This window comes from Pseudomonas huaxiensis (assembly GCF_003231275.1).
GTDB lineage: Bacteria > Pseudomonadota > Gammaproteobacteria > Pseudomonadales > Pseudomonadaceae > Aquipseudomonas > Aquipseudomonas huaxiensis.
The window spans coordinates 57,672-107,896 of the sequence record NZ_QKVL01000020.1; the positions used below are offsets into that span (position 1 = coordinate 57,672).

A 50,225-nucleotide genomic window follows, 5' to 3' on the forward strand; every position below is an offset into this window, starting at 1 on the left:
CGGCTGGCTGATCAGCAGCAAACTCGATCAGGACGCCGAGTTCGTGAAGACCTGGCCGTTCCGCCAGACGCCGCACATCGCCCTCACTTACGGTGCCGTGGTGCTCAAGTACGACGTGTACGCCATCGCCCCTTACGTGATGGGCCACGTCGAACTGAAGATCCCCTACCCGCGCCTGAACGGGGTGATCAAGCCAGAGCTGTTTCCCGGCCGCGGTTGAAGCCCAGCACGCCGTAAAGCAGCCCTGCCAGCAGTAGCGCCGGCAGGGTTGCACCGACGTCCGGTGCGTAGTTGGCCAGCGCATGGTAGGTCACAACCCCGCCAGCCCACGCCACCAGTGCGCCGCCGTGCAGCGACTTGACGTGCATCGGCAGGCGCCGGCGACGCAGGACGAAGTGGTCCATCAGCACCACACCGAACAGCGGTGCGAACACCGAGCCAATCAACAGCAGGAAGTTCTGGTATTGCGCCAACGGCGCGAAGCAGGCGATCAAGGTGCACAACACGCCGATGGCCAGGGCCAGGTGCTCCACTTTCAAACGCAACAGCAGGCCGCTGGATACCGCCGCCGAGTGAATGTCGGCGAAGGCATTTTCCGATTCATCCAACAGAATCAGCAGCAGCGGAATACCCAGCCCGGCCCCCGCGAGGGCCAGCAGCAGGGCATTGACCTCGCCGCTCGGGGCGAAGGCCAGGGTGTAGGCAACGCCCAGGCTCATCAGCCAGAAGTTGCCGATGAAAAAGCCCAGCGCGGTGCCACCAAAGACCCGGGTGGCACGCATGCCGAAGCGCGAATAGTCGGCAATCAGCGGGAGCCACGACAGCGGCATGGCAATGGCGATATCAAAGCCCACCGCCAGCGACATCGAACCGTCACCGGCACGCGCCCAGAGGTCCGCCAGATCGGCCTTGGCAAACAGGTTCCAGGTCAGCCAGATGCAGGCCCCCAGCAGCAGCCAGATGCCCCACTTGCGCAGCACCCGGCGCACGAAGGTCAGCGGACCGCTCACCGCCAGCAAAGTGGCCAGGCCGCCGAAGAACAAGGTCCAGAGCAACGGACTGTTCCACAGGCTGCTCTCGCCGAACGACTGAGCGCCGAGCAGGCTGGCGGCGTCGCGCATGACGATGATTTCGAACGAGCCCCAGCCGATCAGTTGCAGCAGGTTCAGCACCGCTGGCAGTGCCGCGCCATGCCGGCCCAGGCTCAGGCGCAGGGCCGCCATGGCCGACAGGCCGGTGTCGCTGCCGATCACCCCGACGGCGGCCAGCAGCAACACCCCGACCAGCGTTCCCAGACCGATTGCCAGGATCGACCCGGCCAGCCCCAGGCCCGGCGCCAGCAAGGCACCGGTCTGCAGCACCATCAGGCCGATGCCGAGGGAGAACCACAGGGAGAACAGGTCTCGAGCGCCGAACGTGCGCTGGTGGGTGGGGACGGGGGAGTCGGGGGAATAGTGGCTGGGTGTGGGCACGACAGTGGTCTCGGCAGGATTTTTGTTGAGTTCGGAAACCTGGGGCCGCTTAGCGGCCCTTCGCGAGCAAGCTCGCTCCCACAGGGGCTCCGCAGTGATCCTTCCTTGTGGGAGCGAGCTTGCTCGCGAAGGACCGCAAAGCGGTCCCAAAACAACCGACGCGATGCACCAGAAGCACACCGCGCCGGATACCTCAGACTTTCTTGTACAACTGACTGCCTTCCTGGCGGAACCGCTCGGCCTGCTCGCGCATGCCGTCCTCGACCGCCACATCCACCGCTTCGATGCGCTGGTTGGCGGCGTATTCACGCACTTCCTGGGTGATCTTCATCGAGCAGAACTTCGGCCCGCACATGGAGCAGAAATGCGCCACCTTGGCCGAGTCCTTCGGCAGGGTTTCGTCGTGGAACGAACGCGCAGTGTCCGGGTCCAGGCCGAGGTTGAACTGGTCTTCCCAGCGGAACTCGAAGCGCGCCTTGCTCAGGGCGTTGTCGCGGATCTGCGCGCCCGGATGACCTTTCGCAAGATCCGCGGCGTGGGCGGCGATCTTGTAGGTGATGATCCCGGTCTTCACGTCATCCTTGTTCGGCAGGCCCAGGTGTTCCTTGGGCGTGACGTAGCAAAGCATGGCGCAACCGAACCAGCCGATCATCGCGGCACCGATGCCGGAGGTAATGTGGTCGTAGCCCGGCGCGATGTCGGTGGTCAGCGGGCCGAGGGTGTAGAACGGCGCCTCGTCGCAGCATTCGAGCTGCTTGTCCATGTTCTCTTTGATCAACTGCATCGGCACGTGGCCAGGGCCTTCGATCATGCACTGGACGTCGTGTTTCCAGGCGATCTTGGTCAGTTCGCCGAGGGTTTCCAGCTCGCCGAACTGCGCTTCGTCGTTGGCGTCGGCAATGGAGCCCGGACGCAGGCCGTCGCCCAGCGAGAAGCTGACGTCGTAGGCCTTCATGATTTCGCAGATTTCGTCGAAGTGGGTGTAGAGGAAGTTCTCTTTGTGGTGCGCCAGGCACCACTTGGCCATGATCGAGCCGCCCCGGCTGACGATCCCGGTAACCCGCTTGGCGGTCAGCGGCACATAGCGCAGCAGCACGCCGGCATGGATAGTGAAATAGTCGACGCCCTGCTCGGCCTGTTCGATCAGGGTGTCGCGGAACAGCTCCCAGGTCAGGTCTTCGGCCACGCCGTTGACCTTTTCCAGTGCCTGGTAGATCGGCACGGTACCGATCGGCACCGGCGAGTTGCGGATGATCCACTCGCGGGTTTCGTGGATGTGCTTGCCGGTGGACAGGTCCATCACGGTGTCCGAACCCCAGCGGATGCCCCAGGTCAGCTTGGCCACTTCTTCTTCAATGGACGAACCGAGGGCGCTGTTGCCGATGTTGCCGTTGATCTTCACCAGGAAGTTGCGGCCGATGATCATCGGCTCCAGCTCCACGTGGTTGATGTTGGCCGGGATGATCGCGCGACCACGGGCGATTTCTTCGCGGACGAACTCGGCGGTGATTTCTTTCGGAATGCTGGCGCCGAAGCTGTGACCGGCGTGCTGCTGCTTGAGCAGACCGGCGGCGCGGGCTTCCTGGAGCTTCATGTTTTCGCGCAGGGCGACGTATTCCATCTCTGCGGTGATGATGCCTTTGCGCGCGTAGTGCATCTGGCTGACGTTGGCCCCGGCCTTGGCACGGCGCGGGTTGCGTACGTGGGCGAAGCGCAGCTTGGTCAGCTCGACGTCATTCAGGCGCTGCTGGCCGAAGTTGGAAGACAGGCCGTCAAGGCGCTCGGTGTCGGCGCGGTCGTCGATCCAGGCCGAGCGCACGTCGCCCAGGCCTTTACGCACATCGATGATCACGCTCGGGTCGGTGTACGGGCCGGAGGTGTCATAAACCAGCACCGGGGCGTTGGCTTCGCCGCCGAAATCGGTGGGGGTGTCGTCCAGGCTGATTTCGCGCATCGGCACGCGGATGTCCGGGCGCGAGCCCTCGACATAGATTTTGCGCGAGCGGGTAAAAGGTTGTACGGACTGCTGATCGACCTGCGCGGACTCGCTCAGGTTGGCGGGATATTTTTCTTGTTTGGTCATCACAGGCTCTCCAGACGGGTTGGATGTCGGAGTGAACCTGATGAAGGCACGGACGCACCGGAGGCGGTGCTGTGCTGAATACGGGGGTGTCTGTTGCCACGGAGGCTGACTCGACATTTCCCGGACCCGGCACAAGAGGGCTCGCGGGAAAGCGAGCAATCTTGTTCCCTACGCAGGCGCTAACCTGATCAGGTTCAACGGGATCCGGAATTATCCGATCTCAGCCTCAACGCAAGGCACCCCGACAAGAACCCGGCCAGTCTAGACTGGAGTCGCGGCAAACGCCAACCCTCCAAGCACAGGCACGATAAATGGCGCAAATGTCAGATTGTTGCAAAGTGTCCACGGAACTACACTCGCTGGTCTGAATTACCCTCTTCGTTCAAGGACCGCCCTATGCTGCGCAAACTTTCACTGGCGCTCGCCGTGTCTTTTGCTTCCAACGGAATGGCCTGGGCAGCAGACGCACCCCTTTCGGCCAGGACAGACCTGGTCAGTGTCTACCAGGAAGCCGTGAACAATAACGCTGACCTCGCCGCCGCCCGCGCCGACTACGGCGCCCGCCGTGAAGTCGTGCCCCAGGCCCGCGCCGGCCTGCTGCCGAACCTGTCCGCCGGCGCCGAGATGATGAATAGCCGTACGCACATCGACCAGCCATCGGTGACCGCCAACCGCAGCGGCAACTCCTGGCAGGCGACCCTCTCGCAGCCGATCTTCCGCGCCGATCGCTGGTTCCAGTTGCAAGCCGCCGAAGCCGTGAACGAGCAGGCCGCGCTGGAACTGTCCGCCACCGAGCAGAACCTGATTCTGCAAAGCGCCGAGAACTACTTCGCGGTGCTGCGCGCCCAAGACAACCTGGCTTCGACCAAGGCCGAAGAAGCAGCGTTCAAGCGCCAGCTCGACCAGTCGAACGAGCGCTTCGACGTCGGCCTTTCGGACAAGACCGATGTGCTGCAATCCCAGGCCAGCTACGACACCGCCCGGGCCAACCGGCTGATCGCCGAGCGCCGCGTGCAGGACGCCTTCGAGGCCTTGGTGACCCTGACCAACCGTGAGTACAACGCGCTGCAGGGCGTCGTTCACACCCTGCCGGTGCAAGTGCCAGTGCCTAACGACGCCAAGGCCTGGGTCGATACTGCCACCCAGCAGAACCTCAATCTGCAAGCCACCAACCACGCCGTCAGCGCCGCCGAAGAAACCCTGCGCCAGCGCAAGGCCGGCCATGCACCGACCGTCGACGCCGTGGCCCGTTACCAGAAAGGTGACAACGACAGCCTCGGCTTCACCAACCCGAACGCGAGCCTGGGCGGCCAGTCGTACCGTGGTGATGTCGAACAGACCAGCATCGGCCTGCAACTGAACATCCCGTTGTACAGCGGCGGCCTGACCAGCTCGCAAGTGCGCGAGGCGTACCAGCGCCTGAGCCAGACCGAGCAGCAGCGCGAAAGCCTGCGTCGCCAGGTGGTGGAAAACACCCGCAACCTGCACCGTGCGGTCAACACCGACGTGGAGCAGGTGCAGGCGCGCAAACAGTCGATCATCTCCAACCAGAGCGCGCTGGAAGCCACGGAAATCGGTTATCAGGTCGGTACGCGCAATATCGTCGACGTGCTCGACGCGCAGCGCCAGCTCTACACCTCGGTGCGCGACTACAACAACACTCGCTACGACTACATCCTCGACAACCTGCGGCTCCGGCAGGCAGCGGGCACGCTGAGCCCGCAGGATCTGCAGGACCTGGGACGCTGGTTGAAGCCGGACTACAACCCGGACAAGGACTTCCTGCCACCGGATCTGGCGGCAGCAGCCAAGGCCAATTTCGAGGCCCGGCCGTAAGACCGGTTCCCACGGGGATCGGGTCCGGCACGGATCTTTTGCCGGACAAAAGACCCTGTGGGAGCCGGCTTGCCGGCGACTGCGATCGTCCAGGCAAAAAACAAGAACGCCCGCTTGGGTCAATCCAGGCGGGCGTTCTTGTTTGTCAGAAACCGCGACGCAAGCGGGCCTTCAGATCGGTGTGGAAGAACTCGGCGTTGTTGCGGTTGGCCTGCGCGGCATCCTTGCTGATCGCGCGGCGAAAGGTCTGCTCGTCATGGTAGGCGCTGACGAACAGATCGATATGTTCGCGCCGGCTCAGGGTTGGCCAGCGCTCAAGATACGAGGGCAGGGTGCCTTCGCACTGATAGAAGGCCAGCCTTCGGTTCAACTGGGTAGCGCTGCCGAGGCCGAACGGTACCCACCAATCTTCGACGCCGCTCTGGCCGAGTACGGTGATCATGTGGGTGCAGGCGTTGATGTTGTTGTTGAGCAGGCTGCAGATATCGTCGGTGGTCTGCCGGGCCTCCGGGTCGAGCAGCTCAAGGCAGGTGTTGATGCCTTCGAGCTTGAGTCGTTCGTTGATCACGAACGCATCGAGGCGATCAGGGTGGCGGTAACTGATGAAAACGGGCATCACTGGCGTCCTTTCAGGTGAAAGCGCGACGATCAGTGAATTCCTTAAGCCCGGCAATAGACGGCCAGAAACAAAGAAGCATCCTACATCCGTGTATGAACATGCCTACGGATGCAGACTACATTGGGTGTTCCCGTTCCCGGCAACGCCCAAAGGGTCAGTAGGTGTCTTGCGGCAAGCTGGCGATGATGGAGCGGTAGCTGTTCATCCGTTGTTGCTGGACGCTTCCGTCCTCCAGGGCCTTGAGCAGTGCACAGCCAGGCTCGCGATCATGCTTGCAGTCGCGGAAACGGCAATTGCCGAGCAGCGTGCTGAACTCGATGAAACCGGCTTCGACATCCGCGCGACTGACGTGGACCAGGCCGAACTCGCGAATACCCGGGGAGTCGATCAGCTCGCCGCCACCAGGGAAGTGATACAGGCGGGCGGTGGTGGTGGTGTGCTGGCCCTGGCCGGACCATTCCGAAAGCTCGCCAACGCGGGACTGCACGTTCGGCAGCAGGCTGTTGACCAGCGAAGACTTGCCGACCCCGGACTGGCCGACGAACACGCTGATATGACCGTCGAGTATGGTCTGCAACTGTTCCATGCCATTGCCGTGGTGCGCGGACACTTCCAGCAGCGGGTAGCCGAGTTGCCGGTACACCGCCAGCAGGGCGTTGAGTGCCGGGGCGTTCTGCTCGTCGATCAGGTCGGCCTTGTTCAGCAGCAGCAGCGGCCGGATACCGGCATGCTCGGCGGCCACGAGGTAGCGGTCGATGAGGTTGGCGTGAGGCTCGGGGGCTGGGGCGAAGACGATGACGATCAGGTCGACGTTGGCTGCCACTGGCTTGAGCTGTCCGCGGCTGTCGGGGCGGCACAGTTCGGTGCTGCGTGGCAGTTGCGCGACGATCACACCGATACCCTGGTTGCCGGCGCGCCACACCACGCGATCGCCGGTCACCAGCGCGGGCAGGTTGGCTCGCAGGTGGCAACGGAATACCTGGCCGGCTTCGTCGCCTTGCTCGGCTTCGACCTCCACTTGCACACCGAAATGCGCGATCACCAGGCCGGTCTGTTCAGGGCCAAGGTCGCCGCCTTCGAGCACCTCCAGGGCGCGCCCCTCACGTTTGGCGGCGCGGGCGGCACGCTCTTCCTGGATCTTTTCGATGCGCCAGTTTTGGCGGCGGTTGAGCTGGCGTTTGGCCATGGAGGTCTCGTCGTTTAAAGCGGGGATGTTGAAACGGCGTCGAGTTTAGCACGCTCCACTAGGCTAAACTGCGCACCTACCGAGGAGCAGAGCTATGCAGAACCCACAGAATCTGATCTGGATCGATCTGGAAATGACCGGTCTGGACCCCGACAGCGACGTCATCATCGAGATGGCGACCATTGTCACCGACAGCGATCTCAATACCCTGGCCGAAGGTCCGGTGATCGCTATCCACCACAGCGACGAAGTCCTGGCGCGTATGGACGAGTGGAACACCCGCACTCACGGCAACTCCGGCCTGACCCAGCGCGTGCGTGAAAGCCGCATCGACATGGCCGAGGCCGAGGCGCAGACCATCGCCTTCCTGGAACAGTGGGTGCCCAAGGGCAAGTCGCCGATCTGTGGCAACAGCATCTGCCAGGATCGTCGCTTCCTCTACCGCCACATGCGCGGGCTGGAAAACTACTTCCACTACCGCAATCTCGACGTTTCGACCCTCAAGGAACTGGCCGGTCGCTGGGCGCCGGACGTTCGCGACGGTTTCAAGAAGGGCAGCACCCACCTTGCGCTGGACGACATCCGCGAGTCGATCGCCGAGCTGCGCCACTACCGCGAGCACTTCATCAAGTTCTAAGCCCCACGGGGGTGCCACGAATCGCTCTGGCGCCCCCTTTTGGTGCTTGAGGCAACTGGTTAGACTGCGCGTCCCTCTGCCTGGACCTGCACCATGTTGTTGATGCTCTATCTGATTGCGATCACCGCTGAAGCCATGACCGGTGCCCTGTCTGCCGGTCGTCGCGGCATGGACTGGTTCGGTGTGGTGCTGATCGCCTGTGTGACCGCGCTGGGCGGCGGTTCAGTGCGTGATGTGTTGCTGGGCCATTACCCGCTGACTTGGGTCAAACACCCTGAATACCTGGTGCTGACCAGTGCGGCGGCGTTGATCACCATCTTCATTGCCCCGTTGATGCGGCATTTGCGCTCGCTGTTCCTGGTGCTCGATGCCATCGGTCTGGTGGCGTTCACCCTGATCGGCTGCATGACCGCGCTGGAGCTGGGCCACAGCATGCTGGTCGCCTCCATCAGCGGGATGATCACCGGCGTGTTCGGCGGCATCTTGCGGGACATTCTCTGCAACGACATTCCACTGATCTTCCGCCGCGAACTGTATGCCAGCGTGTCCTTCGCCGCGGCCTGGTGCTACCTGGGTTGCGTGCACCTGCAACTGCCGGCAGAGCAGTCGATCCTGATCACCCTGTTCGGCGGCTTCCTGCTCCGTTTGCTGGCGATTCGTTTCCACTGGGAAATGCCCAAGTTTCACTACAACGACGACCATTGATTGGCCGACGCGGCGTCAGGCGGGACACGCCTGGCGTTCGGCGTGCTGCTTCAGTGCCCACTCGACGTGCTCGCGGACCAGCTCGGACGGGTAGTCGCGGCGGGCATTGAGGGCTTCCAGTACGGGGATGGTCGACGGTGCATTGCCCAGCCCCACTGCCAGGTTGCGCAGCCAGCGCTCGTAGCCGGCGCGGCGTAGCGGCGATCCCTCGGTGCTGGCGAGAAAGCGCTCTTCATCCCAGAGAAACAATTCGGCCAACTCGGCGTTGTCCAGGCCATGACGCGGCTGGAAATCACTTTCCGCCGTCGGGCGGGCAAAACGGTTCCAGGGGCAGACGATCTGGCAATCGTCGCAGCCGAACACCCGATTGCCGATCATCGAGCGCAGTTCTTCGGGAATCGCGTTCTTCAGTTCGATGGTCAGGTACGAAATGCAGCGACGCGCATCCAGCACGTATGGGCCGACGAAGGCCTTGGTCGGGCAGATATCCAGGCAGGCGCTGCAGCGGCCGCAGTGTTCGGTGGCCTGGGCCTCGTCCACCGGGAGCGCGAGGTCGACGAACAGTTCGCTGAGGAAGAAATAGCTGCCGGCCTTGCGGTTGAGCAGCAGGGTGTTCTTGCCGATCCAGCCCAGGCCGGCTTGCTGGGCGATGGCTTTTTCCAGCACGGGGGCGCTGTCGACAAAGGCGCGGAAGCCGAACGGGCCGATTTCCTTCTGGATGCGCTCGGCCAGGTGCTGGACGCGCTTGCGCACCAGCTTGTGATAGTCGCGGCCAAGGGCGTAGCGCGAGATATAGGCTTTTTCCGGCTGGGCCAGGCGCTGCGCCATCTGCGTATCGCCGGGCAGGTAGTCCATGCGCAGCGAAACGACCCGAAGGGTGCCCGGCACCAGCTCGTCCGGGTGCGAGCGCTTGCTGCCGTGGGCGCCCATGTACTCCATCTCGCCGTGATAGCCGGCGGCCAGCCAGCGCTCCAGATGCTGTTCGTGCTCGGCCAGATCCACACCGGCGATGCCGACGTGGGCAAAGCCGAGTTCACGGCCCCAGTCCTTGATGGACTGGGTGAGGGCGGGGAGATCTATGGCGGAGGCAGACATGCGAAATAGGGCAACGAGGACACAGGTGCGTATAATTCTGCCAGACATCGGAGCCGAACGACGCATGCCTCAGACCAAACACCCTGCAAACGAGCCAGTTGTGCTCTCCCGCGACACCGTGGCGGGCCTGCCCGCGCGCGCTGCGACCGCCCATAAAGGACAGTTCGGCCATGTACTGGTGATCGGCGGTGATCGCGGCACTGGTGGCGCGGTGTTGCTCAGCGCCGAGGCGGCATTGCGCTGCGGCGCCGGGCTGGTGTCGCTGGCCAGCCGCGCCGAGCACCTGCCGGCGGCTCTGGCACGGTTGCCTGAGGTCATGAGCATGGGTGTGAGTTCGGCCAATCAGTTGATGGCGCCGATCGAACGGGCGTCGGTTCTGGTGGTCGGACCTGGGCTGGGGCAAGCGGCGTGGGGCCGCAGCCTGTTGTCGGCGGTGGCCAGTTCGGGTCTGCGGCAAGTCTGGGATGCCGATGCATTGAACCTGCTGGCCGTGGCGCCGATGGCGTTGCCGGCGGGCAGCATCATTACGCCGCACCCTGGCGAGGCTGCGCGGCTGTTGGGGATTTCCACCGAGGCGGTGCAGGCCGACCGCCCGGGGGCGGCGCGCAAGCTGGCGCGAAAATACGCCGCCGTTTGCGTGCTCAAGGGCTCTGGCAGTCTGGTCGCGGACCCGCACGGGCGGCTTGCCCTGTGCAAGCGCGGCCATCCGGCCATGGCTGGCGCAGGTCTGGGGGATGTACTCAGCGGTGTGCTGGGCGCGTTGCTCGCCCAGGACATGCCGGCCTGGGACGCGGCCTGTCTCGCGGTCTGGCTGCATGCCTGCGCCGGAGAACGTTTGGGTAGCCATGGGCGGGGGCTGGCGGCACATGATCTGGTGCCGTCTATTCGAGAGTTGTTGGAGGAGCATTCAGCGTGTCAGGCGTAACCCTGTTTTTGGCCGACGAGCAGGCCATGGTCGATTTCGGCGCTCGTATCGCCCAAGTGACCCACGGCAACGGCGTGATTTTTCTCGAAGGTGACCTCGGCGCGGGCAAGACGACCCTGTCGCGGGGCATCATTCGCGGGCTCGGGCACACCGGAGCTGTGAAAAGTCCTACATTTACGGTGGTAGAACCGTACGAGATTGGTGAGATCCGCGCCTTCCACTTCGACCTCTATCGTCTGGTCGACCCGGAGGAGCTGGAATTCATGGGGATCCGCGACTATTTCGAAGGCGATGCGCTGTGCCTGTTCGAGTGGCCGGACAAGGGTGCGGGCATTTTGCCAAAGCCGGACCTGACCATTACCATAAGCCCCCAGGCGGGCGGTCGTTCGTTGAACCTGGCGCCGCAAGGTGCTCGCGGTGAAGCCTGGTGTGCCGCTTTGGCCTTGGAATTCAAATAGAAATGGGGAAAGGTATGCGCTTTCGCGCACTGGTTGCCGTCGTAGGACTGCTGCTTACGGCAGTGACCGTTGACGCTTTCGCGGTCACACAGGTCAAGAGCGTGCGCCTGTGGCGCGCGCCGGACAACACGCGGCTGGTCTTCGATCTGTCTGGCCCGGTGCAGCACAGTGTCTTCACCCTGACTGCGCCTGATCGGCTGGTCATCGATATCAACGGCGCCACCCTGGCCGCGCCGCTCTCGGTTTCCACTTCCAACACACCAATCACCGCCGTACGTTCGGCACAGCGCACGCCTACCGACCTGCGCGTAGTGATTGACCTGAGCAAGACCGTCACCCCGAAAAGCTTCACCCTGGCGCCCAACGCCCAGTACGGCAATCGCCTGGTGGTGGATCTGTACGACCAAGAAGCCGACGCTGCGGCCCAGCCGCCGACACCGGCCGCCACGACTGCGACCACTCCTGTGGTGCCCGTGACGCCTACGCAACCAGCGATCACGCTGCCGCCGGTGCCTAATGGCAAGCGCGATATCGTCATTGCCATCGACGCCGGTCACGGCGGTGAAGACCCGGGTGCCTCGGGCTCCCGCGGCCAGCACGAGAAAGACATCGTGCTGCAGATCGCCAAGGAACTGCAGCGCCAGATCAATACCGAGAAGGGCTTCCGCGCCGAGCTGACCCGTACTGGCGATTACTTCATCCCGCTGCGCAAGCGCACCGAGATCGCCCGCAAGAAAGGCGCCGACCTGTTCATCTCCATCCATGCCGACGCCGCGCCGTCCACGGCGGCCTTCGGTGCTTCGGTGTTCGCCCTGTCTGATCGCGGCGCCACCTCCGAGACGGCGCGCTGGCTGGCGGACAGTGAAAACCGTTCCGACCTGATCGGTGGTGCCGGCAACGTCAGCCTCGACGACAAGGACCGCATGCTCGCGGGCGTGCTGCTGGACCTGTCGATGACCGCGTCGCTCAGCTCCAGTCTGAACGTCGGGCAGAAGGTCCTGGGCAACATCGGTCGGGTGACCTCGCTGCACAAACGCCGGGTCGAGCAGGCGGGTTTCATGGTGCTTAAATCGCCGGATATCCCGTCGATTCTCGTGGAAACCGGGTTCATCTCCAACGCCAACGAAGCCGCCAAGCTGGCGACGCCGAGCCACCAGCAGTCGCTGGCGCGTTCGATCCACGGCGGCGTGAAGCAGTTCTTCCAGCAGAACCCTCCACCGGGTACCTACATCGCCTGGCTGCGGGACAGCGGCAAGATCGCCCAAGGCCCGCGTGAGCATGTGGTACGCCCAGGCGAGACCTTGGCCATGATTGCTGTGCGCTATCAGGTCAGCGTGGCCGGCCTGCGTAGCACCAACAACCTCAAGAGCGATGAGCTGAAAGTCGGCCAGAATCTGGATATTCCAGCGACCACCCTGGCAGCCCAGCCATGACCAGCAGTGCCCGTATCGAACTGCTCAGCCCTCGTCTTGCCAACCAGATCGCCGCTGGCGAGGTTGTCGAGCGTCCGGCCTCGGTCATCAAGGAGTTGCTGGAAAACAGCCTGGATTCCGGCGCGCGCCGCATCGACGTTGAGGTCGAGCAAGGCGGGGTGAAATTGCTGCGGGTCCGCGACGATGGCAGCGGTATCGCCTCCGATGACCTGCCGCTGGCCCTGGCTCGCCACGCCACCAGCAAGATTCGCGACCTCGAAGACCTTGAACGGGTAATGAGTCTGGGCTTTCGTGGTGAGGCCTTGGCGTCGATCAGCTCGGTGGCCCGCCTCACCCTGACCTCGCGCACCCGTGACGCCGAGCAGGCCTGGCAGGTGGAAACCGAAGGCCGTGACATGGCGCCGCGAGTGCAGCCCGCAGCGCACCCGGTGGGTACTTCGGTCGAAGTGCGTGACCTGTTCTTCAATACCCCGGCGCGGCGCAAGTTTCTCAAGACCGAAAAGACCGAATTCGACCACCTGCAGGAGGTGATCCGGCGCCTGGCGCTGGCGCGTTTCGATGTCGGTTTCCACTTGCGGCACAACGGCAAAAGCATTCTCAGTCTGCACGAAGCCCCGGACGATATCGCCAAGGCGCGGCGGGTCGGAGCGATCTGCGGGCCAGGTTTCCTTGAGCAGGCGCTGCCGATCGAGATCGATCGCAACGGGCTGCGGCTTTGGGGTTGGGTTGGTTTGCCGACCTTCTCCCGCAGCCAGGCGGACCTGCAGTACTTCTTTGTCAATGGCCGGGCGGTGCGCGACAAGCTGGTCGCCCACGCTGTGCGCCAGGCTTACCGCGACGTGCTGTTCAACGGCCGCCACCCGACGTTCGTGCTGTTTCTGGAACTCGACCCGACCGGGGTCGACGTCAATGTCCACCCGACCAAGCACGAAGTGCGCTTCCGTGATGGACGCATGGTCCACGATTTCCTGTACGGAACCCTGCACCGGGCGCTGGCCGATGTGCGTCCGGACGACCAGGTAGCGGCACCCGCGGCGACAACGGAAATCATCCGCCCGTCCGGGCAGCAGGCGGGAGAGTTCGGGCCTCAGGGTGAGATGCGTCTGTCGGCCAGCGTGCTTGAACCGTCGGTTGCCTCACCTTCGGCGAGCCCGGCGGGCTCGGGTGCGGGTGCGGGCTACCAGTACAACTACACGCCGCGCCCAAGCGCCGCGCTGCCGGTTGGCGAGACGCGTGAGGTCTATCGCGAGTTTTTCTCGCCACTGCCGAATGCCGAGCCCGCGCCGCTGCCGGAAGGCGAGCGTGACATTCCGCCGCTGGGCTATGCGCTGGCGCAGTTGAAGGGCATCTATATCCTCGCGGAAAACGCCCACGGCCTGGTGCTGGTGGACATGCACGCCGCCCACGAGCGGATCATGTACGAGCGGCTGAAAGTGGCCATGGCCAGCGAAGGCCTCAGCGGCCAACCGCTGCTGGTTCCGGAATCCCTGGCCATGAGTCAGCGTGAGGCCGACTGCGCGGAAGAACATGCGCAGTGGTTCCAGCGCCTGGGCTTCGAATTGCAGCGTCTGGGCCCGGAGAGCGTCGCGATCCGGCAGATTCCGGCGCTGCTCAAACAGGCCGAGGCCAATCGGCTGGTTCAGGATGTGCTCGCCGACCTGATGGAATACGGCACCAGCGACCGGATCCAGGCGCACCTCAACGAACTGCTCGGCACCATGGCTTGCCACGGCGCGGTGCGCGCCAACCGGCGCCTGGCCTTGCCAGAAATGAACGGCCTGCTGCGCGACATGGAAAACACCGAGCGCAGCGGTCAATGCAACCATGGCCGACCGACCTGGACCCAAATGGGCCTGGACGATCTGGACAAACTGTTCTTGCGCGGTCGTTGATATGGCGGGTTCTCTCCCTCCGGCGATTTTTCTGATGGGCCCGACCGCTGCGGGCAAGACCGACCTGGCCATCGAACTCACCAAAGTACTGCCGTGCGAGTTGATCAGTGTCGATTCGGCGCTGATCTATCGCGGTATGGATATCGGCACGGCCAAGCCGTCGAAGGACGTGCTGGCGGCCCATCCGCACCGCCTGATCGACATCCTCGACCCCGCCGAAAGCTATTCCGCCGCTGATTTTCGCCGCGATGCCCTGCAAGCCATGGCTGAAATCACCGCCCGCGGCAACATTCCGTTGCTGGTTGGCGGCACCATGCTCTATTACAAGGCATTGCTCGAAGGCTTGGCCGATATGCCGCCTGCCGATCCTCAGGTTCGCGCCGAACTGGAGGCGCAGGCCGGGCAGCACGGCTGGCAGGCGTTGCACGATGAACTGGCGGCGGTCGATCCGGTGTCGGCGGCACGCATTCACCCGAACGATCCGCAGCGTCTGATCCGGGCGTTGGAGGTCTATCGGGTCAGTGGTTTCACGATGACTTCACATCGTTTGCGTCAAGCTGAGCAAAGTAATGGCCCAGGCGCTTCTGGGCAGGGGCAATTGCCCTATACTGTCGCCAGCTTGGCTATCGCCCCGCAGAATCGACAGGTTCTGCATGAGCGAATTGCGCTACGATTCACGCAAATGCTGGAACAGGGCTTCATTGACGAGGTCCGATTGCTGCGCGCTAGAAGTGACTTGCACGCGGGACTGCCGTCTATACGGGCAGTTGGGTATCGTCAGGTCTGGGATCATCTTGATGGCAAGCTGACTTCAGTTGAAATGCAGGAGCGCGGCATCATTGCCACCCGCCAATTGGCGAAGCGGCAGTTTACCTGGTTGCGCAGTTGGGCTGATCTTCACTGGCTGGATAGTCTGGCCTGCGACAATCTGTCTCGCACCTTGAAATACCTCGGGTCGGTCTCCATATTGGGCTGAATCCCAGCGATTGCCGTCTATCCTTGGGGGTGGGGCGGCTTTAGCCATCAGTTTTCTTGTTTTTTTACTATTGATCCTTACAGGAGTGCGGCATATGTCAAAAGGGCATTCGCTACAAGACCCTTACTTGAATACTTTGAGAAAAGAAAAAGTTGGGGTTTCGATCTATCTGGTCAACGGCATCAAGCTGCAAGGGACGATCGAGTCCTTTGACCAGTTCGTGATCCTGCTGAAAAACACCGTAAGCCAGATGGTTTACAAGCACGCGATCTCGACCGTTGTTCCGGTTCGTCCGATTCGCCTGCCTAGCGCAGCTGATGCCGAACATGGCGATGCTGAGCCAGGTAACGCCTGATAGGAGTTCGCTTTGTTCTTTGAGCGCCACGGTGGTGGTGAACGAGCCGTTCTCGTTCATCTGGAAGGTCAGAGCCCTGAGGCGCGCGAAGACCCGCAGGAGTTCCAGGAGTTGGCCTTGTCGGCCGGCGCCGATATTGTTGCGCTCGCCAATGTGGGGCGGCACCAGCCTACGGCCAAGTTTCTGATTGGCAGCGGCAAGGTCGAAGAGTTGCGCGACCTGGTCAAGGCTGAAGAGGCCGACCTGGTGATCTTCAATCACACCCTCACCCCAAGTCAGGAACGCAACCTCGAACGCGTTTTCGAGTGTCGCGTGCTTGATCGCACCGGTCTGATCCTCGACATCTTCGCCCAGCGCGCCCGTACTCACGAGGGCAAGCTGCAGGTGGAGCTGGCGCAGCTTGAACACATGAGCACGCGACTGGTTCGCGGCTGGACTCACCTTGAACGGCAGAAAGGCGGTATTGGTCTGCGCGGCCCAGGTGAAACCCAGCTGGAAACCGACCGCCGCTTGCTGCGTGTGCGTCTGCGGCAGATCAAGGCCCGTCTGGAAAAGGTACGCAGTCAGCGAGAGCAGGCGCGCCGCGGTCGCAAACGCGCCGAGGTGCCTTCGGTTTCACTGGTGGGTTATACCAACGCCGGCAAATCGACCCTGTTCAACGCCCTGACCGAGTCCGAGGTCTACGCGGCCGACCAGCTCTTCGCCACACTCGACCCGACCCTGCGCCGACTGGAGCTGGGGGATATCGGGCCGATCGTGCTGGCGGACACCGTGGGCTTCATTCGTCACCTGCCGCACAAGCTGGTCGAGGCTTTTCGAGCTACGCTCGAAGAGTCGAGCAACTCCGACCTGTTGCTGCATGTGATCGATGCCCATGAGCCTGAGCGCATGGCCCAGATCGAACAGGTCATGGCGGTGCTTGGCGAGATCGGTGCTGAAGGCTTGCCGATACTCGAGGTGTATAACAAACTCGATCTGCTCGAAGGCGTTGAGCCGAACATTCAACGCAATGCTGATGGCAAGCCCGAGCGGGTCTGGGTCTCGGCCCGAGAAGGCCGTGGTCTTGAGCTGGTGGGGCAGGCGATTGCCGAGTTGCTGGGGGATGACCTGTTTGTGGGCACCTTGCGTCTTGAACAGCGTTTCGCGCGTTTGCGTGCGCAGTTCTTCGCGGCGGGTGCGGTGCAGAACGAAGAACACGACGATGAAGGCAGCAGCCTTCTGGCAGTGCGCTTGCCACGGGCCGACCTCAATCGTCTGGTGTCACGCGCAGGGCTGGAGCCCGTCGACTTCATCGAACAACACACTTTGCAATAAAAGCCTGACGACGCTGTCAGGCAGCCGTGACAGGCATTCTGTAGCATTGGACGGCGCGCCGTTGGCGCGTCTTTGCTTTATCAGATGGAGAGCGCTATGGCTTGGAATGAGCCGGGTGGCAACTCGAACAATCAAGATCCTTGGGGTGGACGCCGCGGCGGTGGTGGCGGCGACAAGAAAGGGCCACCGGATCTCGACGAGGCCTTCCGCAAGCTGCAGGATAGCCTGAACGGCATGTTCGGCAGTGGCAAGAAACGTGGTGGTGGCGACGGCCTTCCCAAAGGCGGCGGCTTTGGTCTGCTTGGTGTCGGACTCGCTGTGCTGGCCGCTATCTGGCTGTACAGTGCCGTCTATGTAGTCGACGAGCAGGAGCAGGCAGTCGTTCTGCGTTTCGGCAAGTACTACGAGACCGTAGGTCCGGGCCTGAACATCTATTTCCCGCCAATCGATCGCAAGTACATGGAAAACGTCACGCGCGAGCGTGCCTATACCAAGCAGGGCCAGATGCTGACCGAAGACGAAAACATCGTCGAAGTGCCGCTGACCGTGCAGTACAAGATCAGCAACCTGCAGGACTTCGTCCTGAACGTCGATCAGCCTGAAGTCAGCCTGCAACACGCGACCGACAGTGCCCTGCGTCACGTGGTCGGCTCCACGGCCATGGACAAGGTGCTGACCGAAGGTCGCGAGCAGATGGCCGTCGAGATCAAGGAGCGTCTGCAACGTTTCCTCGACACCTACCGTACCGGTATCACCGTTACCCAGGTCAACGTACAGAGCGCGGCAGCCCCGCGTGAAGTGCAGGAAGCCTTCGATGACGTGATCCGTGCCCGTGAAGACGAGCAACGTGCCCGCAACCAGGCCGAGTCCTACGCCAATGGCGTGGTGCCGGAAGCCCGTGGTCAGGCGCAGCGCATCATCGAAGACGCCAATGGTTACCGCGACGAAGTCGTCTCGCGCGCCAAGGGTGAGGCCGATCGCTTCACCAAGCTGGTGACCGAGTACCGCAAGGCGCCGGAAGTCACTCGTCAGCGTCTGTACCTCGATACGATGCAAGAGGTCTACAGCAACACCAGCAAAGTGCTGGTTTCGGGCAAGGACGGGCAGAGCAACCTGCTTTACCTGCCGCTGGACAAGATGGTCGAAGGCAGCCGCAATGCCGCACCGGCCAGCAGCGTACCGACCTCGTCGGCCAACGATGCAGCCAGCCGTGCCGCTTCCGACCTGCAACAGCAACAGCAGCAACTGCGTTCTAGGGAGAGCCGCTGATGAGCAATAAATCGCTGATCGCCCTGATCGTTGGCGTCGTGCTGGCCATCGTGGCCTGGAACAGCTTCTACATCGTGTCCCAGACCGAACGCGCGGTGCTGCTGCAATTCGGTCGTGTGGTTCAGGCCGATGTCCAGCCTGGTCTGCATGTGAAAGTCCCTTACGTCAACCAGGTGCGCAAGTTCGACGCCCGCCTGATGACCCTTGACGCTCCGACCCAGCGGTTCCTGACCCTGGAGAAGAAGGCGGTCATGGTCGATGCTTACGCCAAGTGGCGGGTGAAGGACGCAGAGCGTTTCTACACCGCGACCTCCGGCATGAAGCAGATTGCTGACGAGCGTTTGTCCCGTCGTCTGGAAAGCGGTTTGCGCGACCAGTTCGGCAAGCGCACCCTGCACGAAGTGGTGTCGGGTGAGCGTGACGCGCTGATGGCGGATATCACTGGCTCGCTGAACCGCATGGCGGAAAAGGAGCTGGGCATCGAAGTGGTCGACGTTCGCGTCAAGGCCATCGACCTGCCGAAGGAAGTGAACCGCAGCGTGTTCGAGCGTATGAGCACCGAGCGTGAGCGTGAGGCTCGTGAGCACCGCGCCAAAGGTAACGAGCTGGCTGAAGGCATTCGTGCTGACGCCGATCGTCAGCGTCGGGTACTGCTGGCTGAAGCATATCGCGAGTCGGAAGAGACCCGCGGTGATGGTGATGCCCAGGCGGCGGCGATCTACTCCAAGGCCTATGGCCAGGATCAGGACTTCTACGCGTTCTACCGTAGCCTGAAAGCCTACCGCGAGAGCTTCGCCAACAAGAGCGACGTTCTGGTTCTCGACCCGAGCAGCGAGTTCTTCCGCTTCATGGGCAAGGCCAAACCTTGAAACAGATCACCCCGTCGGGCGGCTAATACGTCTGGCGGGGTGATACTGCAAGAAAACGGGTGTATGATGCGGCAGCCGGGAAATTCCCGGCTTTTTTGCGTCTGCAAGATCGAATGACCGCCTGGCGGTCTGGATTCGCGGCGCAGCCCAGGATTTACGAGGGTATCGGCACTGCGGTAACGCTGGAATCAGCGCTGCCCGACATTATTTGCCGGCACCTGCTTCACTCAAGGCTCGCCCGCAGGCAGGCCGCCCGGACCACAGGGGAAATGGCGTAATGGCAACGGTAGACCGCTGGCTGCTGCCAGATGGCATCGAAGAAGTACTGCCACCTGAAGCGACGCGCATCGAAATCGCGCGTCGCCAGGTGTTGGATCTGTTCCAGAGCTGGGGTTACGAGTTTGTCGTGACTCCGCATATCGAGTACCTGGAATCGCTGCTCACCGGTGCCGGTCAGGACCTGGACCTGCGTACCTTCAAGGTTATCGACCCGCAGTCGGGCCGGCAGATGGGCTTCCGGGCCGACATCACGCCGCAGGTGGCGCGCATCGATGCGCACACCTTGCGCCGCGAAGGCCCGAGCCGCCTGTGCTACGCCGGCAGCGTGCTGCACGCCAAGCCCCGTGCACTGTCGTCCTCGCGCAGCCCGATCCAGTTGGGTGCCGAACTGTACGGCGATGCTAGCCCGGTCAGTGACGTCGAAGTCATCAGCCTGATGCTGGCCATGCTGCAACTGGCCGACGTACCGGATGTCCATATGGACCTGGGCCACGTTGGTATCTACCGCAGCCTGGCCCGTGCGGCCGGCCTGTCGGGTGATGTCGAGCAGCAGTTGTTCGATGCCCTGCAACGCAAGGCAGTCGATGAAGTGATCACGCTGACCGCCAACCTGCCGGCGGATCTGGCCGGCATGCTGCGTTCGCTGACCGAGCTGTGCGGCGGTCGTGAAGTGCTGGAAGCGGCCCGCGTTCGTCTCGGGCGTGCACCGGCTGCGGTGCTGGCTGCACTGGATGACCTGCTGGCGATCGCCGACCGTCTGACGGCGCGGTACCCGGATCTGCCACTGTATTTCGACCTGGGCGAGTTGCGCGGCTACCACTACCACACCGGTGTGGTGTTCGCGGCGTTCGTGCCGGGTGTCGGTCAGTCGATCGCCCAGGGTGGTCGCTACGACGATATCGGAGCTGACTTTGGCCGGGCACGTCCGGCCACCGGTTTCTCCACGGATTTGAAGACCCTGGTCACACTGGGGCGGGCAGAGGTCGTGTTGCCCACTGGCGGGATCTGGATGCCCGACAGCAGCGACGCGGCTCTGTGGCAGTTGGTCTGCCAGTTGCGCAGTGACGGTCAGCGGGTTGTGCAGGCTCTGCCTGGCCAGCCCCTGGCTGCCGCCATCGAGGCGGACTGCGATCGGCAATTGATTCTGCAAAACGGGGCCTGGCAAGTACTGCCACTGGCCATCTGAGATTAGCCGCCGGCCCCGTGGTCGGCGCCAAGTTTGCGCGAATGAGGACAAGTGTTATGGGTAAGAATGTCGTAGTCCTGGGCACCCAATGGGGTGATGAGGGCAAAGGCAAGATCGTTGATCTGCTGACCGAACATGCCGCCGCCGTAGTGCGTTACCAAGGTGGCCACAACGCCGGTCACACGCTGGTGATCGACGGTGAGAAAACCGTGTTGCACCTGATCCCCTCGGGCGTCCTGCGCGAAGGCGTGCAGTGCCTGATCGGCAACGGCGTGGTGGTTGCTCCTGACGCACTGATGCGGGAAATCACCAAACTGGAAGAGAAAGGCGTCCCGGTACGTGACCGCCTGCGCATCAGCCCGGCTTGCCCGCTGATCCTCTCCTACCACGTTGCCCTGGACCAGGCGCGCGAGAAAGCCCGTGGCGAAGCCAAGATCGGCACCACCGGTCGCGGCATTGGCCCGGCCTACGAAGACAAGGTCGCTCGCCGCGGCCTGCGCGTCGGTGACCTGTTCCACCGCGAGCGTTTCGCCGCCAAGCTCGGTGAGCTGCTGGACTACCACAACTTCCAGCTGGTCAATTACTACAAAGAGCCGGCCATCGACTTCCAGCAGACTCTGGACGAGTGCATGGCCTACGCCGAGCAACTGAAGCCGATGATGCTCGACGTCACCGCCGAGCTGCACGCTCTGCGCCGTGCCGGCAAGGACATCATGTTCGAAGGCGCCCAGGGTTCGTTGCTGGACATCGACCACGGTACCTACCCGTACGTCACCAGCTCCAACACCACTGCCGGCGGCATCGCCACTGGTTCCGGTGTTGGCCCGATGTACCTGGACTACATCCTCGGTATCACCAAGGCCTACACCACTCGCGTCGGTTCGGGCCCGTTCCCGACTGAGCTGTTCGACGACGTCGGTGCTTTCCTGGCCAAGCGTGGCCATGAGTTTGGTGCCACTACCGGTCGTGCTCGTCGTTGCGGCTGGTTCGACGCCGTCATCCTGCGTCGCGCCATCGACGTCAACAGCATCTCGGGCCTGTGCCTGACCAAGCTGGACGTGCTCGACGGCCTTGAAACCATCCGCATTTGCGTGGGTTACAAGAACGAAAACGGCGCGGTCCTCGACGCACCGACCGACGCCGACAGCTACATCGGCCTGGAGCCGGTGTACGAAGAAATGCCGGGCTGGAGCGAGTCGACCCTGGGTGCCAAGACCCTGGAAGAACTGCCGGCCAACGCCCGTGCCTACATCAAGCGTGTGGAAGAGCTGGTCGGCGCGCCGATCGACATCATCTCCACCGGCCCTGACCGCAACGAAACCATCGTTCTGCGTCACCCGTTCGCCTGATTCGATAAGCGGTAACCACCAAAGGCCCCTCTAGAGGGGCCTTTGGCGTTTTTGCCTTCTGCTGCGGCACAACCTTTGCTGTGAAATTGCCTTCAGGGATGCCATCACTGTAATGGCACCGAAAAGCAGAGGGATTTACTGTGTCTGCCGTCATCTCATTGTTACGAAGCCGCCTTTTGCGGCCTGTCTTTGTTGCGCTTGGTATCGCTCTTTTGGTGCAAGTGGTGGTCGCTGTGGTGTTGACCCGCAGTACCGTCACCGCGTTGGAAGCCGATCTGGGCAATCGTTTGGGCACCGATAGCCAGAAGCTCACCACCGAGCTGGATCAAGCGGCGAAGGAGGTCAGTTCCGGGCTGAGCAATCTGTCCGAAAGTACCCGTCAGCGCCTGACCGCCGGTTTATCGTCGCGTCTGGAAGAAGAACAGGCGCAATTGCGCGCCACGCTGGAGAAGAACCTCAAGGACTCGGCCAATGACATGGCCGAATTGCTCGCCTCGGTGGCGCCCCGCGCGGTGTGGGACGCCGATGTACCGACCCTGTCGGAGTTTGCCCGTCGCGCCCAGCGCAACCCCAACGTGCTGTTCGTGGTGTACAACGATGCCCAGGGAGAACATCTCACCCGCTACCTGAACCGTCAGAATCCCATCAACCAGGCCCTGCTCGACAAGGGCAAGGGCGAGCGCGCCCTGGACAAGGTGCTGGAAGCCGCACGCAACGACCCGTCGGTGTACTTCGTCGAAGCCTCGATCAGCCCCAACGGCGTCGAGATCGGCAAGGTCCTGATGGGCGTGTCGACCGCGTCGGTGGATGCCGAGCTGCAAGCCCTCGACAAACGTTTCTCCGCGCTGATCGCCAGCGGTGACCAATTGGTGGGCGACAGCCTGACCAGCGCCGCCGCCGACAGCACCAAAGCGCTGCGCAGCCGTTTGGAGACGGCGCAGGGCAGCGCCGCGCAGATGGCCGCCAACACCTCGCAAAGCGTGCAAGGCGCCGCGCAAACGCTGCGCTGGCGCATCGGCCTGGGCCTGGCCCTGGTCGGATGCGGCGTGTTGCTGGTGGTGGCGGTCGTGTTGGGCCGTCGGGTGGTGAACAAGCTGCGCCTGCTGATTGCCGCGCTGGACGACCTGGCCGCCGGTGAAGGCGACCTGACCAAGCGCGTAGCCATCGACAGCCGCGATGAGATCGGCGACATGGCGGCGGCGGTGAACCGCTTCGTCGACAAGTTGCAGCCCATCGTCCGCGAGGCCGGTGAAGTGGCCCAGCGCACCGGGGTCGAGATCGGCGCCATGGCCCAGCAGAATGCCGGTGCCGACTCAGCAGCGGCGGCGCAGCGTGATGAAGTGGCCGAAAGCCTGCGCGCACTGTCGAGCATGGCCGATGAAGCCCAGGCCGAGAGCAAGGCCATGCAGGCCGCGTTGCAGCAGGTCGTGGATATTCGCCAGGCCACCGACGAGAACAGCCGCACCTCGGCGCAGGTCGCCAAGCTGATCGAGGCGCTGGCCGGGCAGGTGGACACCGGTTCCAAGGTGATCGTGCGTCTGGCCGAGCAGAGTGAGCAGATCGAAGTGGTGCTGACGGTGATCCACGGTATCGCCGAACAGACCAACCTGCTGGCGCTCAATGCTGCGATCGAGGCGGCACGGGCGGGCGAGACCGGTCGTGGCTTTGCCGTGGTGGCGGACGAGGTGCGGGCGCTGGCGAGCAAGACCCAGAGTTCCACCGGCGACATTCAGGCCCATATCGGTGCGCTGCAACAGGGTGCGAAGGAAGCGGTGGCGGCGATCAGTCAGGCGGGGCGTCAGGCCAGCGAAGGCTTGTTGGTCTTGCGTGACAACGCTCGTTTGCAGCAGTCGGTGCAGGCGTCGGTGGAGCAGGTGCACGCGGCCATCGGCCTCGCGACCCGCGCGGCCGAGCAGCAAGCCCAGGGTGCGCAGGCGGTTCGCGGGCGGGTGGAAAACATCCATGCGCAGGCCGAACGGGCAGCTCAGGTGGTCATGCAGACCACCGCCAGCAGCAAGGTGCTCGACGACCTGGCGGCCCAGCTCAAGGCCAGCCTGGGCCAGTTCCGCGCCTGATCAGGCGCGGTTCAGGTACATCCGGGTGGTCAGCAGGTACACCGGCAACCCGGACACCAGAATCAGCAGCGCCGCATACGGCGCTGCTGCGGCGAACTCGACGTTGGCGGTGTGCGCCCAGACCTCGGTGGCGAGGGTGGTCATGCCGGTCGGGCTGAGCAGCAAGGTAGCGGTCAGCTCCTTCATGGCGTCGAGGAACACCAGGGCGAAGGCTGCGGCCAGTGCCGGGAAGATGATCGGCAAGGTCACCCGGCAGAACGCGGTGAATGGCGTCGCCCCCAGCGTCCGTGCCGCTTCTTCCAGTTGCGGCGCGGCCTTGGTCAGTGCAGTGCGCACCGGCGCTTGCGCCAGTGGCAGGAACAGCAGCGCGTAGGCCAGCAGCAACAACCCGGTGGTCTGGTACATCGCCGGCACATAGTGCAAGGCGAAGTACACCAGCGTCAGCGCAATCACCAATCCCGGCAGGGCATGCAGCAGGTACGGCAGGCGCTCGGCCCAGATCGCCAGGCGACCCTTGTAGCGCACCACCAGGAAACTCACCGGCAACGCCAGCAGCAGGCTCACGCCCGCGCCGCCCAGCGACAGCGACAGCGACGACAGCAGCGCCCGGCTGATGTCGGCGACCGGGAAGGCCGCCGACGAACCGACGCTCAGCCAGTACGCCAGCATCCCCAGCGGAATGCCGCTGCCGAGAATCGCCAGACCGAGGCAATACACCTGGCCCAGCGGCATCCAGCCACGCAGACGAACCGGCGCGCCGCGCCGTGCAACGCCCTGGCCGATGCGCACATGGCGAGCCTTGCCGCGCACCCGCAGTTCCAGCCAAAGCATCAGCAGGCACATGAACAGCAGCACCGCCGAAAGCATCGCTGCGTTGGCGTTGCTGAATTCCAGTTCGAACTGCTGGTAGATCGCCGTGGTGAAGGTCTGCAGGCCGAGAATCGACAGCGCGCCGAACTCCACCAGCATGTGCAGGGCGATCAGCAGGCTGCCGCCGAGGATCGACGGCCACAGCAGCGGCAGGGTGACGCGCCAGAACACCGCCCAGCGGTTGCAGCCCATGGTCCGCGCCGACTCTTCCAGCGAGGTGTCGAGGTTGCGCAGGGTCGCGGCCACCGGCAGGAAGATCAGCGGGTACTTGGACAGGCTCATCACCAGGATGGCCCCGCCCAGCCCTTCATAGATCGGGCTCAACGACACCCAGGTGAAGCCGCTGACAAACGACGGCACGGCGAACGGCAGGCACAGGATCACGCCCCACAGGCGCCGGCCCGGCAAATCGCTGTGCTCCAGCAACCAGGCCAGGGACAGGCCGACCACCGCGCAGGTGACCGTGACCCCGACCATCAACAGCAGGGTGTTGCGCATCAGGCCCCAGACGAAGGGCCGCCAGATCAGGCGCAGCGCTTCGTGCCAGCCGGCCTGCCAGGTTTTCAGGGCGACGTAGAGCAGTGGCAGCAGGCTCAGCCCCACCAGCAGCAGGACCGGCAGCACCACCCAGATCGATGGCCGCTTGCGGCGGGGGACGAAACCGGTGCCGAGCTGAACGGGAAGGGCAGCGCTCATCAGAGCAGGCCGACTTCGCGTTCGAGTTCCAGCGCTTCCTCGGCGTTACCCAGGTCAGCCGGGGTGATCTTCGGCGGACGCAAGTCTTCGAATGGCTTCAGGCCCTGGTCGGAGACCATGCCCTTGTGCAGCGGGTACTCGGCGGTGGTCTGGGTAATGACGCGCTGGCCTTCTTCGCTGGCCATCCAGGCGAGCAGGGCCTGGGCTTCTTTCGGATGCTTGCTGGCCTTCACCGCGGCGGCGCCGGAGATGGTCATCAGGCCGCCGACGTCGCCGTCCGCCAGGTAGTAGAGCTTGGAGTCGAGCTGGCCGCGTTCTTTCTTCAGCGCGTACCAGTAGTAGTTGTTCACCAGCACGGCGGCGACTTCACCGTTTTCCACGGCTTTGAGCGCGACCATGTTGTTGGTGTAGGTCTTGCCGAAGGCTTTCAGGCCGGTCAGCCATTCTTCAGCGGCTTCGCGGCCATGGATTTTCAGGATGGCCACGGCCTGTTCCTGGAACGCGCCGCTGGTGGGCACGAAGCCGATCTTGCCGTCCCACTCGGGGTCGGCGAAGTCCATTACCGATTGCGGCAGGTCTTTCTCATCGATCTTCTTCGGGTTGAACGCGACTACGCGGGTGCGCGCGGTGACGCCCATCCAGCTGCCGTTGCTGGCGACGAAGTCCTTGGGCAGCATCTCCAGGGTCGAGTCATCAATCTTGGCCAGCAGGCCCAGCTCGCCGAGGTTGTTCAGCGGCGGCGACTCTTCGGTGTAGATCACGTCGGCCGGCGAGCGGTCGCCTTCCTCGATGACCTGGCTGGCCAACTGGTTGCTGCTGCCTTTGCGAATCTTGATGTGAATGCCGGTCTTGGCCTCGTAGGCCTTGGCGATGGCGTCACCGATTTCCTTGTGCTGGCCGTTGTACAGCGTCAGGGTCACAGGATCGGCGGCCATGGCGGCCGGCGCTGCGAGCACCAGACCGAGAAGGGAAACGGCCAGGCCGCGCAGCATCGGGTTACGGCGAATCGTCATGCGGGTGGTTCCTCGCTTACGGCTACATATTTGGAAACAATGGTAAACGAAATTGTTTCTCAAGTGGCCGGATGACGGGAAATTCATAAGCTGACTATCGGATGGCTTGACGCCGGCTGCGGCCAGTCGGGTACGGGACCGGCTACCAGCCGGCGATCCCGCCCTGAACAGCCAGGACCTGATCCTGGGTCATCAGTGCCTCGACCAGGAAGAAGGTCGCGCAGGCCGATTCCACCAGTTGCTCCTGCTCGGTGCCGGTCCGGTAGTAGTGGCCGACGAAGCACCCTTGCTGGACCTCGCTCGACAGCAACGCGGCGATCTGCTGACAGGCCAGGTCGCGCCAGTCGTTCATGCCCGGCAGGCACTGCCACAGGCGCAGCAGCGCTACCGAAGCGATGGCCACTGCGCACGGGTCGGCATTGCGCGCGACGAGGGTGCCCCGGCTGGCCGCTTCACCCCAGCGGCTCAGCCAGTAGGCGCAAGCCTCGCGGGCGGGCGCGGCGTACTCGCCGCCATACAAGCCGACCGCCTCGGCCAGGCCGAGCATGGCCCAGGCCTGGCCGCGTGCCCAATCGCCTGCTGGGCCCGGCTGGAACTGGCCGTGTTCATCGAGCCGGGCGTGGCTGGCCCAGGCTCCATCGGCGCCGCGCAGGGTGCGCAGGCACAGGTCCAGATGGCTGCGCGCCATGTCGCGCTTGTGCGCATCGGGCTGCAAGTGCATCAGCGCCAGCGTCGGGGCCAGGGCGTCGATATTGAGGGTTGCGTGGCCGTTGTCGCCGCCGCCCATGCCGGGGCCCAGCGGCCAGCCGCCGATATCCGGGCGAAAATCCCGGGCCAGGGCGTCAGCGGCACGCAAGGCCAGCTCCCGTGCCGGTTCGTCCTGGGCGAGGCGGCCACCGAGGGCGGCGCCGTACCAGAACACGAAACTGCGATTCAGGCTGGGCTCGTCCAGTTGGGCACCCAGTTGGCGGGACCAGAACACTGCCTGGTCGAGGTCTTCGCTGAGCTCGGTGAACGCCGCACGGCGCCACCACAGCGCGGCCCAGAAACCGCCGAGCCACGAGCCTCGCCGCGACAGCTTCCATTGCCGGTCCCGCGGCAGGCGGTACAGGGGGAATTGCTCGCCGCACTGGCGCGAAATACTGTCGAGCTGTTTGAACAGGGCGTGGACCACCGCCTGGCGTTTACGCTGTGCCGGCATGGGGATGAGTCTCCTCGGCGCGACGGGCGCGGTACAGGTTTCGGCACAGCGCGGCGCCGAGACACAGGGCAAAGATGAGTAAGGTCCAGGCGGCAGAGAAGCCACCCGGCTGACGCAGCAGCACGCCGAACAGCGGTGGCCCGACGGCGATGCCGCCGAAGAAACCCAGCGACAGCATGCCGGCGCTGCTGGCTACGCCACCGAAGCGCGGTTCGCGCAGCAGCATGCTCATGGCCACGGCATTGCTTGCCACCAGGCTCAGACCCATGCCCACCACGGCGAACCACAACGGCCAGTGGCGATCGGCGGCGGCGTATTGCATGACCAGCACGGTGCCGAGGCCGACCAGGAACAGTCCGCCAAGCAACACGGTTTCGTCCTTGAGGCCCGCGCCCAGCGGTGTCAGCAACAGGCGGGAAAGAATGCCCATCAGGCCAAAACCACTGACCATCAGGCCGATGGTGGCGGCGCCGACGCCCAGGCTGCTGGCGTACACGCCGAAGAAGGTGATGAACGCGGACAGGCACAACCCGGCACAGCCTTGAATGCCCATCAGCCGCAGCAACCAGCCGTTCGGCGCTGTCAGGCGCAGCGGAGGTCGCGGCCCCGCCGCCGGCGCCGCGATGCGGCCAGGCACCAGCACCGCCAGCAACAACGCCAGAGGCACCCAGCAGGCCAGCGCCAGGCGCCAGCCGATCGCGGCGCTCAATACCGGCAGCACCAGCCCGGCGATCAGCGCAGACAGCTGCACCCCCGCCTGTTTGAGCCCGACCAGTGCCGCGCGCGGCGCATCCTTGGCCTGCGCGATGGCCTGGTTGGTGGCCGGGTTGGCCAGCGCCTGCGCCACGCCGCAGAACAACAGGGCGATGACCACCCCGGTGAAGCCGGGCAGCACCGCCATCAGGCTGAACGACAGCGCCACCAGCAGAAACAGCGCCAGCAGCCCGGCGCGAGAGCCGGTGCGCTGCACCAGCGCCCCGGCCCAGGGCGACAGCAAGGCCGCCAGGCCGAAGGCGCTGGTGGTCAGCCAGCCGAGGTGTTCGCGGTCGATGTGCAGATCAGCGATCAGTTGCGGGCCGAGCACGCCGAGGGCGTAGAACACCATCATTGGCAGGCCCATGGCGCAGGTCAGCAGAGCGGCAAGGGCGGCATGGCGTTTCATGGCGTTCCCTTGTCCAGGTGCAGTGACGGGCAGCGGCTGTCGAACGGCTTGCCGGGGGCGGTGGCCGTCAACAGGTCGCGGCCGAGCGTGCTGACCAACGCGTCGTCGGTGCCGTCGAGGATGTGCGTGGTGCGGGCGTGACGGTAGATGCCCGACAGCGGCGACAGCTCGCTCAGGCCTTCGGCTCCCATGACCTGCATCGCCGAATCGACCGCGCCGGACAGCGCTTCCGAAGCCGCCAGCTTGGCCAGGTTGACCTCGATGCTGTTGGCCTGGCCCTGGTCGAACTTGGCCGCTGCGTCCTGCAGCAAGGCGCGGGCGCTGGCGATGTCGCGGTACACCTGATAGACCCGCGCCCGCAGCAGTTGCTTGTCGGCCAGCCGCGCCAGATGCCCGCGCGGCGAATGCACCCTGGCGCAGAGGTCATCGAAGCAGCGCTGGGCCAGGCCCAGCCAGTGGGCGGCGCGCAACAGGCGTCCCAGCCCGAGGCGGCGCTGCATCAGGGCGATGCCCTGGCCGGGCGTGCCGAGGACCTGATTCGCGGTAACGCGCACCTCGTCGAAGCGCAGCTCGCCCTGGCCCTGTTGACGACCCAGCAGGGCCAGCGGACGGACGAACTGGAAGCCGGGGCTGTCGGTCGGGACGATCAGCATCGACAATGCTTCGCCTGTCGGACCATCACCGGTACGGGCGATCACGGTGGCGAAGTCGGCCCGTTCGGCGCGGCAGATGAACCACTTGCGGCCGTTCAGGCGCCAATGGTCGCCGTGCCAGTCGGCGCGGCTGGTCATGGTCGCGGGAATCGAGCCGATGCTTTCCGGTTCGGACATGGCGTAGCACGGCACCTGCTCGCCACGTACCAGCGGCATCAGGAAGCGCTCGCGCAGCTCGGGATTGGCATGGCGGTCGAGCATGTAGGCGTCGAGGGTTGCGTCGCAGCCGAGAATCGCCGGGGCGAACTCGCTGCGGCCTTCCTCGGTGGCTACCGTCAGGTACTCCACCAGGCTCACCACCCGGCCGCCGAGGGCGAACGGGTAGAAGTTGCCGAACACGCCGGCGGCTTGCGCCTTGGCCTGCAGTTCGACGGCCAGTGCGCTGGCCGCCTTGTCGCACGCGCCCAGCTCCAGCTCGCGCGGCAGGATGTGCTGCTCGACAAAGTGCCGAACCCGTTGCGCCAGGGGGGTTGTTTCGGGGGATGCAGTCGTCATGGCTCAGCCCACCTGCCGGACAGGTTCGCCGAGGCCGGCGGCATCCGCGGCGAGGGCACGTTTGTCGACCTTGCCCGCCGGGGTGAGCGGCAGGTGGCGATAGAAGCGCAGGTATTCCGGCAGCTTGTTGACCTCCAGGCCCTGCTCGCGCAGGAAGCCGGTGATGTCCTCCAGGGCGAATTTCGCCGCCCCTTCGCGCAGCGTCACGCACAGGCACACGCGCTGGCCGAGGTCCGCGTCGGGTACGGGAACGCACGCCACGGTGACCACATCCGGGTGGCCCATCACCAGGCCCTCGATCTGCACCGGGCTGATGTTGGCGCCGCCGCGAATGATGATGTCCTTCTTGCGGCCGGCCAGCACCAGGTAGCCCTGCTGGTCGATAAAGCCCAGGTCGCCGGTCTTCACCCAGCCTTCGGCGTCGCGGTAGCGTTCGTCCAGCTCGGGGGCGTTGACGTACTGCATCGGGCTCAGTGGCCCGCGCGCGGTGATTTCACCGACATCGCCGTGGGGCAGTTCCCGGCCCAGGTCATCAATGATGCGGATCTCGCACACCGCCGGGTTGGGTTTGCCGACGCTGCCCAGCACCACGTCGATCGGGTCGTCCAGGGTGTTGTGGCAGTTCACGCCATCGGCCGAGCCGTACAGGCTGATGAAGCCGCAACCGAAGTGTTCGGTGCAGCGCAGCACGGTGGCTTCGTCGATCACCGAGCCGCCGCAGATCAGGCCGCGCAGGCTCGACTTGTCGATATCGGCCAGGGCCGGTTCGGCAGCGATGCGCTGGAGCATGGTCGGCACGCCGAGAATGAACGTCGGGCGCAGTTGCTCGATGGCCTTGATCGCCTCGCCGACGTCGAACCGCGGCAGCACCACCAGCGAACCGCCCAGCCAGCAGAGGACGCCGAAAGTGGCGGTGGAGCCGAACGACGAGCCCAGCGGCACCAGGTACAGACCACGGAATTCGGCACCGTCGTCACTGATGCGTTGCAGGAAGCGGCCACGGCCACCGACCAGCGCATTGTGCGAATAGGCGACGAGCTTGGGCTCCGATTCAGTACCGGACGACACCAGCAGGCGCACCGGAGAATTGGGGCAGACCTTGGGCAGGCTGGCGCTGTCGATGGGGGCGGCGTCGAGCAGCGCGTCGAGGGTCGACCAGCCCGCGCGGGGCTCGCCATCGACAATCAGGATGCGCAGCGAGAGCAAGGTCGGGCGCAGCGACTCGATGACTTCGCACAGGTCTATGCCGGCGTATTCCTGGGGCACGATCACTGCGCGGGCGTCGCAACGGCGCACCAGCGACTGGATGTCGAGCTTGCCGCGCCCCGGCGGGAACGGCGCCACCACAGCGCCCAGCGCAGCCACGGCGAGGTCGACGGCGCAGCAGCGCCAGTGGTTGCTCAACTGATAGGCGACCACATCGCCGGCGACGATGCCTGCCTGGCGCAGGCTGGCGGCCATGCGCAGGGCGGCGTCGAGCAGTTGCGCGTAGCTGACGTTGCCGTCCGGCGACAGCACCGCGGCTTTGTCCGGCGCTTGTGCGGCGCGTTGGCGAAACAGACTGAACACATCCTGGTTGGGATAGCTGCCGTCTTCGCTCCAGCGGCGGCGGGTGTGCAGGGGGACCAGGTCAACGATTCCGGCAGTATTCATAGGAAACTCCACGGTGATTGAACAGAGCGGTAGGCGCGTTGGGTAAGGCTCGGGGCCACGCGCGGGTCGGCGGCGAGCAGGGTGAGGTCTTCATGGGCGACGCTGGCGGGAATGCCGGCCCGCAGGCAGGCGTCCACCCAGTGTTCGCTGCCGTGCTCGGCCAGGTGTGTCTGCAGGCGGAGCGGGTCGGCATCGCCGCCCAGCAACCGGGTCAGGGCCTGGTGTTGCTGGCGGGTCTGACAGTCGAGGGCGAGCAGGCCGTCGGCGGTGCTGAACAGTCCTTGCAACAGCGTTGGAGAGGGCTGGCCGCAATGACTGTCGAGCAGCAGATCAGCAGCGCCGAGCAAGGAACTGTGCAACTGCGCGCCGTGGCCATGCAGCTCGCGGTCGAGGAGCGCGGCGCAGATGCCTTGGGCACTGATCACTCCGCCCAGCACATCAAGTGCGGTAAACAAGGTGCCGCCACGGGTGCCCGACGCCGAGGCGATGCGGGCCGCCACGCCTGACCAGGCTTGCACGGTGAAATCGGTGCCGGGCGCGTCGATCGAGGCATCGCCCCAGCCGCCGGCGTAGGCGTGGATCAGCGACGGCTGGGTGGCGTGCAGGTCGGCGGCGTCCAGGCGCAATTCGGCGGCTTTGCCGGGTGCCCAGTTGTGCAGGAACACATCGGCGTCCTGGCACAGCGCGTGGATCTGCGCGCGACCGGCGGCGGACTTGATGTCCACCTCGCGCACGTCTTTCAGGTGGTTGAGCGCATCGAAGCGCACCGAGCAGCCATCGGCGCACGGCGGCATATTGCGCAGCGGGTCGCCGCCCGGTGGTTCGAGGCGGATCACTTCGGCGCCGAGCAACGACAGCAGGTGCCCGGCCAGCGGACCCTGGATGCGGCGGCAGGATTCGAGCACGCGAATGCCTTGCAGCGGCAGGCGCCCCGGGACCGCGCGCCGGGCGGGTATGCCGGCCTTGCCACGCTGCAGTTGCCAGGGGTTGGCGGCGCTCGCCGCGTAGTCGCTGTCGGCGCGACGCTGAATCAGACCGCGCACCGGCACCAGCGCCACTCCCGTTTCCAGAGCGATGGCCTGGATCCGCGCCAGCGGCAAGCCGGCCAGGGCATCGAGGCATTCGGACGGCATCGGCGCGACGGCGCGGGCGTAGCGCAACAGGAAGCGCTGCCAGGCCTTGCCGGCGATGACGTCGCTGACTTCCAGGGCGTTCCAGAAGCGCCGCCATGGCTGACTGTCGAGCGTTTCCAGTTCGAACAGCACGCCGTCAGCGGAGACGAACGGCGGCCGGGCCAGAGCGTCATCGGCACCGGGCAGCAGCCGTTCGGCATCTTCCGGTGCGGTAGCGCCGGCCAGGTATTGGCCGATGCTCAACAGCGCGCCGGTGGCCGGTTGCAGCGAGACGGTGGCGAAGTCGCCGCCGCGCAACTGGCCGACCGCTGCGGCCAGGCTGCCTTGCCAGGCGAGCGCGGCATTCAGGGTTGCGAGGTAGTTCACGCCCAGGGCCTGGGGCCTGCCACTGGCGCGGCCGTGCACCGACATGAGGCCGCAGGCGGCCTGGATCGTGAATTCGGTAGACAACTCCAGCGGCAGTGCCGGCAAGCCGGCGAAGCGGGTCTGGAGCGGATGCAAGTCGGGGTGCAGCAATTGCAGGGGCGGGCCTTCGGGGTCACTTTCGGCATGCTGCACACCGAGGCATTCACCCTGGCGCTGCAGGGCTGCGCTCAAGGTCTGCCAGGCGGGCAGGCAGGGGCCGCTGCGCCAGGTGAGTCTGGCGTCATCCAGGATACGGGGCATGGTGGGGCACCTTGGCGTGGGGCGATCGGTCGGAATGCCGGGTTTTCGGTGCGGGCCTTTTCGCGGGTCAGTCCGCGAAAAGGCCGTCGGGGTTCAGCCGCCGGCGACGGCGGGCAGCACGGTCAGCTTGTCGCCCGGCGCGATGGCGGTGGCCAGGCCTTCGGCGAAGCGGATGTCATCGTCGTTGACGTAGATGTTGACGAAGCGGTGCACCTCGTCGGCGTGCACCAGGCGCGCCTTGATCCCGGGGTAGCGGCTGTCGAGGTTGTCGATGATGTGGCGAACCGTCTCGCCCTGGGCTTCGACTTTTTTCTGCCCGTCGGTGAGAGGACGCAGCAGGGTTGGAACCATGACTGAAACCGACATGTGATGCTCCTTTGAGGGGGTGTCCTGGCCGCCGGTCAATGGCGGTCCTGTTCATTCCTGAATGGACAGTTGTTCTTCGAATACCCGGCCTTCGACGATCCGGAAGCTGCGGACCCGGTGCCTGACGTCGGGCCAGGTGGACAGGATCAGGTAGTGCAGCGCGGGGTCCTGGGCGTGGGCGATGTCCTCGCGGCTGGGCCAGGCTTCGCTGGCGGTGTGCGAGTGATAGAGCACGCGGCATTCCTCGTCGCGCTCGTCCAGTTCGCTCCACACCCGTAATTGCTCGCGGGGGTCGAAGCTGAACCAGACTTGCGACGCGGCGTGGTTACGCATCGGGATCACCCGTGCCGCGACCTTTGCCTCGCAGGGCGCAGCGATCAGCCCGCAGGCTTCGATCGGATGCTCCCTGGCCGCCTGGCGCTGGATCTGCTCGAGCGCCGCACGGGTGATGCGCAATGGCATGCCTTGCACCTCAGTAGGTCGGCAGTGCCGGCTCGACGTCACGGACCCAGGCCAGCACACCGCCTTCGAGGTTGCGCACCTTTTCCAGGCCCAGCTTGCGCAGGTCGCTGGATACCGCCTGGGAACGCATGCCCGATTTGCAGGCGATGACCAGTTCGGTGTCATGCCCGAAGCGCGCGACGATCTGGCTGGCGACGTCGGCGGACTTGGGCATCAGCAGGGCGCCGTCGATGCGCACGATGTCCCACTCGGTCTGCTCGCGCACATCGATGATCACCGGTGCCTTGCCGCCGTCCTTGAGCGACTTGAGCTGGAGCGCGCTGATCAGCGGCACGCCGCTGTCGTTCGCTGCCGCTGGCCGGTTGAGGCCGCAGAACGCCTGGTAGTCGGACAGCGCGGTGACCGGCTGGCGGTTGCGCAGGCGGCGGATCGGCAGTTCGCGGTAACTCATTTCCAGGGCGTCGTAGACCATCAGGCGACCGAGCAGCGGGTCACCGATGCCGGTCAGCAGCTTGATCGCTTCGGTGGACATGATCGAGGCGATGGCCGCGCACAACACGCCGAGCACGCCGCCTTCGGAGCAGGACGGCGCCAGTTCCGGCGGTGGTGGCTCCGGGTAGAGATCGCGGTAGTTGAGGCCGCGACCGTCCGGGGCGTTTTCCCAGAACACCGAGGCCTGGCCTTCGAAGCGGAAGATCGAGCCCCACACATAGGGCTTGTCCGCGAGGATGCAGGCGTCGTTGACCAGGTAACGGGTGGCGAAGTTGTCGGTGCCGTCGAGGATCAGGTCATAGCGCGAGAACAGCTCGACGGCCATGTCCGGTTCGAGACGGTCGCTATGGGTGATCACCTTGACCAGCGGGTTGAGGCGGGCGATGGCCTGGCGGGCACTTTCCACCTTGAGCTCGCCCACGCTGTCGACGGTGTGGATCACCTGGCGTTGCAGGTTGGACTCGTCGACCCGATCGAAATCGATCACGCCGAGCGTTCCGATGCCGGCGGCGGCGAGGTACAGCAGGGTCGGCGAACCAAGGCCGCCGGCGCCGATGACCAGCACCTTGGCGTTCTTCAGGCGGCGTTGTCCGGTAACACCCAGGTTGGGGATAAGCAGGTGACGGCTGTAGCGGTTCACTTCCTCGCGCGTAAGCTCGGCACCGGGTTCGACCAGCGGCGGTAAGGTCATATCGCTTTCTTCCATTCAGTAGATACGAACTGGAATTATTTTCAAATGTAACAGGGGAAGTTGCAATCGGGGGAGGCGGAGGATTCGTATGGCAAAGCGCGGAAAAGCTATGAGAACTGCTGGGGCTGGGAGGGCCCTATCGCCGGCAAGCCAGCTCCCACAGTGTCTGTGGCGACGCTGAACCTGTGGGAGCTGGCTTGCCAGCGATAAGGTCACTCAGGACTCGAACGTAGCCAGGTCCTCACAAACCGCAGCGAACGCCCCAAGGAACCGGTCCGCCTCGTCGATACTCACCACCAGCGGCGGCTGGATGCGCATCACCCGGTTGTTGTTGGCGGTGACGAAGGTGAGCACGCCGTGGTCCTCGGAAAGCTTGGTCATCAGGCGCAGCACGAACATGTCTTCGAGGCTCTGCTCCAGCTCTTCCATCGCCGCTTCCAGGTGCCGCCGCGCCGTGCCCGAAAGCATGCGGTAGGTGGCCGCCGCCTGGCCTGGAATGCGCCCGGCCATTTCTCGCACCAGCGCCTCGATGCCGCCGGCCATGCTGTTCTGGAATTCGATGGCGAGCATCAGCCCGCGACCCCGCACGGCCTTGATGAACGGGTAGCGCTCGGCTATTTGCAGCAAGCCCTGTTGCAAGTGCGCGCCGACTTCGGCGGCATTGGCCATCAGGCCGTCCTGTTCCAGCACGTCCAGTGCCGCCAGTGCCGCCGCTGCAGCGAAGTTGCCACCGCCGAAGGTCGAGGTGTGCAGGGCGAAGGTGTCGATGTCGCCATAGGCGCGCTGCCAGACCGCCTCGCGGGAGAGGGTCGCGCCAATCGGCACGAGGCCGCCGGACAGCGATTTGGACAGCACCATGATGTCGGGCGCGACGCCGTCCCATTCACAGGCGAAGAGTTTGCCGGTACGGCCCAGTCCGGTCTGGATCTCGTCGAGAATCCACAGGCAGTCGTACTCGTCGCACAGCGCCCGCACGCCGGCCAGGTAGCCGTCCGGCGGCAGGATCACGCCGCCTTCGCCCTGGATCGGCTCGATGATCAGGGCCGCCACATCGCCCTTGGCCAGGCGCGTGCGCAGGGCGTCGAGGTCGCCGAACGGCAGGCTGTCGCAACGCGGCAGCAGCGGTTCGAACGGCTTGCGGTGCTTGGCCCGGCCAGTCACCGAGAGCGCGCCGAGGGTCTTGCCGTGGTAGCCGTTGTCGCAGTACAGCACGGTGTGTTTGTCGCTGGCGGCGAGGGCCAGTTTGAGCGCCGCTTCCACCGCCTCGGTGCCGGAGTTGCTGAAGAACACCCGCGACAGGCCGCCCGGCGCCAGGTCGGCCAGACGCTTGGCCAGCAGGCTGGCGTGCAGGGGCGCGGAGAGGTACTGGATGAACGTCGGGAACTGTTGCTGCAAATAGCGTTGCAGTGCCGCGCTGATGGCCGGGTGGTTGTGACCGGTGTTGAGGCAGCCGTAGCCGGCGACGAAGTCCAGGTAGCGACGGCCGTCCAGGTCAGTCAGCCAGCAGCCTTCGCCGTGGCTGAACACCCGCTCGATATGGTTGAACTGGTAGAACTCGCGCAGCACCGGGTTGATGTGCTCGCCGAAGCTGTTGAGCACCTCGCGGCGCAGGTTCATCGGGTCGTCCTTGGCATCGCTGGCGCGCACCGGACGCTGGCCGTGGTGATGACGGCGCAGGCGGCCGAAATCGTCGCTGGCGAGGGCTTCACCGTTGCTGGCCATGGGCGAGGGCGTGAAGCCGTGGCGGGCCGCAATAGCACCGATTTCCAGCACCTTGTCCGCCGGCAATTCGCGGCCGATGGAGAATGCTTCGTCGCGGCCTTCCAGCGCCAGGATCATGGTTTCGGCCAGGCAGCCGTTCATGCTGCGCTTGGGTTCCAGGCCCATGGTGCGCATGCCCAGGTGCACCGCCGGGCTGGCCGAGACCAGACCGCCGTCCACCAGCAGGATGTCGCGGCGGGTGTGAGGAACGTCCATCACGTCCTTGGGCAGCGCAGCGTCGATCACCACCGAGCCGGGCAGCAGCCGACGCGGGTCGATCAGGCCGCCGCTGGAGGTGGCGGCGACGAAGAAGCGGACGTTGGCGTAACAGTCTTCGATGCTGTCATGCAGGCTGACTTGCGCGTGGTACTGCGCCGGCAAGTATTCGAGTTGCGCCTCGGCCTGGCGCTGGTTGCCGCGGTGCACCAGACGCAGCCGGCAGCCATGGCCGGCGAGCAGTCGCGCCACCGCCAGGGCGATCGAACCGGGGTAGCCGAGCACCGCCACCTCGGCGTTTTCCGGCGCGACGCCGAGCAGGGTGAGGCTGTCCAGCAGGTTGATGTAGGCGGCGTAGGCGGTCAGCGAATTGCCGGTAGTCACGGCCACGTCGGCCTGTTCCATGGTCGCCAGGCCACGGTTGCCGACAATCGCGGTGAAACCACCCAGGCCGACCAGATCGGCGCCCTCGGCCTTGAGTGAATTGACCCCTTGCAGCACGCGCTCGGCAATGGCCCGGGGCTGGCGCAGCATCTGCTCGGCAGTCAGCGGCATGAACTGCAGGATGCCGGAGCACTCGGCGCCGCAAGCGCTGACGATGCGTCCGAAATCGACGAAGGGCACCAGGTTGCGCTGGCGCCAGCGGGTGCTGTCGTAACCCCAGGCCTGTTCTTCCAGCGTGCGGTCGAGCAGGTCGACCAGCTTGACCTGATGCAACAGGCCGGTGGAGGTGGGGTGGGCAATGAATCCGAATTTCATCAGTGGCTCTCTGCGTTGAGGCGGCTCCAGGCCGTTTCGGAGACGAGGCTCAAGCCGTCGCCCTCCGAGTTGTGGCCCAGCCAGACGTCGAAGAAGTTGAGGCGGCCAGGCGCGGTGAGGGCCTGGCGCAGGGTGTCGGGGCAGAACGCGAGCAGGCGCGCGCGGCAGATGCTGATCGGGCCGAAGGGCTGTTCTTCCCAGACCGGCCCGCCGTTCAGCGGCACGTTGACCTGCGCCGCGCCGTGGCAGGCGTAGCGCTTGTCCAGATAGGTCTGGATCATCGACAGCACGCCGTTGGAGAGGTACAGCACGGTGACGTTGCGCTGGGCGGCGTCCGCCGTGCTGGCCAGGCACATGGCCAGGCGCTGCTCGATGTCCGGCACCAATGCGCGGGCGCCGTCGCCGATGAACGCCAGCACATGCTGACTGTTGTTCAGGGCGATGTAGGGCAGTGACATCAGCGCGTCACCCATCAGCGCGCGGCCATACCAGCCGGAGAAGCCGGCGTCGGTACGCGGCAGGTTGCGCATGGCCGAGATGCTGCAACGGCCGACGTCGTAGACACCGGTGTAGCGATAACCATCGCGCTCGATCAGTTCGGCGAGCAGCAGGCCGAGGCGATGGAAGAAGAAGTTCGGCGTCATCGGCAGGGTTTCGACCTGATCGCTCGGCAGCGCCTCGCGGGTGCGCTGTAGCCGCTGCAAGCGCTCGCGGCGCGCCTGCAACAAGGGCGGCGGCACGTTCAGGCGCGGCTCCAGATAGTCCAGCACCGTGGCCAGTGGCAGTTCCAGCGCCACTTCGGTGAAGGGCGAGATGTGTTCGCGGCGGCGGTTGATCTGGACGATGTGGAACAGGCGCTTGAGCCGGCCTTCGGAGTAGGGCGTGGCCGACTGGTCGATCTTGCTCTTGAGGAAGAACAGCCAGGGTTTGCCTTCGTCGGCGTCCGGCTGTTCGAGGAAGGCGTGGATGCGCCGGCTGAAGCCGTACATCGACAGCGGGCCAAGGTAGTTGAGTACCGGTTCCTGGTCCTGATAGGCGCTCACGCTGCCCGGCGCGATGATGCTGTCGGCCAGCGCCACGCCGCAGCGTTTGGCCAGGGCCATGACGCGCTCGCGTTCCTGATCGGTGAGCCGGCCGCACTGCCAGAGGATGCGCGCAGGTTCGTGGTTGAGCACTTCCAGCACCCCGTCGAGGGCGGCGCGCTGGTTGTCGTCGAGTTCGCTCGCGACGGCGGGTTGCGGCGCTGTCGACTCTCTCGGACCGGTCTCGACCCGCGATTCCAATACCGCCTGGGTGGCGAACAGGAAGGTGGGCGCGGGCGTGGCATCGAGCGCGGCGAAGGCGGATTCGACGCTTTCCCGGGACTCGTCAGGACGGCGGATAAACCGCTGCCACAGGCCGCGGGCGGCAATCACCTGATGACCGTCGTTGTCGCAATCGAGGCTGCCCTGGAAGGCGAACCAGACCGACTCGGGCGAGTCGGCGCAGATCACCAGTCCCGGTGCGCCAGCACGCTTGAGGTTGGCCAGGGTGCCGCGCAGTTCATCGAGCATGCCCGAGGTCATGACGATCACATAAGCGCGGCGGTACAACTGCCAGCCGGCCAGCGCGCTGACCGCCAGGGCGTGCTCGTTGCTGGCGGTGTGGAAACCGCGACCGCTGCCGCGTAACAGCGCGCCCATGGAGTCGAGGAAACCCGCGACCATGGAACCGGTGAAGAAGTGGCAATCCCAATGCTCGCCCCAGCGCGCGTCCATGCGCTGCTGGATGTCTCGCGCCAGCGCCACCGGCTCGCTGGACTGTAGCGTCGTGCGGGCCAGCAGGCGGTTGAAGTAGGCGTGTTCCAGGTGATCGACGAACAGGCGCAGCAGGTCGGCGCGGCGCAAGGTTTGCGTCGGATGCGGCACCCGCACCAGGCGGTTGCCACCGAGGCGCAGCAACCAGTGTTGCAGGTGCTCCTCGTCACATAGCAGCAGCGCCGAGCTGGGAGACCGCTTGGCTTCGGGCTGGGCGGCGAGCAGTTCCACCAGCGGATCGCTGTCGGGTTGAGCGTGCAGGTGGCGGGTGTCGAACAGCACGTAATCGCTTTCGCTGCTGGCGGTGGCCAGTGCCACGCTGGCGTCGGCGGCGGTATCGAACACCCGCAGGTCGAGATACAGGTCGTGACCCTGGGCGTGTTCGCGCACATAGGCTTCGGCTTGTCCGGCCACCTGCCGGTACAGGCACTGCGAATCGCTGTCCGGCCAGTGCTGGCTGTGCAGCGAAGTTTCATGGCCCAACCAGTGGTTGAGCCGGTCAAGCACTGCTTGCACATCCTCCTGCAGCGCGCGATTGCGGCTGACCAGGCAGATGCCGACGATACGCGGCTTCATGCTTTGCCCTCGGTAACGATGGGGATCACGCCGGCAGTGGCGTGGCGTTCATTGACCAGCAATGCTTCGGCACTGCCGGCGATGCTGTGGCGTACCCGCCAGGCCAGCAGCAGCGCCAGCAGCAGGCCGGTGCTGAGGCAGGCGAGCATGCCGGCGTGGCCGAGGCGGTCCAGCAGCAGCCCGGCAGCCACCGGAGCGGCCAGGCGGGTGATGACGAACAGGCTCGATTGCAGGCCATAGTCGCTGGCGGTGCGCTGGCGCCGGCTGAAGAACAGCGTCAGGCCGAACATCAAGGCCGACACCGCGCCCATGCTCGCCGCCAGGCACAACGCGCTGGCGATCAACCAGGCCGGGCCCAGTCGCAGCCACACAGTGACGGTCAGCAGCACCAGCGCCAGCAGGGCGGCGAACAGGTACAGCAGGATCGCCCGCGCAGTGCCGAGCACGCTGAGCAAACGACCGCCGAGCAAGCTGAACACGGCGCCGGTAGCACCGCCGGCGATGCCGACGATCCAGGCCACTTCCTGCATCGGCATGCCCTGGTCGAGCAGCAGAGGTTTCAGGTACAGCCAGGCCGCGCCGATGAATGGGAAGGCGGTCAGCAGCAGCCAGGTCCATTGGCGCGCCGCCGGTTGGCTGAAGAAACTCATCCAGTCGGCGACGAAGCCGGACGGCGCCGCCGACGCGGGTTCCGCCGGTTGCGGCCGTCGACGCAGGACCAGCAGCGGTACCACGCCAATCACCAGTGCCACGCCCATGATCAAGAACGGTGCCTGCCAGCCCAGTCGGGCCTGAATCAGCAGCATGGCGCCGCCACCGACGATCGCCCCGAGGAACAGCGCCGCCGAGCGAATGCTGCCGGCGCGCAACTGTTCGCTGCGCGGCAGCCACTGCACCGCGAGGGCGTTGAGCGGGATGTCCATCCAGGTGGCGATGATGCTGATGGCGAAGGTCATGACGAACAGCGGCATGCGCTGCTCGATCAGGTTCTGTCGACCGATCAGCCAGTACAGCACCAGCAGCGCCGCGCCGAGCAGCAACATCCAGTGGACCAGATGGCCCTTGCCCAGACGCACCCGTTGCACCGGCACGGCCAGCAGGAATTTGAACACCGCCGGCAACCCGGCGAGCTGGAACAGGCCGATTTCGGTGCCGCTCCAGCCGTACTGGCGCATGACCAGCGGCATGCCGAACATCAGGTAGATGCTGGGTACGGCCAGCACCAGGTTGAGCCAGCCAAACAACAATTGCAGGCCGGCGATTCGCGTGCGGTCCATCGAGTTATCCCTGAGGTTTGCGAGCGATGACGGCGTTGACCGGGGTTACCGGGAAGCGCAGTCCGTTGAGTTGTTGCACGGCCCTGAAGCCAATGCCTTCGAGCGTGCGCGCCAGTTCACCTTCGGCGAGCACGTGGCGGCCTTGCAGGCGCATGTGCAGGTAATAAGGCAGCACCTGCGCGGCGGCCTGGCGTTCGTCGGGTACTTCGGCCTGGCAACACAGCAGCACGCCACCGGGACGCAAGGCGGCGAACAGGCGATGCAGGGTGTCGGGCAGGTTGTGGACGAAATGCAGCACCGACGAACACCAGATGAGGTCGTAGCCGCTGCCGAAATCGTCGTCGTTGAGGTCGCCGCCGATGGCTTTCAGGCGCTGCGCGAGCCCGGCTGAGGCGATGTTTTCGCGGGCCACTTCGGCGGCCAGCGGGTATTCGAAAACCACGCCTTCGAGGGCGGGCAGGCGCTCGGCCAGGGCAATCGCCACCAGGCCGGGACCGCCGCCGAGGTCCAGCAGACGTTCCAGGTGTTGGGCTTCGGGCAGGCTTTCGACCAGCGCGCAGGCCACGTCGCGGGTGACGGCGCGTTGTTCCTGGGCGATCTGCAGGCGGGCGGCGTCGGCCCAGCCCTTGGCCATTGCCGCAGAAGCCATGGGCGGGCGCGGCACGCCGTTGCGCAGGTAGTCGCCGAGCTGGGCGCCGGTCTGGCGCATGACCCGGTGCCGAAACAGCAGGGCATCGCCGCAGTAGGCGTTGGCCTCGGCACGCAGGTACAGGTCGGCCAGCGGCAGGTTGTGGTAACGCGGGGGATGCTGGCTGTCGCGTTCGAGCAGGCCCAGGCTCCACAGCAATTCGAGGAGGTAGCCGGTACTGGCGGCGTCCAGCTCAAGGGTGTCGGCCAGCACAGGCGCGCTGACCGGCGCGACCAGATGATCGAACAGCGCACATTCAAGCGCGACCTGCAGGGCATCGGCGCCGAGCCCGGCGAGTTGCAGGTCCCAGCACGACTGCAGGGGATGGGTGCTGTTCAGATCCTGGTGAGGCTGATCGAGGTTGGCACGTTGAGGCACGGTAACTCCCTGTACTTGGCCGCCTTGTTCATAACGAAACAAGCCGTGGCCGAATCACTGAAAAAGGTGATATATATTAAATGAGAATCATTAATGTTAAGTATGCGAGCCGGAGCCGTTCCTATGCGAAGCGCCGCTCGCATGGCCGCAGGGATGTCGTCATGAGCACAATGAAAGGGAGTTGCCGTCTCGGCCTGGATCATCCCAGGCACCGTTCGGTCCAGGCGGACGGTCGTTTGCGCATGCAACTGTCCGAGGACCTCGGCCAGTGCTATTCGGAGCTATTGCAGCTCGAACAAGGTTTATCGCTGGGGCGTTTGCACTATCACCCCGTACGGACCCTGATCGAAGAAACCTGCGGCCCGCATGACGGCCATGTGATGGTCGTGACCATCGGGCTGCAGGGGAAATCCGGTTTTCTCGGCCAGGACGGCAGCAACCTGGCCTTCGATGCTGGCCACACGACCATCACCGCGTTCCGCGCCACGCCTGGCGAGCGCCGCTATCAAGCCCACGAGACCGCTTCGCAACTGCGCGTGGTGATCGACCAGCCGACCCTCTGCAAGTACGTCGGCGAGGAACGCGCCGCGCAGGTGCTGGGCAGCGGCCGCTTGAACCGGCTCGATTACCGCGCCAGTTCCAAGGCTGCACAGGCCCACGCGGCGGCATTGGTGCGCTACCTGCAACCCGGTGTGCTCAATCCGTCCAACCGGCTGGACTTGCACATCCATACCCTCAGCCTGCTGTCGGAGCAGTTCAACCTGCTGGCGCCGCAAGACAGCACCGCGTCGCCGCTGGGCAGCAGTGACATCGAACGCATCGAGCGGGCCCGTAATCTCCTCTGCGAGCAGCTACACACGCCGCTGACGGTGGAGTACCTCGCCACGGCTGTCGGCATGAACGAGCACAAGCTCAAGGAAGGCTTCCGCTACCTCTTCGACACTACGCCCGCGCGCATGCTGCTCGACCTGCGGATGCGCAAAGCCATGACGCTGCTCGAGTCCGGCCAGCAGGTCGCCCAGGCGGCGTGGCAGGTCGGGTACAAGTATCCGAACAATTTCACCGTGGCATTCACCCGCTATTTCGGGCGTGCGCCGAAGTCGATCTTCGGCAAGAAACGCTAGGCTCTGCACGAAATGCATCCGAACTCGGCCATGCTGCGTTGAAAACAGGCTCGTGCGCGAGCCCGGTCGGAATGCTCATTTACAACCAGTAAACGTCGAGCGCGACCCCGGCCGTTCCTCGCCTGTTTTCGCCTTGCCTGGCCTTCGCTCGAATACATTTCATACAGAGCCTAAGCCCCCTCCGGGAGCGGACTTCTCCGCTCCCTGCCTGCCCGCATAGAAATTTCTGTTTCTCGCATATGAATCTAAACGAGATTCATTCGCTTTTGTCGGTAGTATCACCTCGCCGCCGCAGAGTGGCCATGTATCTGCCATCTACCACCGACAATGACAACGACAGGTTTCGCCATGCTCTCGCCCGTACCCACACCTTCGTCCCTGCCACTCAAGCCCCTGGTCTGGTCGATCACCCTGGCGCTTTCCAGCGCCGCCGTCTTTGCCGAAGAGCAGACCTCGGTACCGAACATGGGGCCGGTGGAGATCGAACTGCCTGCTGGTTATGAGGAAGCGATGAGCAAGCCGGGGACTTCGCAGCGGGGGCTGGAGGTGCTGGAGGCGCAGGAAGTGAAGGCGGAATGGGAAGACCGCGATGAGAAGGGGCAAAGCGACGTCTACCGCAAGGATGTCTCAAGCGTTTACGCCGGCAAGGAAGAGCTGGAACGCTACAAGGGCACCTCAGTATCCGACGTGTTCAGCGGCATGAATGGCGTCTACAGCGGCGATGCGCGCAACAGCGGGGCGCTGGACCCGAACATCCGCGGCATTCAGGGCGAAGGGCGAATTCCGGTGACGGTCGATGGCACCGAGCAGGCGATGTCGGTGTGGCAAGGCTCGGGCGGTATCTCCAACCGCAACTATGTCGACCCGAACATGATCGGCAGCATCTCGGTGGAGAAGGGGCCTTCCGTTACCGCCGGGGTCAAGAGCGGCATTGGCGGCTCGGTGCAGATCAAGACCCTCGATGTCGACGATATCGTCAAGCCTGGGCAGCCCTGGGGCATCGAGATCAAGACCGAGACCGCGAGCAACTCAGTCTCGCCCGAGGATTCTGGCTCCGGTCTCTTTGGTCAGGACTATCACGATGTTCCCGGCGCAGTCGTGAGCTATGACGGCGTCGTCGGCTTCACCCTGCCAAATGGCGGGCGTGTTACCCCGCGCAAGGGGTCGGGCGGGACCGACTTCAATTTCGATGACAACGCTTTCCGCATTGCGGCAGGTACCCGTCAGGAAGATTTCGATTTGCTCGCGGCCTACAGCTACCGGCGCAAGGGCAATTACTACAGCGGCAAGGGCGGCAGCCAGCGGTACGAGACCGAGGGCTGGCTGGACAAGGCCAAGGCTGAAAGTAACCAAAGCGTACCGGGAGCCGGAACGTCCTACGTCGCCAAGTTGTATCACCCCGGTTACGAGGTGACCAATACCTCAAGCGACATGCGCACCACACTGCTCAAGGGCACCTGGTACCTGCCTGACCAGCAGAGCCTGAAGCTGTCCTACATGCACAGTGATATCGAATATGGCGAGAGCTCGCCTTTCGTCAACAGCTTCACATCCTTTCTGGGGCTCGACGCTGACTTGAACGTCGGCATCCAGTTCCCCTACTCGGAGGTGAAGCAGGACACTTGGTCGCTGAACTATGTCTGGAATCCCGAAGACAACGACCTGATCAACCTCCAGGCCGGTGTCTGGATGACCAAGAATGACACCCGGCGTTACCAGACTGGCGATTCGCTGTATGGCGCCGCCGCGACAGGCTTTGACCGAGACATTGCCTGGGATAACTGGGTGCAATGCCAGTACGCGAACAATCCCGCTTCGTGTGCGATTGCGCCTTCTACCCAGCCGACGCCCATGGCTAATGACGATGGTCGATTCACCATTTTTGCCAGGTCGAAGCAGGTATCACAGCACGATCGTTGGGGGGTGAACCTGGGTAACCGCATGGCCCTCAGCGATACCTTCAACCTGACAGTGGCTGGCGATTTCAGCCACGAGAAACTGGATGAAAGCTACGCCGCTCCAGAGATGATGGGTAACGCGATTGTCTGGGCGACCAGTCGCCTCGGTCCACGCAGCGGCAACCGGCAGCAGTACAACTTCAGCTTCAACAATGAATGGACAGCCATGCCCTGGCTGGTGGTCAACGTCGGGGCGCGGTACAGCGACTACAACTCGTTCGATGAGGGGCTGGCCAAGCACCGGGAGAATCGTGACAGCGGTTGGTCAGTGAGTGAGCAGGTCACCACAGGACAAACATTTACCTATCGACGGCTGATGACCGATGAGGAAGCCGCTTCGCTTGAACAGGGCGTGCGTGACGAAGTCGAGTCGTGGGGGCTTCCTCAGGAGGATGTCGAGGAAATGATTGCCAGTGAGACGGAGGGTTATCGTGTCAATGGCCTGTATTACACAATTGGTGAGAAATTCACCGCCGCGTACGATGGTTTCAAGATCGACAAGTCGACCAACCAGTTTCTCAACGGCACGATAGATCTGAATGAAACGGTGGCTAACCCGCAGGGTACGACAGGCTCCGCCAGTCGTTACATCCAACCCGAAAGGAGAGGTCTGGTCACTGCCGCTACTACTTCGGAAGACAAGTGGGAGAAGCCCGAGAAGCGCCGGGATCATGCCTGGACGCCCATGGCAGGGCTCACTTTCCTGCTTACCGAACATGCCCGGGTTTATCTGCGTTACAGCGAATTCGTTCGTTTTCCAACGCTTTATGAAGATACTCAGTCGGGAACTCTATACGGTCGAAGTTCAAATTCGGCAATGGAGCCGGAGCATGCTTATAACTGGGAGGTCGGCTATGTTCATGACTTGCGCAGCTTTGTTCCGGACTGGCGTCACGCCGATTTCCGTATCAACTACTACAATAATGAGATTCGCGACTATATAGATCGAGACGCCAGTTATAACATTGTTCAGTTTGACAAGAAAACGTATTCCGGTATTGAGTTGCAGACCCGTACCGACACGGGTCGCTATTTCAGTAACTTCGGCGTCAGCTACCGGCTTGAGCAGAAACTGTGTGACGAAGATTACGCCGCCACCTATGACCCGATCTATAACAAGGCCATCAACAGCTGTGTGACAGGTGGCTTTCCGTCAACCCTGTCCCGGACCAGCCTGCAACCCAAGTACTCGATCAATCTCGACGGCGGTGTGCGTCTCTTCAACGAGTCACTCGAGCTGGGCGGGCGAATGGTTTATCACAGCAGCGCCGAAAACAAGGAAGAAGCCAAGTGGATCACCAGTGGCGTCAACGGCGCGGAAGCATTCGGCCGACCTTATCGCTGGCATCCGATCTGGGTATTCGATGCCTTTGCAAGTTACAAGTTGACTGAAAATATCGATGTCGATTTTGGTGTCAATAACATCACTAATCGTTATTACATAGATCCTTTGGCCCGGGCAATGCTACCGGCGCCGGGACGCACAATGAAGATGGGTCTTACTGCCCGATTCTAATAAAGAAATAAATCCGATTTTTTGCTGTTTTTATTAAAAACAGTGTTTTTTCAACTATCCAAGGAGGTTCCATGAAAAAGCTGTTTGTTCTTTCCGCACTGTCCCTGATGGCGTCCACTAGCTTCGCTGCGACTGTTTCCGGTGGTTCGTCCAGTGGTTATGTCACTGCCACAGCGTCCAACATGCTCGCTTTAAACACTGCTGGCATTGCCATGCCGACCAGCGTTGGCGGTACTGCGGATACTTCGAAGGTGGTGAGCTTCGCAGCGGGCCCGATTGCCCAAACTAACGGGCTCATCGCTACTCCGGGTACCGGTTCGGCGATCATCACCCAGGCCCACCCGGTTACCGGCACTCCATACAATGTCTCCGAGACGTGGAAAAACACCTTCGCCTACAACACCAACGTCTACGCCTACCGCCAGATCGACAACCCGCTGCCGAACTTCCCGCAGTTTGGCGGTGAAGTCATCGCCAAGGTTTCCGGTTCCGAGGTGTATTTCGGTGAATGGGCTCCACGCAAGACCGGCACCCAGCCACTCAACAGCACTGACCTGAACCTGTCCAGCGCAGACCGCACCGTGTGGTTCGTCGGCGAAAACCCGACCACCAGCATGCCAACCCTGGTCAACGCCAAGTACAACGTGGTCGGCATCAACCAGTACAACCCGGGCACCGGCGCAGGTGTCACCTCGGGCGTGCTGACCGCCAACTACGGTTCTGGCAGCGGCACCCTGACCGGTACCGTGGGTTCGCTCAGCTTCGCCGGTACTACCATCGCCTCGAACGGCTCGTTCGCCCGTGGCACCAACATCCAAGGCCAGTTCTACGGCGCCAACGCCGAGGCCCTGGCAGGTATCTACACCACTACCACCACCAAAGTCGCCTTCGGCGGCGCCAAGCAGTAACACCCGCGTGTCATTGGAGGAGGGAGCTTCGGCTCCCCCTTCCGACCTCTTTCTTTCTGTCCCGGAACGATCACCATGCTGCCGTCCATGCGGGGGCGCGTTGCCCTGCTGTGTTTCTCTGCCCTGTGTTCCACCGCGCTGCTGGCCGACGATGACGACACCCGTCTGCTGCTGAACAAGATCGACCGCACCGCCGAGGCGCGCGAGCGGGCCAATCTTGGCGCGCCGGATCCGGCCGAGAACGATGCTTCGCTGATCACCATCGAGGGGCAGACCTACAACGTACAGAACACCCTCGAAGACCTGGGGCCGGCCATCTACGTCTCCATCAACCTGCAGCAGTGGGGCAAGGTGCGCCAGTTCGTCGAGCGCTACCGCCAACTGCCTGATCATGAGCCGGCACTGATTGAAATGGCCGAGGGGCTGATCGCCCGCAGCGACCGCCAGTACAAGCAGGCCATCGCACATCTGCGCAGGGCCGATGAGCTACAGCCAGGTTTCGTCCGTGCTCGCCTGGAGTTGGCGCGCACGCTGTTCGAAGACAATCAGACCGGTGAAGCTGAAGCGCTGTTTCGCGAGGTCGCCGCTACCGATGTGCCCGAGCAGGTCCTGAGCGTGCTGGGCGAGTACCACAAGGGTATCGACCTGCGCCGCGAATGGCATGGGTCGGCGTCGCTGGGCTTCGGTTACAACAGCAACATCAACCAGGGCAATGGCATGACCACCAGCACCCAGGTCTGCACGATCTTCTTCGAGTGCTTCGACTACAGCCGGCAGATGCCCAAGCCGATCACGTCATCCAGCCTGGTTTATGACATGGCCGCCGAGCGCCGTTTCCAGATCGCCGGCAACCACCATCTGATGGTGCGCGGCCTCAGCTACGGCAACACCTACGACAAGCATGGCGATGATGGCGAAACAAAGACCTGGTACGACGACAACACCTCGGTGCTGTACGCCGGCTACAGCTTCCAGAGCGCGCTGAACGATGTATCGCTCACGCCGCTGTTCGAGAATTACTACAACGACCATCACACCAAGTACCAGGCCAGCGGCGTGCGCGGGGAGTGGAAGCACAACCTGACCAACCGGCTGCAGGTCGGCCTGCAGGCTCAGCACAAGCACTTCCGCTTCCAGGGCGAACAGCGCGAGTACTTCGATGATTACGACGAGCGTCAGGTCGGCACCTCGCTGTCGTACATGCTCGATCCGCGCACCCTGGTATTCGGCGGCGTCACCTACACCCGGCGCAGCCAGGACGCCGATACCGCCAGCAATCGCGAGTACATGGGCAGCCTGGGTGCGTATCACAGCTTCGAACTGGGGGTTAACGTGAGCGTGGTCGGCTTGTACCGCACCACCCGCTACGATGCGCCGGACGTTTTCCTCGGCGGCCTGCGCAAGGACCGCCAGCAGATCTACATCGCCAACCTGAGCATGCCGCGTTTCGCGTTCGCCGGGGTGGTGCCGAATCTCTACATGAAACGCACGGTCACCGACAGCAGCATCGACTGGGCCTATGCCTACCGGCAGACCGAAGTAGCGCTGAAATTCGAGAAGACGTTCTAGGAGGGTAGGGGCCTCGGCGAGATCCGAGGCCAAATCGCAGGCATAAAAAAACCCGCTTTCGCGGGTTTCTTTG

Annotated in this window: 39 protein-coding genes, 1 pseudogene and 1 riboswitch (1 of these 41 only partly in view); of the genes and pseudogenes, 21 read left to right on the forward strand and 19 right to left on the reverse strand. The window is 64.1% G+C overall.

Features of this window, described 5'->3' with window-relative positions:
* On the forward strand, positions 1–220 hold the 3' end of the coding sequence (locus DM374_RS19995; protein WP_110971452.1) for an RsiV family protein. Its footprint begins 527 nt before the window's first position; the window shows 220 of its 747 coding nt (coding positions 528–747); its start codon lies off the left edge, out of view; it ends in the stop codon at positions 218–220.
* On the opposite strand, the gene cytX is transcribed toward DM374_RS19995, so the two are convergent.
* Positions 189–1,472 (reverse strand): putative hydroxymethylpyrimidine transporter CytX, encoded by a 1,284-nt coding sequence (gene cytX / locus DM374_RS20000; protein WP_110971453.1) that lies wholly within the window; start codon positions 1,470–1,472, stop codon positions 189–191. The genes DM374_RS19995 and cytX overlap by 32 nt on opposite strands.
* 193 nt (positions 1,473–1,665) lie before the next feature.
* The gene (gene thiC / locus DM374_RS20005) at positions 1,666–3,555 is read right to left on the reverse strand and encodes a phosphomethylpyrimidine synthase ThiC (protein ID WP_110971454.1); all 1,890 of its coding nucleotides are present in this window, start codon (positions 3,553–3,555) and stop codon (positions 1,666–1,668) included.
* Positions 3,556–3,703: 148 nt separating this feature from the next.
* Positions 3,704–3,809: riboswitch (TPP riboswitch) on the reverse strand.
* A gap of 142 nt (positions 3,810–3,951) precedes the next feature.
* On the opposite strand from thiC, the gene DM374_RS20010 reads away from it, so the two are divergent.
* Positions 3,952–5,391, forward strand: coding sequence for a TolC family outer membrane protein (locus DM374_RS20010; RefSeq protein ID WP_110971455.1), 1,440 nt, complete (start codon positions 3,952–3,954; stop codon positions 5,389–5,391).
* A gap of 145 nt (positions 5,392–5,536) precedes the next feature.
* On the opposite strand, the gene DM374_RS20015 is transcribed toward DM374_RS20010, so the two are convergent.
* Positions 5,537–6,007, reverse strand: a complete 471-nt coding sequence (locus tag DM374_RS20015) for a toll/interleukin-1 receptor domain-containing protein (protein WP_110971456.1) — start codon at positions 6,005–6,007, stop codon at positions 5,537–5,539.
* Positions 6,008–6,164: 157 nt separating this feature from the next.
* Complete coding sequence (rsgA, locus tag DM374_RS20020) at positions 6,165–7,196, reverse strand: small ribosomal subunit biogenesis GTPase RsgA (protein ID WP_095155940.1); 1,032 nt, start codon at positions 7,194–7,196, stop codon at positions 6,165–6,167.
* A gap of 94 nt (positions 7,197–7,290) precedes the next feature.
* On the opposite strand from rsgA, the gene orn reads away from it, so the two are divergent.
* Positions 7,291–7,833, forward strand: a complete 543-nt coding sequence (gene orn / locus DM374_RS20025) for an oligoribonuclease (RefSeq protein ID WP_110971457.1) — start codon at positions 7,291–7,293, stop codon at positions 7,831–7,833.
* Positions 7,834–7,926: 93 nt separating this feature from the next.
* A complete protein-coding gene (locus DM374_RS20030; protein ID WP_110971458.1) occupies positions 7,927–8,538 on the forward strand; it encodes a trimeric intracellular cation channel family protein in 612 nt (203 codons plus the stop codon).
* A 15-nt stretch (positions 8,539–8,553) separates the two neighbouring features.
* Here DM374_RS20030 and queG read toward each other — a convergent pair whose 3' ends face one another.
* Positions 8,554–9,633, reverse strand: a complete 1,080-nt coding sequence (gene queG, locus DM374_RS20035; RefSeq protein ID WP_110971459.1) for a tRNA epoxyqueuosine(34) reductase QueG — start codon at positions 9,631–9,633, stop codon at positions 8,554–8,556.
* A gap of 64 nt (positions 9,634–9,697) precedes the next feature.
* On the opposite strand from queG, the gene DM374_RS20040 reads away from it, so the two are divergent.
* The 13 genes and pseudogenes from DM374_RS20040 to DM374_RS34650 all read left to right on the forward strand — a co-directional run bounded on the left by DM374_RS20040 (position 9,698) and on the right by DM374_RS34650 (position 24,013).
* Entirely contained in the window at positions 9,698–10,558 is an 861-nt protein-coding gene (locus DM374_RS20040) for an NAD(P)H-hydrate dehydratase (protein WP_110971460.1), read from the forward strand.
* Positions 10,546–11,016: a tRNA (adenosine(37)-N6)-threonylcarbamoyltransferase complex ATPase subunit type 1 TsaE gene (gene tsaE / locus DM374_RS20045; protein WP_095155945.1), complete on the forward strand. Its 471-nt coding sequence runs from the start codon at positions 10,546–10,548 to the stop codon at positions 11,014–11,016. Before DM374_RS20040 ends, tsaE begins: the two co-directional genes overlap by 13 nt.
* A 2-nt stretch (positions 11,017–11,018) precedes the next feature.
* Positions 11,019–12,449 (forward strand): N-acetylmuramoyl-L-alanine amidase, encoded by a 1,431-nt coding sequence (locus tag DM374_RS20050; RefSeq protein WP_175653939.1) that lies wholly within the window; start codon positions 11,019–11,021, stop codon positions 12,447–12,449.
* A complete protein-coding gene (mutL, locus tag DM374_RS20055; RefSeq protein ID WP_110971461.1) occupies positions 12,446–14,341 on the forward strand; it encodes a DNA mismatch repair endonuclease MutL in 1,896 nt (631 codons plus the stop codon). Before DM374_RS20050 ends, mutL begins: the two co-directional genes overlap by 4 nt.
* 1 nt (position 14,342) lies before the next feature.
* A complete protein-coding gene (gene miaA, locus DM374_RS20060) occupies positions 14,343–15,317 on the forward strand; it encodes a tRNA (adenosine(37)-N6)-dimethylallyltransferase MiaA (protein ID WP_110971462.1) in 975 nt (324 codons plus the stop codon).
* 94 nt (positions 15,318–15,411) lie between these two features.
* Positions 15,412–15,672, forward strand: a complete 261-nt coding sequence (hfq, locus tag DM374_RS20065) for an RNA chaperone Hfq (protein WP_065758756.1) — start codon at positions 15,412–15,414, stop codon at positions 15,670–15,672.
* Positions 15,673–15,684: 12 nt separating this feature from the next.
* Positions 15,685–16,986 (forward strand): ribosome rescue GTPase HflX, encoded by a 1,302-nt coding sequence (gene hflX / locus DM374_RS20070; protein ID WP_095155949.1) that lies wholly within the window; start codon positions 15,685–15,687, stop codon positions 16,984–16,986.
* A 96-nt stretch (positions 16,987–17,082) separates the two neighbouring features.
* A complete protein-coding gene (gene hflK, locus DM374_RS20075) occupies positions 17,083–18,255 on the forward strand; it encodes an FtsH protease activity modulator HflK (protein WP_110971463.1) in 1,173 nt (390 codons plus the stop codon).
* The gene (gene hflC, locus DM374_RS20080) at positions 18,255–19,124 is read left to right on the forward strand and encodes a protease modulator HflC (RefSeq protein ID WP_110971464.1); all 870 of its coding nucleotides are present in this window, start codon (positions 18,255–18,257) and stop codon (positions 19,122–19,124) included. The genes hflK and hflC overlap by 1 nt, the downstream gene beginning before the upstream one ends.
* A gap of 277 nt (positions 19,125–19,401) precedes the next feature.
* Entirely contained in the window at positions 19,402–20,589 is a 1,188-nt protein-coding gene (locus DM374_RS20090; RefSeq protein ID WP_095155952.1) for an ATP phosphoribosyltransferase regulatory subunit, read from the forward strand.
* A gap of 56 nt (positions 20,590–20,645) precedes the next feature.
* Positions 20,646–21,938 carry an adenylosuccinate synthase gene (locus DM374_RS20095; RefSeq protein ID WP_110971466.1) on the forward strand — a complete coding sequence of 431 codons (1,293 nt, stop codon included), beginning with the start codon at positions 20,646–20,648 and terminating at the stop codon, positions 21,936–21,938.
* A 956-nt stretch (positions 21,939–22,894) separates the two neighbouring features.
* Positions 22,895–23,107 (forward strand): annotated as a pseudogene (locus DM374_RS34645) (methyl-accepting chemotaxis protein); the annotation flags it as partial.
* Between the two features lie 201 nt (positions 23,108–23,308).
* Positions 23,309–24,013 carry a methyl-accepting chemotaxis protein gene (locus DM374_RS34650; RefSeq protein ID WP_410017071.1) on the forward strand — a complete coding sequence of 235 codons (705 nt, stop codon included), beginning with the start codon at positions 23,309–23,311 and terminating at the stop codon, positions 24,011–24,013.
* On the opposite strand, the gene DM374_RS20105 is transcribed toward DM374_RS34650, so the two are convergent.
* The 14 genes from DM374_RS20105 to DM374_RS20170 form a co-directional block, all read right to left on the reverse strand.
* A complete protein-coding gene (locus DM374_RS20105; protein WP_110971468.1) occupies positions 24,014–25,579 on the reverse strand; it encodes an ABC transporter permease in 1,566 nt (521 codons plus the stop codon). It lies immediately after the preceding gene.
* Positions 25,579–26,592 (reverse strand): extracellular solute-binding protein, encoded by a 1,014-nt coding sequence (locus DM374_RS20110; protein ID WP_095155956.1) that lies wholly within the window; start codon positions 26,590–26,592, stop codon positions 25,579–25,581. Before DM374_RS20110 ends, DM374_RS20105 begins: the two co-directional genes overlap by 1 nt.
* A 142-nt stretch (positions 26,593–26,734) precedes the next feature.
* Positions 26,735–27,793 carry a glucuronyl hydrolase gene (locus DM374_RS20115; protein ID WP_110971469.1) on the reverse strand — a complete coding sequence of 353 codons (1,059 nt, stop codon included), beginning with the start codon at positions 27,791–27,793 and terminating at the stop codon, positions 26,735–26,737.
* Positions 27,777–28,955, reverse strand: a complete 1,179-nt coding sequence (locus tag DM374_RS20120; protein WP_110971470.1) for an MFS transporter — start codon at positions 28,953–28,955, stop codon at positions 27,777–27,779. The genes DM374_RS20115 and DM374_RS20120 overlap by 17 nt, the downstream gene beginning before the upstream one ends.
* On the reverse strand, positions 28,952–30,163 hold the full coding sequence (locus DM374_RS20125) for an acyl-CoA dehydrogenase family protein (RefSeq protein WP_110971471.1): 1,212 nt from the start codon (positions 30,161–30,163) through the stop codon (positions 28,952–28,954). Before DM374_RS20125 ends, DM374_RS20120 begins: the two co-directional genes overlap by 4 nt.
* A gap of 3 nt (positions 30,164–30,166) precedes the next feature.
* Complete coding sequence (locus DM374_RS20130; protein ID WP_110971472.1) at positions 30,167–31,816, reverse strand: class I adenylate-forming enzyme family protein; 1,650 nt, start codon at positions 31,814–31,816, stop codon at positions 30,167–30,169.
* A complete protein-coding gene (locus tag DM374_RS20135) occupies positions 31,813–33,615 on the reverse strand; it encodes a CoA transferase (RefSeq protein ID WP_110971473.1) in 1,803 nt (600 codons plus the stop codon). The genes DM374_RS20130 and DM374_RS20135 overlap by 4 nt, the downstream gene beginning before the upstream one ends.
* A 93-nt stretch (positions 33,616–33,708) precedes the next feature.
* Positions 33,709–33,981 carry a MoaD/ThiS family protein gene (locus DM374_RS20140; protein ID WP_095155961.1) on the reverse strand — a complete coding sequence of 91 codons (273 nt, stop codon included), beginning with the start codon at positions 33,979–33,981 and terminating at the stop codon, positions 33,709–33,711.
* Positions 33,982–34,032: 51 nt separating this feature from the next.
* A complete protein-coding gene (locus tag DM374_RS20145; protein ID WP_110971474.1) occupies positions 34,033–34,443 on the reverse strand; it encodes a Mov34/MPN/PAD-1 family protein in 411 nt (136 codons plus the stop codon).
* Between the two features lie 10 nt (positions 34,444–34,453).
* Positions 34,454–35,626 (reverse strand): molybdopterin-synthase adenylyltransferase MoeB, encoded by a 1,173-nt coding sequence (gene moeB / locus DM374_RS20150; protein WP_110971475.1) that lies wholly within the window; start codon positions 35,624–35,626, stop codon positions 34,454–34,456.
* 216 nt (positions 35,627–35,842) lie between these two features.
* On the reverse strand, positions 35,843–38,362 hold the full coding sequence (locus DM374_RS20155) for an aminotransferase class III-fold pyridoxal phosphate-dependent enzyme (protein WP_110971476.1): 2,520 nt from the start codon (positions 38,360–38,362) through the stop codon (positions 35,843–35,845).
* The gene (locus DM374_RS20160) at positions 38,362–40,734 is read right to left on the reverse strand and encodes a decarboxylase (protein ID WP_110971477.1); all 2,373 of its coding nucleotides are present in this window, start codon (positions 40,732–40,734) and stop codon (positions 38,362–38,364) included. The genes DM374_RS20155 and DM374_RS20160 overlap by 1 nt, the downstream gene beginning before the upstream one ends.
* Entirely contained in the window at positions 40,731–42,011 is a 1,281-nt protein-coding gene (locus DM374_RS20165) for an MFS transporter (protein ID WP_110971478.1), read from the reverse strand. The genes DM374_RS20160 and DM374_RS20165 overlap by 4 nt, the downstream gene beginning before the upstream one ends.
* A 4-nt stretch (positions 42,012–42,015) precedes the next feature.
* Positions 42,016–43,077: a class I SAM-dependent methyltransferase gene (locus tag DM374_RS20170; RefSeq protein WP_177431584.1), complete on the reverse strand. Its 1,062-nt coding sequence runs from the start codon at positions 43,075–43,077 to the stop codon at positions 42,016–42,018.
* Positions 43,078–43,238: 161 nt separating this feature from the next.
* Here DM374_RS20170 and DM374_RS20175 point away from each other — a divergent pair, with 161 nt between their 5' ends.
* From DM374_RS20175 to DM374_RS20190, 4 genes are all read left to right on the forward strand, one after another.
* The gene (locus DM374_RS20175) at positions 43,239–44,201 is read left to right on the forward strand and encodes a helix-turn-helix transcriptional regulator (protein WP_225422546.1); all 963 of its coding nucleotides are present in this window, start codon (positions 43,239–43,241) and stop codon (positions 44,199–44,201) included.
* 348 nt (positions 44,202–44,549) lie between these two features.
* Positions 44,550–47,675, forward strand: a complete 3,126-nt coding sequence (locus DM374_RS20180; protein WP_225422547.1) for a TonB-dependent receptor domain-containing protein — start codon at positions 44,550–44,552, stop codon at positions 47,673–47,675.
* Positions 47,676–47,746: 71 nt separating this feature from the next.
* Complete coding sequence (locus DM374_RS20185; protein WP_110971480.1) at positions 47,747–48,583, forward strand: Slam-dependent surface lipoprotein; 837 nt, start codon at positions 47,747–47,749, stop codon at positions 48,581–48,583.
* A 75-nt stretch (positions 48,584–48,658) separates the two neighbouring features.
* Positions 48,659–50,152 (forward strand): surface lipoprotein assembly modifier, encoded by a 1,494-nt coding sequence (locus DM374_RS20190; protein ID WP_110971481.1) that lies wholly within the window; start codon positions 48,659–48,661, stop codon positions 50,150–50,152.
* Positions 50,153–50,225 lie beyond the last annotated feature (73 nt).

What these genes read in the sequence shown, in the direction of transcription:
- orn (WP_110971457.1), top strand. Translation starts at nt 7,291, where the DNA reads ATGCAGAACCCACAGAATCTGATCTGGATCGATCTGGAAATGACCGGT.
- DM374_RS20110 (WP_095155956.1), bottom strand. Translation starts at nt 26,592, where the DNA reads ATGACGATTCGCCGTAACCCGATGCTGCGCGGCCTGGCCGTTTCCCTT.
- DM374_RS20050 (WP_175653939.1), top strand. Translation starts at nt 11,019, where the DNA reads ATGGGGAAAGGTATGCGCTTTCGCGCACTGGTTGCCGTCGTAGGACTG.
- mutL (WP_110971461.1), top strand. Translation starts at nt 12,446, where the DNA reads ATGACCAGCAGTGCCCGTATCGAACTGCTCAGCCCTCGTCTTGCCAAC.
- DM374_RS20175 (WP_225422546.1), top strand. Translation starts at nt 43,239, where the DNA reads ATGAGCACAATGAAAGGGAGTTGCCGTCTCGGCCTGGATCATCCCAGG.
- DM374_RS20030 (WP_110971458.1), top strand. Translation starts at nt 7,927, where the DNA reads ATGTTGTTGATGCTCTATCTGATTGCGATCACCGCTGAAGCCATGACC.
- queG (WP_110971459.1), bottom strand. Translation starts at nt 9,633, where the DNA reads ATGTCTGCCTCCGCCATAGATCTCCCCGCCCTCACCCAGTCCATCAAG.
- thiC (WP_110971454.1), bottom strand. Translation starts at nt 3,555, where the DNA reads ATGACCAAACAAGAAAAATATCCCGCCAACCTGAGCGAGTCCGCGCAG.
- DM374_RS20135 (WP_110971473.1), bottom strand. Translation starts at nt 33,615, where the DNA reads ATGCCCCGTATCCTGGATGACGCCAGACTCACCTGGCGCAGCGGCCCC.
- DM374_RS20040 (WP_110971460.1), top strand. Translation starts at nt 9,698, where the DNA reads ATGCCTCAGACCAAACACCCTGCAAACGAGCCAGTTGTGCTCTCCCGC.
- DM374_RS20095 (WP_110971466.1), top strand. Translation starts at nt 20,646, where the DNA reads ATGGGTAAGAATGTCGTAGTCCTGGGCACCCAATGGGGTGATGAGGGC.
- DM374_RS20165 (WP_110971478.1), bottom strand. Translation starts at nt 42,011, where the DNA reads ATGGACCGCACGCGAATCGCCGGCCTGCAATTGTTGTTTGGCTGGCTC.
- DM374_RS20155 (WP_110971476.1), bottom strand. Translation starts at nt 38,362, where the DNA reads ATGAAATTCGGATTCATTGCCCACCCCACCTCCACCGGCCTGTTGCAT.
- rsgA (WP_095155940.1), bottom strand. Translation starts at nt 7,196, where the DNA reads ATGGCCAAACGCCAGCTCAACCGCCGCCAAAACTGGCGCATCGAAAAG.
- DM374_RS20120 (WP_110971470.1), bottom strand. Translation starts at nt 28,955, where the DNA reads ATGAAACGCCATGCCGCCCTTGCCGCTCTGCTGACCTGCGCCATGGGC.
- DM374_RS20130 (WP_110971472.1), bottom strand. Translation starts at nt 31,816, where the DNA reads ATGAATACTGCCGGAATCGTTGACCTGGTCCCCCTGCACACCCGCCGC.
- DM374_RS20015 (WP_110971456.1), bottom strand. Translation starts at nt 6,007, where the DNA reads ATGCCCGTTTTCATCAGTTACCGCCACCCTGATCGCCTCGATGCGTTC.
- DM374_RS20140 (WP_095155961.1), bottom strand. Translation starts at nt 33,981, where the DNA reads ATGTCGGTTTCAGTCATGGTTCCAACCCTGCTGCGTCCTCTCACCGAC.
- DM374_RS20105 (WP_110971468.1), bottom strand. Translation starts at nt 25,579, where the DNA reads ATGAGCGCTGCCCTTCCCGTTCAGCTCGGCACCGGTTTCGTCCCCCGC.
- DM374_RS20180 (WP_225422547.1), top strand. Translation starts at nt 44,550, where the DNA reads ATGCTCTCGCCCGTACCCACACCTTCGTCCCTGCCACTCAAGCCCCTG.
- hflK (WP_110971463.1), top strand. Translation starts at nt 17,083, where the DNA reads ATGGCTTGGAATGAGCCGGGTGGCAACTCGAACAATCAAGATCCTTGG.
- DM374_RS34650 (WP_410017071.1), top strand. Translation starts at nt 23,309, where the DNA reads ATGGCCGATGAAGCCCAGGCCGAGAGCAAGGCCATGCAGGCCGCGTTG.
- hflC (WP_110971464.1), top strand. Translation starts at nt 18,255, where the DNA reads ATGAGCAATAAATCGCTGATCGCCCTGATCGTTGGCGTCGTGCTGGCC.
- DM374_RS20010 (WP_110971455.1), top strand. Translation starts at nt 3,952, where the DNA reads ATGCTGCGCAAACTTTCACTGGCGCTCGCCGTGTCTTTTGCTTCCAAC.
- DM374_RS20090 (WP_095155952.1), top strand. Translation starts at nt 19,402, where the DNA reads ATGGCAACGGTAGACCGCTGGCTGCTGCCAGATGGCATCGAAGAAGTA.
- moeB (WP_110971475.1), bottom strand. Translation starts at nt 35,626, where the DNA reads ATGACCTTACCGCCGCTGGTCGAACCCGGTGCCGAGCTTACGCGCGAG.
- DM374_RS20185 (WP_110971480.1), top strand. Translation starts at nt 47,747, where the DNA reads ATGAAAAAGCTGTTTGTTCTTTCCGCACTGTCCCTGATGGCGTCCACT.
- miaA (WP_110971462.1), top strand. Translation starts at nt 14,343, where the DNA reads ATGGCGGGTTCTCTCCCTCCGGCGATTTTTCTGATGGGCCCGACCGCT.
- hfq (WP_065758756.1), top strand. Translation starts at nt 15,412, where the DNA reads ATGTCAAAAGGGCATTCGCTACAAGACCCTTACTTGAATACTTTGAGA.
- DM374_RS20160 (WP_110971477.1), bottom strand. Translation starts at nt 40,734, where the DNA reads ATGAAGCCGCGTATCGTCGGCATCTGCCTGGTCAGCCGCAATCGCGCG.
- DM374_RS20145 (WP_110971474.1), bottom strand. Translation starts at nt 34,443, where the DNA reads ATGCCATTGCGCATCACCCGTGCGGCGCTCGAGCAGATCCAGCGCCAG.
- DM374_RS20125 (WP_110971471.1), bottom strand. Translation starts at nt 30,163, where the DNA reads ATGACGACTGCATCCCCCGAAACAACCCCCCTGGCGCAACGGGTTCGG.
- DM374_RS20190 (WP_110971481.1), top strand. Translation starts at nt 48,659, where the DNA reads ATGCTGCCGTCCATGCGGGGGCGCGTTGCCCTGCTGTGTTTCTCTGCC.
- DM374_RS20115 (WP_110971469.1), bottom strand. Translation starts at nt 27,793, where the DNA reads ATGCCGGCACAGCGTAAACGCCAGGCGGTGGTCCACGCCCTGTTCAAA.